The 57,671-nt window shown below is 53.8% G+C and carries 54 protein-coding genes and 1 pseudogene (2 of these 55 only partly in view); 49 read left to right on the forward strand and 6 right to left on the reverse strand.

Going from position 1 to position 57,671, the window contains the following annotated elements; all coding sequences use genetic code 11:
- The 3 genes from DL346_RS07470 to DL346_RS07480 all read left to right on the forward strand — a co-directional run.
- Window positions 1-1,182: the 3' portion of a thiamine pyrophosphate-dependent enzyme gene (locus DL346_RS07470; RefSeq protein ID WP_112881381.1), read on the forward strand. Its footprint begins 1,125 nt before the window's first position; the window shows 1,182 of its 2,307 coding nt (coding positions 1,126-2,307); its start codon lies off the left edge, out of view; it ends in the stop codon at window positions 1,180-1,182.
- Between the two features lie 71 nt (window positions 1,183-1,253).
- Window positions 1,254-1,541, forward strand: a complete 288-nt coding sequence (locus tag DL346_RS07475; protein ID WP_112881382.1) for a hypothetical protein — start codon at window positions 1,254-1,256, stop codon at window positions 1,539-1,541.
- A 27-nt stretch (window positions 1,542-1,568) separates the two neighbouring features.
- Window positions 1,569-2,096, forward strand: a complete 528-nt coding sequence (locus tag DL346_RS07480; protein WP_112881383.1) for a hypothetical protein — start codon at window positions 1,569-1,571, stop codon at window positions 2,094-2,096.
- 76 nt (window positions 2,097-2,172) lie between these two features.
- Here the strand turns inward: DL346_RS07480 and DL346_RS07485 are convergent, their stop codons facing one another.
- On the reverse strand, window positions 2,173-3,168 hold the full coding sequence (locus DL346_RS07485) for a YpdA family putative bacillithiol disulfide reductase (RefSeq protein WP_112881384.1): 996 nt from the start codon (window positions 3,166-3,168) through the stop codon (window positions 2,173-2,175).
- A 337-nt stretch (window positions 3,169-3,505) separates the two neighbouring features.
- Here DL346_RS07485 and DL346_RS07490 point away from each other — a divergent pair, with 337 nt between their 5' ends.
- From DL346_RS07490 to DL346_RS07555, 15 genes are all read left to right on the forward strand, one after another.
- Complete coding sequence (locus DL346_RS07490; protein ID WP_112881385.1) at window positions 3,506-4,039, forward strand: ADP-heptose synthase; 534 nt, start codon at window positions 3,506-3,508, stop codon at window positions 4,037-4,039.
- A 374-nt stretch (window positions 4,040-4,413) separates the two neighbouring features.
- Window positions 4,414-6,162: an ABC transporter ATP-binding protein gene (locus tag DL346_RS07495; protein WP_112881386.1), complete on the forward strand. Its 1,749-nt coding sequence runs from the start codon at window positions 4,414-4,416 to the stop codon at window positions 6,160-6,162.
- A 54-nt stretch (window positions 6,163-6,216) separates the two neighbouring features.
- A complete protein-coding gene (locus DL346_RS07500; protein ID WP_112881387.1) occupies window positions 6,217-8,025 on the forward strand; it encodes an ABC transporter ATP-binding protein in 1,809 nt (602 codons plus the stop codon).
- Between the two features lie 703 nt (window positions 8,026-8,728).
- Window positions 8,729-9,001, forward strand: a complete 273-nt coding sequence (locus DL346_RS07505) for a hypothetical protein (RefSeq protein ID WP_112881388.1) — start codon at window positions 8,729-8,731, stop codon at window positions 8,999-9,001.
- 317 nt (window positions 9,002-9,318) lie between these two features.
- Window positions 9,319-10,614, forward strand: a complete 1,296-nt coding sequence (gene serS, locus DL346_RS07510; RefSeq protein WP_112881389.1) for a serine--tRNA ligase — start codon at window positions 9,319-9,321, stop codon at window positions 10,612-10,614.
- Window positions 10,615-10,686: 72 nt separating this feature from the next.
- A complete protein-coding gene (locus DL346_RS07515; protein WP_112881390.1) occupies window positions 10,687-11,652 on the forward strand; it encodes an AAA family ATPase in 966 nt (321 codons plus the stop codon).
- A 28-nt stretch (window positions 11,653-11,680) separates the two neighbouring features.
- Window positions 11,681-12,775 (forward strand): DUF58 domain-containing protein, encoded by a 1,095-nt coding sequence (locus DL346_RS07520; RefSeq protein ID WP_112881391.1) that lies wholly within the window; start codon window positions 11,681-11,683, stop codon window positions 12,773-12,775.
- Window positions 12,772-14,070, forward strand: a complete 1,299-nt coding sequence (locus DL346_RS07525; protein ID WP_112881392.1) for a DUF4129 domain-containing protein — start codon at window positions 12,772-12,774, stop codon at window positions 14,068-14,070. Before DL346_RS07520 ends, DL346_RS07525 begins: the two co-directional genes overlap by 4 nt.
- An 85-nt stretch (window positions 14,071-14,155) precedes the next feature.
- Window positions 14,156-14,488 carry a hypothetical protein gene (locus tag DL346_RS07530; RefSeq protein WP_112881393.1) on the forward strand — a complete coding sequence of 111 codons (333 nt, stop codon included), beginning with the start codon at window positions 14,156-14,158 and terminating at the stop codon, window positions 14,486-14,488.
- A gap of 227 nt (window positions 14,489-14,715) precedes the next feature.
- The gene (locus DL346_RS07535) at window positions 14,716-15,354 is read left to right on the forward strand and encodes a nucleotidyltransferase family protein (RefSeq protein ID WP_112881394.1); all 639 of its coding nucleotides are present in this window, start codon (window positions 14,716-14,718) and stop codon (window positions 15,352-15,354) included.
- Between the two features lie 298 nt (window positions 15,355-15,652).
- Window positions 15,653-15,805, forward strand: coding sequence for a hypothetical protein (locus tag DL346_RS28970; RefSeq protein ID WP_165822402.1), 153 nt, complete (start codon window positions 15,653-15,655; stop codon window positions 15,803-15,805).
- Window positions 15,802-16,302, forward strand: coding sequence for a 2-oxo-4-hydroxy-4-carboxy-5-ureidoimidazoline decarboxylase (uraD, locus tag DL346_RS07540; RefSeq protein ID WP_112881395.1), 501 nt, complete (start codon window positions 15,802-15,804; stop codon window positions 16,300-16,302). The genes DL346_RS28970 and uraD overlap by 4 nt, the downstream gene beginning before the upstream one ends.
- A gap of 30 nt (window positions 16,303-16,332) precedes the next feature.
- Entirely contained in the window at window positions 16,333-17,361 is a 1,029-nt protein-coding gene (pucL, locus tag DL346_RS07545; protein WP_112881396.1) for a factor-independent urate hydroxylase, read from the forward strand.
- Window positions 17,358-17,699, forward strand: coding sequence for a hydroxyisourate hydrolase (gene uraH, locus DL346_RS07550; protein ID WP_112881397.1), 342 nt, complete (start codon window positions 17,358-17,360; stop codon window positions 17,697-17,699). Before pucL ends, uraH begins: the two co-directional genes overlap by 4 nt.
- Window positions 17,700-17,781: 82 nt before the next feature.
- On the forward strand, window positions 17,782-17,991 hold the full coding sequence (locus tag DL346_RS07555; RefSeq protein WP_112881398.1) for a hypothetical protein: 210 nt from the start codon (window positions 17,782-17,784) through the stop codon (window positions 17,989-17,991).
- A 126-nt stretch (window positions 17,992-18,117) separates the two neighbouring features.
- Here the strand turns inward: DL346_RS07555 and DL346_RS07560 are convergent, their stop codons facing one another.
- Entirely contained in the window at window positions 18,118-18,774 is a 657-nt protein-coding gene (locus DL346_RS07560) for a class I SAM-dependent methyltransferase (RefSeq protein WP_112881399.1), read from the reverse strand.
- 237 nt (window positions 18,775-19,011) lie between these two features.
- Between DL346_RS07560 and DL346_RS07565 the strand changes: the two genes are divergently transcribed.
- A complete protein-coding gene (locus tag DL346_RS07565; RefSeq protein WP_112881400.1) occupies window positions 19,012-20,361 on the forward strand; it encodes a beta-propeller fold lactonase family protein in 1,350 nt (449 codons plus the stop codon).
- Window positions 20,362-20,449: 88 nt separating this feature from the next.
- Here DL346_RS07565 and DL346_RS07570 read toward each other — a convergent pair whose 3' ends face one another.
- The gene (locus DL346_RS07570) at window positions 20,450-21,214 is read right to left on the reverse strand and encodes an alpha/beta hydrolase (protein ID WP_112881401.1); all 765 of its coding nucleotides are present in this window, start codon (window positions 21,212-21,214) and stop codon (window positions 20,450-20,452) included.
- Window positions 21,215-21,321: 107 nt separating this feature from the next.
- On the opposite strand from DL346_RS07570, the gene DL346_RS07575 reads away from it, so the two are divergent.
- The 3 genes and pseudogenes from DL346_RS07575 to DL346_RS07585 all read left to right on the forward strand — a co-directional run bounded on the left by DL346_RS07575 (window position 21,322) and on the right by DL346_RS07585 (window position 24,992).
- Complete coding sequence (locus DL346_RS07575) at window positions 21,322-22,272, forward strand: serine hydrolase domain-containing protein (protein ID WP_112881402.1); 951 nt, start codon at window positions 21,322-21,324, stop codon at window positions 22,270-22,272.
- 62 nt (window positions 22,273-22,334) lie between these two features.
- Window positions 22,335-24,097: pseudogene (locus tag DL346_RS07580) on the forward strand (ABC transporter ATP-binding protein).
- Between the two features lie 76 nt (window positions 24,098-24,173).
- Window positions 24,174-24,992, forward strand: a complete 819-nt coding sequence (locus DL346_RS07585; protein WP_112881403.1) for a sugar phosphate isomerase/epimerase family protein — start codon at window positions 24,174-24,176, stop codon at window positions 24,990-24,992.
- A 127-nt stretch (window positions 24,993-25,119) separates the two neighbouring features.
- On the opposite strand, the gene DL346_RS07590 is transcribed toward DL346_RS07585, so the two are convergent.
- Window positions 25,120-25,275 (reverse strand): DUF1540 domain-containing protein, encoded by a 156-nt coding sequence (locus tag DL346_RS07590; RefSeq protein WP_112881404.1) that lies wholly within the window; start codon window positions 25,273-25,275, stop codon window positions 25,120-25,122.
- A gap of 142 nt (window positions 25,276-25,417) precedes the next feature.
- Here DL346_RS07590 and DL346_RS07595 point away from each other — a divergent pair, with 142 nt between their 5' ends.
- Window positions 25,418-26,701 carry a chloride channel protein gene (locus DL346_RS07595; RefSeq protein ID WP_112881405.1) on the forward strand — a complete coding sequence of 428 codons (1,284 nt, stop codon included), beginning with the start codon at window positions 25,418-25,420 and terminating at the stop codon, window positions 26,699-26,701.
- A 24-nt stretch (window positions 26,702-26,725) separates the two neighbouring features.
- On the opposite strand, the gene DL346_RS07600 is transcribed toward DL346_RS07595, so the two are convergent.
- Entirely contained in the window at window positions 26,726-27,196 is a 471-nt protein-coding gene (locus DL346_RS07600; protein WP_112881406.1) for a C40 family peptidase, read from the reverse strand.
- Window positions 27,197-27,438: 242 nt separating this feature from the next.
- On the opposite strand from DL346_RS07600, the gene DL346_RS07605 reads away from it, so the two are divergent.
- The 11 genes from DL346_RS07605 (at window position 27,439) to DL346_RS07655 (ending at window position 39,417) form a co-directional block, all read left to right on the forward strand.
- Window positions 27,439-27,972: a hypothetical protein gene (locus tag DL346_RS07605; RefSeq protein WP_112881407.1), complete on the forward strand. Its 534-nt coding sequence runs from the start codon at window positions 27,439-27,441 to the stop codon at window positions 27,970-27,972.
- A gap of 13 nt (window positions 27,973-27,985) precedes the next feature.
- Window positions 27,986-28,183, forward strand: a complete 198-nt coding sequence (locus DL346_RS07610; protein WP_112881408.1) for a cation transporter — start codon at window positions 27,986-27,988, stop codon at window positions 28,181-28,183.
- 107 nt (window positions 28,184-28,290) lie between these two features.
- Window positions 28,291-30,234, forward strand: a complete 1,944-nt coding sequence (locus DL346_RS07615) for an ATP-dependent DNA helicase (protein ID WP_240633060.1) — start codon at window positions 28,291-28,293, stop codon at window positions 30,232-30,234.
- A 74-nt stretch (window positions 30,235-30,308) separates the two neighbouring features.
- A complete protein-coding gene (locus DL346_RS07620; RefSeq protein ID WP_112881410.1) occupies window positions 30,309-31,034 on the forward strand; it encodes a DsbA family protein in 726 nt (241 codons plus the stop codon).
- Window positions 31,031-31,513, forward strand: a complete 483-nt coding sequence (locus tag DL346_RS07625) for a disulfide oxidoreductase (RefSeq protein WP_112881411.1) — start codon at window positions 31,031-31,033, stop codon at window positions 31,511-31,513. Before DL346_RS07620 ends, DL346_RS07625 begins: the two co-directional genes overlap by 4 nt.
- Before the next feature lie 244 nt (window positions 31,514-31,757).
- Entirely contained in the window at window positions 31,758-34,676 is a 2,919-nt protein-coding gene (locus DL346_RS07630; protein ID WP_112881412.1) for a 2-oxoglutarate dehydrogenase E1 component, read from the forward strand.
- Window positions 34,669-36,009, forward strand: coding sequence for a 2-oxoglutarate dehydrogenase complex dihydrolipoyllysine-residue succinyltransferase (gene odhB / locus DL346_RS07635; RefSeq protein ID WP_112881413.1), 1,341 nt, complete (start codon window positions 34,669-34,671; stop codon window positions 36,007-36,009). Before DL346_RS07630 ends, odhB begins: the two co-directional genes overlap by 8 nt.
- A gap of 148 nt (window positions 36,010-36,157) precedes the next feature.
- Window positions 36,158-37,486 (forward strand): deoxyguanosinetriphosphate triphosphohydrolase family protein, encoded by a 1,329-nt coding sequence (locus tag DL346_RS07640; protein ID WP_112881414.1) that lies wholly within the window; start codon window positions 36,158-36,160, stop codon window positions 37,484-37,486.
- 91 nt (window positions 37,487-37,577) lie between these two features.
- Window positions 37,578-37,784, forward strand: a complete 207-nt coding sequence (locus DL346_RS07645; protein WP_112881415.1) for a hypothetical protein — start codon at window positions 37,578-37,580, stop codon at window positions 37,782-37,784.
- 85 nt (window positions 37,785-37,869) lie between these two features.
- Complete coding sequence (locus tag DL346_RS07650; protein ID WP_112881416.1) at window positions 37,870-38,784, forward strand: helix-turn-helix domain-containing protein; 915 nt, start codon at window positions 37,870-37,872, stop codon at window positions 38,782-38,784.
- 108 nt (window positions 38,785-38,892) lie between these two features.
- Entirely contained in the window at window positions 38,893-39,417 is a 525-nt protein-coding gene (locus DL346_RS07655) for a glutathione peroxidase (protein WP_112881417.1), read from the forward strand.
- A 431-nt stretch (window positions 39,418-39,848) separates the two neighbouring features.
- On the opposite strand, the gene DL346_RS29860 is transcribed toward DL346_RS07655, so the two are convergent.
- Window positions 39,849-40,187 carry a tyrosine-type recombinase/integrase gene (locus tag DL346_RS29860; RefSeq protein ID WP_133257490.1) on the reverse strand — a complete coding sequence of 113 codons (339 nt, stop codon included), beginning with the start codon at window positions 40,185-40,187 and terminating at the stop codon, window positions 39,849-39,851.
- Between the two features lie 1,193 nt (window positions 40,188-41,380).
- Here DL346_RS29860 and DL346_RS07665 point away from each other — a divergent pair.
- The 15 genes from DL346_RS07665 to DL346_RS07740 form a co-directional block, all read left to right on the forward strand.
- Window positions 41,381-42,961 carry a phage tail sheath family protein gene (locus DL346_RS07665; RefSeq protein WP_206098482.1) on the forward strand — a complete coding sequence of 527 codons (1,581 nt, stop codon included), beginning with the start codon at window positions 41,381-41,383 and terminating at the stop codon, window positions 42,959-42,961.
- Between the two features lie 17 nt (window positions 42,962-42,978).
- A complete protein-coding gene (locus tag DL346_RS07670) occupies window positions 42,979-43,500 on the forward strand; it encodes a phage tail protein (protein ID WP_112881420.1) in 522 nt (173 codons plus the stop codon).
- An 86-nt stretch (window positions 43,501-43,586) separates the two neighbouring features.
- On the forward strand, window positions 43,587-44,255 hold the full coding sequence (locus DL346_RS07675) for a T4 family baseplate hub assembly chaperone (RefSeq protein WP_133257491.1): 669 nt from the start codon (window positions 43,587-43,589) through the stop codon (window positions 44,253-44,255).
- Window positions 44,252-45,055, forward strand: coding sequence for a hypothetical protein (locus DL346_RS07680; protein ID WP_112881422.1), 804 nt, complete (start codon window positions 44,252-44,254; stop codon window positions 45,053-45,055). The genes DL346_RS07675 and DL346_RS07680 overlap by 4 nt, the downstream gene beginning before the upstream one ends.
- Window positions 45,052-46,338: a Pvc16 family protein gene (locus DL346_RS07685; protein ID WP_112881423.1), complete on the forward strand. Its 1,287-nt coding sequence runs from the start codon at window positions 45,052-45,054 to the stop codon at window positions 46,336-46,338. The genes DL346_RS07680 and DL346_RS07685 overlap by 4 nt, the downstream gene beginning before the upstream one ends.
- The gene (locus DL346_RS07690; RefSeq protein ID WP_206098483.1) at window positions 46,335-48,410 is read left to right on the forward strand and encodes an ATP-binding protein; all 2,076 of its coding nucleotides are present in this window, start codon (window positions 46,335-46,337) and stop codon (window positions 48,408-48,410) included. The genes DL346_RS07685 and DL346_RS07690 overlap by 4 nt, the downstream gene beginning before the upstream one ends.
- Window positions 48,394-48,756 (forward strand): hypothetical protein, encoded by a 363-nt coding sequence (locus DL346_RS07695; RefSeq protein WP_112881424.1) that lies wholly within the window; start codon window positions 48,394-48,396, stop codon window positions 48,754-48,756. Before DL346_RS07690 ends, DL346_RS07695 begins: the two co-directional genes overlap by 17 nt.
- Window positions 48,753-50,771, forward strand: coding sequence for an eCIS core domain-containing protein (locus tag DL346_RS07700; protein ID WP_112881425.1), 2,019 nt, complete (start codon window positions 48,753-48,755; stop codon window positions 50,769-50,771). Before DL346_RS07695 ends, DL346_RS07700 begins: the two co-directional genes overlap by 4 nt.
- Before the next feature lie 22 nt (window positions 50,772-50,793).
- Window positions 50,794-51,456: a hypothetical protein gene (locus DL346_RS07705; protein WP_112881426.1), complete on the forward strand. Its 663-nt coding sequence runs from the start codon at window positions 50,794-50,796 to the stop codon at window positions 51,454-51,456.
- 34 nt (window positions 51,457-51,490) lie between these two features.
- Window positions 51,491-51,832, forward strand: coding sequence for a LysM peptidoglycan-binding domain-containing protein (locus DL346_RS07710; RefSeq protein WP_112881427.1), 342 nt, complete (start codon window positions 51,491-51,493; stop codon window positions 51,830-51,832).
- Window positions 51,825-52,949 carry a hypothetical protein gene (locus DL346_RS07715; protein ID WP_112881428.1) on the forward strand — a complete coding sequence of 375 codons (1,125 nt, stop codon included), beginning with the start codon at window positions 51,825-51,827 and terminating at the stop codon, window positions 52,947-52,949. Before DL346_RS07710 ends, DL346_RS07715 begins: the two co-directional genes overlap by 8 nt.
- On the forward strand, window positions 52,946-53,464 hold the full coding sequence (locus DL346_RS07720; RefSeq protein ID WP_112881429.1) for a phage baseplate assembly protein V: 519 nt from the start codon (window positions 52,946-52,948) through the stop codon (window positions 53,462-53,464). The genes DL346_RS07715 and DL346_RS07720 overlap by 4 nt, the downstream gene beginning before the upstream one ends.
- Before the next feature lie 377 nt (window positions 53,465-53,841).
- A complete protein-coding gene (locus DL346_RS07730; protein WP_112881431.1) occupies window positions 53,842-54,207 on the forward strand; it encodes a GPW/gp25 family protein in 366 nt (121 codons plus the stop codon).
- On the forward strand, window positions 54,204-56,747 hold the full coding sequence (locus DL346_RS07735; protein ID WP_112881432.1) for a putative baseplate assembly protein: 2,544 nt from the start codon (window positions 54,204-54,206) through the stop codon (window positions 56,745-56,747). The genes DL346_RS07730 and DL346_RS07735 overlap by 4 nt, the downstream gene beginning before the upstream one ends.
- 34 nt (window positions 56,748-56,781) lie before the next feature.
- Window positions 56,782-57,671, forward strand: the start of a protein-coding gene (locus DL346_RS07740) for a putative baseplate assembly protein (RefSeq protein ID WP_112881433.1). 1,834 nt of this gene lie beyond the right edge of the window; only the first 890 of its 2,724 coding nucleotides appear in the window; its start codon is at window positions 56,782-56,784; its stop codon lies off the right edge, out of view.

Raw genomic sequence — 57,671 nt, forward strand, 5'->3', positions numbered from 1 at the left:
GGCAAGGACTTCTATGCAGAGGACGGCCATCACCTGTTCGAGCTGGCGATCGAAGCGGCGGCGACCGGCAAAGTCGCGGTGCCATTCGACTATTGGGGCCACACGCCGGGCGATCCAACCAAAGCGCCGAAGCGCGTGCTTGAACCGATGAAGTATGAAGATTTGAAAACCGGCCTAATCACGGTTGACCGCGACGAGGCGACCGGCAAGCTGAAGGTCAAAGTGCCGCCGGTCCGCCAGCTGACGAAAAAGCCGAAGCGCCTTGCGCCGGGACACGGCGCATGTCCGGGATGCGGTATTTTCTCCGGCCTGGAGCTGTTCTTCAAAGGAATCGAAGGCGATATCGTAGCCCTCTATCAAACCGGCTGCGCGATGGTCGTCACTACCGGATTCCCATACTCTTCCCATAAAGCTACGTATATCCACAACCTGTTCCAAAACGGTGCGGCAACGCTGTCCGGCGTGGTCGAAATGTTCTGGGAGCGCAAGCGCCGCGGCGAGTTGGACCAATACGGTCTCAAGGATGATTTCACCTTCGTCATGATTACGGGCGACGGCGGGATGGATATCGGGATGGGACCTGCGATCGGCAGCGCTCTCCGTAACCACAAGATGATCATCCTCGAGTACGACAACGAAGGCTACATGAATACAGGCGCGCAGCTGTCGTATTCGACGCCGCTCGGTCACCGCACGTCGACGTCCAACGTCGGCAAGCATCAAGGCGGCAAGCTGTTCCATCACAAGGATACCGCGCAAATTATGGCCGCAACGAACATCCCGTACGTGTTCACGGGTTCGGAGTCCCTGCCGCAGGATTTGCTCCGCAAAGCGGCGAAAGCTCAGTACTACGCGCAGAACCATGGACTCGTCTACGGTAAAATCCTTATCACATGTCCGTTGAACTGGCTGTCTGAAGAGAAGATCGGCCAGACTCTGATCGACGATGCGGTGAATTCCTGCTTCTTCCCGCTGTACGATGTCGAGGAGGGCATTACGACGATTACGTACAATCCGGAGGATAAAGGCAAGCGGATTCCGCTTGGCGACTGGCTCAAGAACATGGGCAAAACGAAGCATATGACTCGTCCGGAGTATGCTGAAGCGCTGAAGTCGTTCGAGAATGAAGTGGAACGCCGCTGGCAGCGTCTGAAAGCAAAACACGAGAATATGTACCTGTAGAACCGGATAAGGCGCGGCGGCGAAAATGCGCCGCGCCTTGTTTTATTCACGCCGAAGGAGACTGCCTCACGATGCCATTCGTATTGAGAGACCGCATAACCGGGGAAATTGCCTGCGGCATGCTGAGAAATGTGTATGATTTTGCATATTATGGCGCGCTCTGGTGGGAGGATATTGATGCAGCGGGGCAAGCAGCCGAGCGAGCGCTGGCTGAACACGGATATGAACGATTCGCAGACTGGGATATTCTTGAAGTGAAAGAAGAGCGTCTGAAGCTGTTTAACGTAAAGCTGAATAATGATCCCAGACGAAGGCTCCTGCTGGAACAGGACGGAGCAATCAAGCTGCTTAAGCCATAGAAGCGTTAGTGCGGGAGGGTATCGGGCATGCAGGAAACGAATTCTAGTTATTTTGAGCAGCTAAAAGGGCTGAAGTCCGAAGCGGAAATCGAAGCATTCGGCAAGGAGATAAAGTCGGAGGGATTCACCGCATTAAGGCATTTCCTGGATGATTTCAGGCAATATTTGCGAGCGTTCGTGGATGATGCGTGCGTGGAGGCTGCGGAGCTGCTGCATAGAGCTCAGCTGGCGGTTCCCGAGCCCGGCCGGACAAGTCCTTCATGGACGTACATCTGGCGGGAGTACAAGGGCATCATTCGCACGAAGCAGCATGTATTCGGGTCAATTCCGCCGGAGCAGCGCGAAGGGGAATGGCAGGTGCTGCTCGACAATCCGTTCAGCAATCAGAACATTGCCGTGTACCCGGGATTAACTTTTATCGAAGCGGCCTACATGTTCGCCTATTTCCGTACCGAGTTAATGAACAATGAATATATCAGGCTGCAGAAAATAGCGACCGTGATGACCTGTCAAGGCGTTGACGAGGACGGTCTTCAGCCGATCGCCAGCCTTTAGCATGCGATAAAGCGACAAAAAGGCATTGAATCCGCAAGACGCGGCTGCGGCCGCGTAAGGGATCCAATGCCTTTTCCTATTGCCCGCGCTGCAGCGCACCTGTCTTTTCGAGGTGAGCCGCGATCTTCCTGCCGTGGAACCGGCCGGATTCGATGAAGATCTCGTTCGCTTCATGCCGCGAGGCGACGACGCCGGCCAAGTAAATGCCGGGTACGTTGCTCTCCATCGTTTCATCGTTGAAGGTCGGGTAGCCTTCGTCCTCGATCGTTACGCCGAAAGACGAGAGGAACGCCCGATCCGGGTGGAAGCCGGTTAAGGCGAGAACGAAGTCATTCGGCAGCTCGTCCCGTCCGTTCGCGCTTTCGACGATGACGCTGCGCGGTCGGATTTCGACGACGCGCGATGAGAAGCGCATCTGAATGCGGCCCTTCTGGACGAGACTTTCGAAGATCGGCCGCACCCAAGGCTTAATGCTCGTGGAATATAGCGCACCGCGGTAAACGACCGTAACCTTGGCGCCGACTCGCTCCAGCTCGAGCGCCGCATCGATAGCCGAGTTGCTGCCGCCGATGATTGCAACCTTCATTCCCGTGTACGGATGGGCTTCCCGGAAGAAATGCGTGACTTTATCCGACTGCTCGCCAGGAATGCCAAGCTCGTTCGGATGGTCAAAATAGCCTGTAGCAACGATGACGGCTTTAGCCTGATATTCTTTTCGCTCGCCGTAGCGGTCTTGGCTTTCCAGAATGAAGGTGCCGTCATGCTGCGGATGGATAGCCGCGACAGCCTCATAGGCGTTGATGCGTACCTCTTGCCGTAAAGCGACGTTGCGGTAATAGGTGAGCGCCTCGATTCGTGATGGCTTCTCGTTCGCCGTCGTAAACGGAATGCCGCCGATCTCGAGCAGCTCAGGCGTACTGAAAAAATGCATGTATGTCGGATATTGCGATATCGAATGAACGACGTTGCGTTTCTCGATAATGAGTGGCTGGACGCCGATCGCCTGCAGCTCGATGGCGGCTGCCAGCCCGCACGGACCGGCGCCGATGATGATTACTTGTTCGGTATGCATAACTGCTTAATCAACTCCAATACACATGTAACATCAGGGCAGAACCAGTTTTTATTTTAACACAGCTTCGCCCTGCATGCTTCCTGTAAAACAAGCATTTGGCTCTGTGTATGCGAGATGATATGTTGTATAATAAGTTCACGAAAGGTAGGAAAGTTTGACCGGGGTCAAACTTCCTGATCGGGAAGAGTTTGATTTCGTCAAACTCCCAACTCAGAGAGAGTTTGATTCCTTCAAACTCCCTATTACGATTAGCAGGGAGAGTTTGATCCGTCAAACTCCCTAATCAGAGAGAGTTTGACTCCGTCAAACTCCCTATTACAAGGGGGGAGATAGAATGCGACGGCGATTCGTCATTGAAGCCGTAATGGTTGCTACGTATGGTCATCTGCTCGTGCCAAGCCGGCCTGTCGATTTTGTCTTGCCATATTCGACAATTATGGAGCTCTATGATATGAAAGCAGGATCTGAGCCGGTCATGGACGATCCCGATGACGATGCTCATGTGAAAGCGAAAATCGGCGAGCTTATTGCGTTCTTCGAGGATCCGTTTAACAAAAAGAAAATCGAGCGCGCCTTGCAAATGCCGTGGCGCGAAAGCTCGCCGCTGCTGCTGAACGACAAAATCCAATTCACGATCGTTCATGCCGTGGACAACGCGCAGTATGGCGAATATTTCGATCCGATCGAGACGGAGCTGCTGCTGACTTCGCTGAAGCTCAGCGTACCGCTGCTGTCGGATCAGTTCGAATTCCAAGATAAGCTGCTGGAGGCGGAGGTTCCGGTCCAGGTTTACGATATCGAGGATTTTGAATTTGCCGTGGAACAGGGCATTACGGCGGCGGATTTCGAGTCCACCAGCGACCTGTAGCGAGCGCAAGACAACGAGGGCCCGGCTAACGCCGGGCTTTTGTATGCCTGTATAACGAAAAAATAAATTTCGCAAACGCCCCTTGCGCGCTGAGCGGAGGTGGTGTTAAGATTTGGTTGTTCCGGTTCCAGGAAACGGAAAACAATTCGACGAAAAGAGGGCGATGGCTATGCGGATCACGTTTATTGTTGTGCGCAATGAAATGATGATGACGCAAGTCCATCGGCCCGACTTCTTTCGCAGACGGCGGCTTTGATTAGCCGTACGATTCTGTCTGCGCATAAGGAGACCTTGAGCCATGCGGCTTGAGGTCTCCTTTTTTCGTTGACGAAGAGCGGAACACTCGCAAGCTTGTTTAAAGGGGGAATTCAACCATGCGCAATATGATACGGCTGCTTCGGTATTTGCGTCCGAGCACTAGCTGGGTCGTCATTTCGTTCGCGACGATGATCCTTGGTACCGTCATCGATCTCATCGCGCCGTGGATGCTCAAGCTGGTTTTCGACGAGGGCATTGCCAAAAGCGACATGAAGATGGTTTTAATCGTAGCGCTGGGGTTGTTCGGCATACAGGTCATCAAGAGCATCGCAATGTTCGTGCAGGGGAGAGCGCAGGAGCTGGTCGGGCAGAATGTCGTTCATACGCTGCGGGAGCAGTTGTATAACCACTTGCAGAGACTGTCGTTCAGCTACTACGATAAGGCCCAGACCGGCCAGCTGATGTCGCGGATGACAGGCGATATCGAATCGGTCAAAAACTTCATCGGCTTCGGCGCGATGGCCATGCTGACCGGGATCATGACCTTTATCGGCACGATTATTTTTATGGCGTTCATCCAGTGGCAGGTGACGCTGCTCTGCATGGCAAGCGTACCGCTGCTGCTGCTGTCGCTTTATCAATTCAACAAGAAGGTCGGCCCTGCCTGGGGGCAAATCAGGGAGCAGATGGGCCGGCTGACGACGACGCTGCAGGAAAATATTTCGGGGATCCGCGTCGTTAAGGCGTTTGCCCGCGAACATGTGGAGCAGTCCAAATTCGAGGCGCGCAACGATCAAAACTTCGAAACGAACATGGATAGAGCGAAGCTGGAGGCGAAGGCATTCCCGCTTATGAGCTTCTACGGCGGGCTTGTGTTTCTGACGATGGTATGGGTCGGCGCTTATTTCGTTGCCAAAGGCACCATGACGCTTGGGACCTTCATGGCGTTCCAATGGTACACGTGGGGCATTATTTGGCCGCTCAACATGCTTGGCTGGCAAATCAACATCATGCAGCAGGCGATCAAAGCGGCGCCGCGCGTCTTCGAGGTGCTGGATACGCCTGTAGATATCAGCTCCGAGTCAGGTAAGGCCCAAAATTCCGACCGCATCGAGGGCAACGTGACCTTCGACGGCGTGTCGTTCTATTTCGCCGACCAGGATCCCGAGCAGGAAGCGGGCATCTTGGAAAATATCTCTTTCGGCGTGAAGCAGGGCGAGGTGATCGCCGTGCTCGGCGCGACAGGCTCCGGGAAGAGCAGCCTCATTTCGCTGCTTTCGCGCTTCTACGACGTCAGCCATGGCCGGCTGCTCATTGACGGCGTCGACGTCCGCGATTACGAGCTCGAGGGGCTTCGCCGCAAAATCGGCATCGTGCCGCAAGAAACGTTCCTCTTCTCGGCGACCATCCGCGAGAACATTGCCTACGGGATGCCGGAAGCGACCCAGGAGCAGATCGAGTGGGCGTCGAGCAAAGCGCAGATCCATTCTTTCATCGAGTCTTTGCCTCATGGCTACGACACCTTGATCGGCGAACGCGGCGTCGGGTTGTCCGGAGGACAGCGGCAGCGCGTCGCGCTTGCGCGCGCCATTTTGATGGATCCGCCGATACTCGTGCTGGACGAAGCGACAGCAAGCGTCGATACGGCCACGGAATCCGCGATTCACGAAGAACTGCTTGAGGTGATGAAGGGGCGCACAACGTTCATCATCGCGCAGCGTTTATCCTCGGTGAAGCGGGCCGACCGCATCATCGTGCTTGACGGAGGACGAATCGTCCAGCAGGGAACGCACAAAGAGCTGTTCCAGCAGGAAGGCTTTTTCCGCAATCTGTTCCAAATGCAAGAGGCTGCCGCAGCCAAATAATTAGTTAACGGCATAAATCAATTTAATTAATGTCATAAAAGGAGGGAAACCTCTATGAGTCAAGTCGAATGGGATGCAGACGACGATTTAGAAGAGAAGCCGTTTAACCGCGCGTACATGAAGCGATTGCTCCGCTACGTGCTCCCATACCGCAAAGTATTGTCCATCGTCGTTCTCATCGTCCTGTTCAACATGGGCTTAAGCCTTGCCGAGCCGCTCCTGATCCGGTACGTGATCGACGAAGGCATCATGAAACAAGACTTCTTCATCATTCATATGGTCGGTATTACGCTGCTGGCCATCAAAGCGATAGGTTGGCTGTTCGGCTTTCTCCACACCCGGATGATCAACTTCACCGGACAACGGATTTTGTTCGATTTGCGCCAACAGCTGTTCAATCATTTGCAATCCTTATCGTTCCGTTTCTTTGACGGCAGGCCAGCCGGGAAAATCATGTCCCGGATCACGAACGACACGAACGCGATCGGAGAATTGATCAACGGCGGCTTAATTACGCTCGTCATGGAGTTCACGCACCTCATCGGTATCGTCGCAATCCTGCTGTGGATGGATTGGAAGCTGGCTTTATTGTCGTTCATCACGCTGCCGATGCTCTACCTCGTCGTAGGCAGCATGCAGTCCAAGATCGAAGGCTCCTGGTCGCGTTCGCGCAAAACGATGTCCGCGATCAACGGCAATCTGAACGAGACGCTTCAAGGGATCCGCGTTATTCAGGCGTTCTCGCGCCAAAAGGAGAACAACAAGCGCTTCGAGACGCTGAACACGCGGAACAAGAACGCGTTCATGCGCGCGGTCACGCTGGAGTCGCTGGTGTTTCCGGCGGTGGAGATGATCGGCGTTATCGGCACATGCGTCGTACTCTGGTTCGGCGCGAGAGAAGTTTTGAGCGGCGAGCTGACGCTCGGGTTCATCATGGCTTTCATCAACTATCTGTGGCGTTTCTGGGGGCCGCTGAGCGCGCTCTCCAAGGTATACAGCCAAGTATTGGCGGCAATGGCTTCCGCTGAACGAATTTTCGAAATCTTGGACTCCGAGCCCGAGGTGAAGGACCGTCCTGACGCGAAGCCGATGAAGCCGATTCAAGGGGAGGTCGTCTTCGAGAACGTATCGTTCCGTTATGAGACGGAGAAGCCGGAGGTGCTGAAGGATGTCAATCTGCGCATCAGGCCGGGCCAGCGCGTCGCGCTTGTCGGTCCGACCGGCGCGGGCAAGAGTACGATCGTCAATCTCTTGATGCGCTTCTATGACGCGACCGGCGGCCGGATTTTAATTGACGGTCAGGATGTGAAGGGGGTTACCCTGGAATCGCTGAGACGACAGATGGGCATCGTGCTTCAGGACTCGTTCATCTTCTCCGGGACGATCGAAGAGAATCTGCGGTACGGCAACGAAGACGCAACGGATGAGGCGCTGCGCCGCGCGGCCGAGAACGTGCGGATCGACCGTTTCGTCTCGCAATTCGCGGACGGCTACCGGACGCAGGTCGAAGAGCGCGGCTCAAAGCTGTCCGTCGGCCAGCGCCAGCTGCTGGCATTCGGCCGCGTCCTCCTATCGGATCCGCGCATACTGATCTTGGATGAGGCGACCTCCAGCGTAGATACGGAGACGGAACAGCACATCCAAGCCGCGCTTCAGACGATGCTGGAAGGGAGGACCGCGTTCATCATTGCGCACCGGCTGTCCACGATCCGCGATGCCGACGTTATTCTCGTCGTGAAGGACGGCCGGATTTCCGAGCATGGCTCGCACGACGATCTCATAAAGCAGAACGGGCTCTACAAGAAGCTTTATATGACGCAATTTGAAATGCAGCAATCGCTCGCAATGCAGACGGGCGCGTAAAAGGGGGGGCAGTTCCGATCAGTCGGGGCTGCTCTTTTTTTATGATTTTGATATCTGGGAAGGGGAGCAGCGTTTGCAGGTTGAAAGCAGCTATTGTAGCCGGTTAGGGTGCGGCTGCTAACGAATTCTATCGTGCTTAATTGCGTGATAAACGCTGGCTTTGAATTCTAACGAACTCAAACAACCTTATCGCTGCTCAAATTGCCCGATCCGGCAGGTTATACAACAAATAACGTTTCTGGAGTTCGTTAAACCGGAAATGCGGCCTTTTTCAAGCAAATAAGTTCAATATGGTTCGTTAGCTCGTATGCGGGCAGCTGTCAGCGAGAGCGGTGGAAATTTCCGAGGGGCTGCTGCACTATGGGGTTAGAGTTACATATGCGGTCGATTGTGCGTTCCGGAGCTTAGCAATGCGCTAAATCTCCGAAGAGAATGTTTCGGAGTTTTAGCAATGCGCTAAATCTCCGAAGAGAATGTTTCGGAGTTTAGCAATGTGCTAAATCTCCGAAGAGAATGTTTCGGAGTTTTAGCAATGCGCTAAATCTCCGAAGAGAATGTTTCGGAGTTTTAGCAATGCGCTAAATCTCCAAAGTAATGTTTCGGAGTTTTAGCACAAGGATAAACTAGAAAATAAATTGACATTCACCCGCAAATTTAATAAGCTTACAAGGAATTTTCAAATCTGTAAGACAGGAGATCGATTATGAAATTCAACATGAAAATCAAAGATTTTGCAGCTGCAGATATGAATGTGGCAGATGGACTATATCATTTTGTCGTTACGATGTCCGATAACACGCAATGCCGGTTGATCTTCACGAAGAAGCCGGATTGGAAGCTGATTGGCGTGAACCGTCTTCTGACCGTTCCTTGCCCAATCTGCAGAAGAGATTACTACTGCAATTGCATGTCCAAATATGCGGAAGAGTTTGAGCGCGAAGTGCTCGACAAGGAGCTTATTTCTTCCGTTCTTTAAGATTCAGTCCATGGCATTTGCCGCTTGCATCCCGATTGCGGCTTTGCTATACTAACGAGCAATAAGCACACAGGCCAATGATGAGAATCCAACTCGGAGGCGTTGCGTACAGAGTTTTTGCGGCAGCTTTCTCGCCGTCCGAAGGCTCTCCAAGCATTCCGGCACCGCACCGTTATCGGCGGACTGAGGGAGTCAATCGGCAGATTGGCTAATTTGGGTGGCACCGCGAACGCGTTCTTCGTCCCATGGTTTTGGGACAACAGGAACGCGTATTTTGTTTTGTCCCGCATCTGACTTTTGACAAGGGAGTGCTGAACATGCTGGACATGAACATGATTAGGAAGCAAGCGGACGACTATCAAGAGGCGGCGGATTGGAAAGGGATTTCGATCTCGATCGGAGAGCTGATCGAGACCGACGACCGCAGGCGGGAGCTGCTTCAAGAGACGGAAGCGCTGCGCGCGGAGCGAAACCGCCGCTCGAAGGCGATCGAGCGGCTTATGCTCGAGGGCAGGAAGGAAGAGGCGGAGCCATTAAAACGGGAAACCGCCGAGCTGCTTCAGCGGCTGAAAGAAGCGGAATCGAAGTTCCGGCAGACGGCGTACCGGTATGAGGAGCTGATGCTCCGCGTGCCGAATCTCACCTCGCCCGATACGCCGATGGGCAAGAGCGACGCGGACAACGTAGAGGTTAGACGCGAGGGCGACGTTCCGGATTTTCCGTTCAACGCGTTAAGCCATGTAGAGCTTGGCGAGCGGCACGGCATGTTCGATTTCGCGCGCGGAGTGAAGCTTGGCGGTACAAGGCAGTATGTGCTGAAGAACAGCGGTTTGCAGCTGCACCGGGCCGTCCAGCAGCTCGCGCTCGACATGCTTGCGGACAAAGGCTATGAGCTGATGGACGTGCCGGCGTTGGTGAAGGAGGAGACGCTGGTCGCTTCGGGCTATTTTCCGGCGAACCGGGATCAGACCTACGGCATCCAAGGCGAGGACAAATGGCTTATCGGGACGTCGGAGGTACCGCTTGTGTCGTATTTCAGCGGCGAGGTGCTCGATCTGGCGGCACCGAAGCTGATTGGCGCCGTCAGCCCTTGCTATCGGAGCGAGGTCGGTTCGTCGGGGCGGGACGTTCACGGCCTGTACCGGGTCCATCAGTTCGCCAAAGTAGAACAAGTCGTGATATGCCAAGCAAAGCTTGAAACGGCACTAGCGCTGCTTGAGCAAATGACGGCCAACGGCGAGGAACTGCTCCGGCTGCTTGAACTGCCGTATCGGGTTGTAGCGGTGTGCGCCGGCGATATGTCGCAGAAAAACTACAAGCAGTATGACATCGAGACTTGGATGCCAAGCCGGGACGGCTACGGCGAGACGCACTCGGCTTCGCTGCTGCTTGATTTTCAGGCTAGGAGATCGAATATCCGGTACCTGGATGAGAACGGCAAGTCCCGCTTTGCCTATACGTTGAACAATACCATGGTCGCTACGCCGCGCATCCTCATACCGCTCCTGGAGAACCATCAGCGCGAAGACGGCTCGATCCATATACCTAAGGCTCTTCGTCCCTATATGAGAGGATTGTCGGAGCTTCGTCCGCAGCATGTCGATAAGGTCTAGCCTGTCTCCCCTTTTGCGGGTATACTTGAAGGGATACTTCCATCCGCTGGAAAAACGAGAGGAGCAGGCTGCATGAGTTTGGGGAAAATCAGTCAGGCCGCAGATCGGATTCGCGCTAATGTTGGTAAAGTTATCGTAGGGAAAGAAGATATCGTAGACAAATTGATTATTGCGATCCTCACCTCCGGCCACGTACTCCTGGAAGATGTGCCTGGTACGGGGAAGACGCTGCTGGCCAAAGCGCTGGCCAAGTCGATCGACGGCGAGTTTAAGCGGATTCAATTTACGCCGGACTTGCTGCCGTCGGATTTGACGGGCATTCATTTCTATAACCAGAAGCTGGCGGAATTTGAATTCCGGCCGGGACCGCTCTTCGCCAATATCGTCTTGGCGGACGAAATCAACCGGGCGACGCCGAGGACGCAATCGAGCTTGCTGGAGTGCATGGAGGAGCGGCAAGTGAGCATCGACGGCACGACGCATGCGCTTGGCCGGCCGTTCCTCGTCATCGCAACGCAAAATCCGATTGAGCAGCAGGGAACGTTCCCTTTGCCGGAAGCGCAGCTGGACCGTTTTCTATTCAAGGTGAAGATGGGCTATCCTTCGACCGAGGAAGGCATCGCCATCATGAAGCGGTTCATGGCGGATAGCCCGCTGGAGCAGCTTGAGCCGGTGATCGGCGCGGATGAAATCGAAGCCGCCAAGCAGCTGTATACGGGCGTTCAGGTAAGCGACGAGCTGCTCGGCTATATGCTGGCAATCGTGGAAGCGACGCGCAAACACCCGGATGCGGCGCTGGGCGCCAGTCCGCGCAGCAGTCAAGCGCTGTTGCGCGCCTGCCAAGCGCGGGCAGCCATCCAAGGCAGAAGCTATGTGCTGCCGGATGACGTGAAAGCGATGGCGTTTCCGGTGCTGGCCCACCGCATCGCGCTTCGCAGCGTGCAGCGGATGCGCCCGGAAGCGGCCGAGCAAGTGATCGGCGGCATTTTGGCGTCCGTCCCCGTACCGGCCGACCCTCCGCTCGTCGGGAGAGCGTAAGCGCGTGCGGCGCGGGAGGAGATGAAGCATGGGCATACATTGGTATATCCTTAGCGCGCTATTTGTCATCCTCGCGCAGCGGTTTCTATTCCGCTATTTAGGGATGAGAGGAGTCGCGTATTCGCGTTCATTTAACGTTCAGACTTGTTTTGAAGGCGACCGCATCGAAATGGTGGAGCGCCTGGCGAACCGGAAGCTTATGCCGGTTCCGTGGCTTCGGGTGGAATCGCTGCTTCACATCGGCCTGAAATTCGAGAGCGACAGCAACTTCGCGGTGAGCAACGGGCAATTTTATCAAAATCACCGGAGCCTGTTCAGCCTTATGGGAAACAAGCAGCTGACGAGACGACATTCCGTGCTTGCTACCGCCAGAGGCTGCTATCGGCTGACGAGCGCCTCGCTTACGTTCGGCGATCTGTTCGGCATGTTCAGCTCGTGGCGCTCGGTGCCTATAGACGTGGAGCTGCTCGTCTATCCGCAGCCGGCCGACCGTTCGCTGATCCAGCTCCCTTCCCGAAGCTGGCAAGGGGATATCGCGGTACGGCGATGGATCGTCGAGGATCCGTTCTGCATCAGCGGTGTCAGAGAGTACCGTCCCGGGGATTCGTTCAAAATGGTCAATTGGAGCGCGACGGCGCGAACCGGCTCGATGCAGGTGCATCGGCGCGATTATACGGCGGATTATCGGCTTATCGTGCTGCTAAACGTCGAGGATCATGCCGGCATGTGGGAGGTTGTCAATAACCCGGCGCTGATCGAGGAAGGCGTCCGTTATGCGGCTGCGATTTTGCAGTATGCAACGGAGCAGGGCATGGAGACGGCCTTTGCGTGCAACGGCCACGATCTCGACCAGCCAGGTACCGTTATGACGGTGGAGCGGGGCAGCGGCAGCGAGCATTTGCTTCATCTCTACGGACAGCTGGCGAAGCTTGTCATCGCGCGGGCGCTGCCGTTCGATGCGATGCTCGAGCAGCTGAGCGCGGATTGGGAGGAGCGCTGCGACATCGTCATTATATCGGCCTTCATGAGCGAACCGATTGAAAGGGAAATGACCAAGCTGCGCAGTGCTGGCCATTCCGTCGATTGGCTGCGCATTGCGGATGCGGAGGTGGCGGCGGGATGACCAAATGGAGCTCGTTCGCGCGAGGCGCAGGTTCGCTTCTCGTTGCCGGGTTGACCGAGCTGTTGCTGTTCTTGCCGGTAGTGCTCGCCGTCTATCTATGGCGGCCGCAATTCGAGGTGCCGTTCATCGTGCTTCTTGCGCTGCTGCTGGCAGCCTACGCGGCAGGATGCGTATGCAATGCGCTGACGAAGTTTACGCATCCGTTCCCGCGGGTGATGATCGGAGTAATCCTGGCAGGCGCATGCGGGTATTTGCTGTATGGCCTTACGGTTGAAGGCGCCGTAACCCTTGTTTACTTGGCGGCTGCGATTTTTCGAGGCTCGGGCTATGCGGTGACGCCGGCTGTGCTGCGCATGCTGCCGAGGACGTACGTGCTCGGCACGGCGTTTTATTTTGCCGGGTCGGTCGTCTATCAATTCAATGAAACGTTTCGCGATTACCGTTCGCTATACTTGGCTTGCGGACTTCTTACGCTCGGCTTAACGCTCTATCAGGCGAACCGCGGCACGGTGGGCCGGGAGACGCTGTCAGGCGATGCGAAGCCGGCGGTGGATCGGACCGTACGAAGACATAACCGTCTGTTTGTCGGCATCGCGGCCGTAATCTCGGTTCTCATCGTGCTTACTTACCAGCTGCAGGAAGTATTCGGCGCCCTTGGACGCGGCATCAAGTCCTTGCTGGGCGGCTTGCTTAGCGGCGGCGGCGAGGAGCCGCCTGTCCAAACAGGGCAAGAAGCGCTGCCGCCGCCAGAAATGCCCGGGCTGGCAGAAGGTTCGAAAGGGCTGCCGTTCTGGGTGGAGCTTATCTTTTACAGCATTGCGGGGGCTCTTGTCCTCTTCGTGCTGTGGCTGCTATTACGCAAGCTCAAGGAGCTGCCGGAATGGCTGAAGCGGCTGCAAAGCAAGCTGGCCGAGTTCTTCCGACGCGACCGCTCGGTGATGGCAAGCGGGTATGTCGACGAGGTAGAACGGATCCGAAACACGGGAAGCCGGTTGAGCTTCTGGAAAAACCGCTCCAAGGAGCACAAGCTAAAGTGGAAGGATCTGGCCGACAACGAAGCGCGTGTCCGGTACTTGTACAGACGGTGGATTGGAGCTTATGTCAAGAAGGGATACACGTTTAAGCCGCATAGTACGCCGCTTGAGATTGGATCCGATGTGCAGACGCTTGGCGGCAGCAGCGCCGGCGAGACGGCGCTGCTGGAAGCGTATCAGCGCGTCCGGTACGGCAAAGAGAATGTGGCGAACGAGTTGTTGGAGCAGCTGATTGATCGGGACGGCGGCGTGAAACGTTGAGCGGGGCCGCCGGGCTTCATGGCATAATCATCCAGCGATGGGGGCACTCTAAGCCGGAACAAGATTTCGCGCAAGGAGGCTATCTATGAATATGCAAAGCGGGCAACCGTTCAACAGCCAGCAGTTAAGCTATGAACAGTTCCAAGAGCAGGTGAAGCAAAAGCAGCAGCAGGAGCAAATGCAGGCGCAGCAGGCGCTGCGCAGCGCGGGCTTGGACCGCAATTCCCAGCAAGTGCAGCAACTCGTTCAAGAGTTGTATAACATTGAGCAGGAGTTGAAGCAGGCGGAGAATCAACTGCAAATGCAGATGGATGCTCAGAAACGTCAGATCCAGCTCATACAGAAGCGAATCCAGCAAGCCATGGCTCAAGTAAAGAGCAGCTTGCCCGCTAATTCAGGAAGACCATACATGCAATAACAACCAATTGAATAGGCTATTGAAAAACCTTCTTGCCTGTAACGTGTCGGACGTGCAGCAAGAAGGTTTTTTTGGCATAGAATATGTAAGGTTATATAACATAATTGACTTGAATTATTACAATTTTCAACCTATCATGTTATATAAGATGACACAAAGAACGTGAGCGCGGCATCGCAGCTGCTGATCGTTCGGGCTGCGGCAATATCAAGCGGAGGAGGAGCGCAATGAAAATCGGCAGTATTTACTTAGCGGCCGGGTCAAGCAAGCGGATGGGCGAAGCGAAGCTGTCGATGGAGCTTGCTTCCGGTATTACGGTTGGGAGCCGGGCATTGCTTGAGCTGCGGCATTCCGGAGTTCGCCCGATCATCGTGGTCGTGCGGCCGGAAGATCCGCTATTGTGGCTCTATGACCGCAGGGAACGGCATGGCGCCCTCCCAAAATACCGTATTGCGCCTTGCCGCGATGCGCATGCAGGGGTGTCCCGCTCGATAAAGAGAGGGGTGCAAGCGCTAATGGCGGAGGACGCGGACGCGGCGTTAATCGCGCTGGCGGATCAGCCGTTTGTATCGGCATCGCTGCTGAGGCGGCTTATATCGGTATACCGGGACGATCCTGCCGCGGATTTCGTTGCTTGCAGGTATGGCGAAGTTGTAGGGCCGCCTGTCATATTCAACAAGTCCTTGTTCCCGATGCTATGCGCGTTGCAGGGAGACAGCGGAGCATGGCAGCTTTTGCAGTCGCCGGAATACAGGGGCAAGGAAGTGCGGCATGCCGCCGAATGGGCGTTTCTCGACGTCGATACGATGGAACAGCTAGAGAAAGCGAAACGGATTTGGTCCCGATTGCAATTAAAAGCCAAGTAGCGGTACAGAAATTTAATATATGTCATATAAGTTTACGTTAAGTCTTTACTCTTCTGTTGACTGCCGTGAATGTTATTAGCCTTTTCGCCTTATATATTAGAGAGCGGGTCTTGTTCGGAGGTGATCAGGATGATCGTCACCATGACTGTCCTGCCGTTAGATTGGCATCCGCCGGATGCGGCAGCAGGGCCGAATCCGGCGCCGGCGGAATTCTAGGAAGTGCTGACCGGCAAGCAATGCGGTGTGCGGGCTATGGCGGCATCATCCGCGCGGGCCATCGAACAAGGAGGGATCCGGCTTGAGCGAAAAAGAGCGGCATCTGTATGAATTTCAGGAGGCCAGCTGCAAATCAAACGCGTTTGCCTGCGGCGGCAAACCAATTGAACTCATCGGCACGTTCGGCGAAATCAAAGCGGAGACGGCAGCCGCGATTGCGGGGTGCAGCTTATGAGCATTAGTTTATGGCAGCTGAACACGTTTGGCAAAGAGATCTTCTTGGCACAGCTCGGCGGCGTGTTCGAGCATTCGCCTTGGGTCGCGGAGAGAGCTTGGGAGAGAAGACCGTTCCACTCCATAAGCGAGCTGCACGAGGCGATGATGAAAGCGGTAAAAGGCGCCGATGAAGAACAGGTGACCAGTCTGCTGCGCGCCCATCCGGATTTGGCTTCGCGCGTACAATTGACGGTTTATTCGGCTGCTGAGCAGCGCGGCGCGGGACTGAACGAGCTGACTCCTGAAGAGTTCAGCGTGTTTGCCGAACGGAACGCCGCGTATACGGCAAAGTTCGGATTTCCGTTTATTATGGCGGTCCGCGGGAAAACGAAAGCGGAGCTGCTCGCTGCCATGCAGGAGCGGCTGGGCCATACGGTTCAGCAAGAACGCAAGCAGGCGCTGCTTGAGATTCATCGGATTACGCTGCTGCGGCTGATCGATCTGATTGAGGAATAAGCTTATCGCTACACGAGGGGAGGATGCGGCATGATGAAGCTTCGAGACGGCCGGACGCTTTATTATGGCAAAGGCGACGTGTTGACGTATCGCACGTATGCGGTACCGCTAGTTGTTGCGCCGATTCCGGAATCGGCTTACCGAGGCGATGCCAATGTCATTTTTGCTCACAACGTAACGTTCTCCGTCAGCGGTGAAGCATTGCTGGGCTCTTTCAGCGAAGGTGACAATTCACACGTCGTCGCCACCGATTCGATGAAAAATTTCATCCTCCGGCATGCAGCGAGCTACGGGGGAAGCACGACGGAAGGGTTTCTGGCTTATGCGGCAGAAGCTTTTCTCGAGCGCTATCCTCACATCGACGAGATCGAAATCCGCGGAGCGCGGCTGCCGTTCGAGACGCTGCCAGTCGGCGACGCGGCCGGACATCGCGAAAGCGGGCTCGTCTTCCGCCGTTCGCATAACGAGCATGCTCAAGCTGCGTTAGAGCTGAAGCGCGCGCCTGAAGGCGGGGCAGTCCGCACTGGGCATCTCTGCGGGCTGGAGGATGTGCAGCTGATCAAGGTGAGCGGCAGCTCGTTCCATGGTTTTATCCGCGATGAATATACAACGCTGCCGGACAGCTATGACCGGCCGCTATTAATTTATCTGAATGTCTATTGGCGCTATACGGACATTGACGATGCGCTGGACGGCGCTCGAGAGAGATACGTCGCGGCGGAGCAAATCCGGGACTTGGCCCAATCCGTTTTCCATGCGGTTCAGTCGCCGTCCATACAATATTTGGTTTGTCAGATCGGTCTGCAACTGTTGACCCGGTTCCCGCAGCTTGCCGAGGTCCGTTTCGAGTCGAACAACCGCACGTGGGAAACGGTCGTCGAGCCCGATCCGCTCACGCATGCCGGCGTGTATACGGAACCGAGGCCGCCATATGGTTTCCAGGGCTTTTCGCTGACTAGAGCGGATGCGGAGCGCGGCGATTTCCAGCTAGCGAATGAGCTCGGGAACGATGCCGGGCCGGAGGCCCAAACTGAAGGAAAGCCGGTCGTTTCGCCATGAGGGGGCAGCTGACTACGCATGTGCTCGATACGACGCGCGGCAAGCCGGCAGCCGGCATGCGCATCCAGCTTTGGGTCCGTTCCTCGCTCGGCAGGGCGCCCCAGCTGATCAAGGAGGTGCACACGAACGCGGACGGCCGGGTGGATGCGCCGCTGCTTAGCCGAGGGGAGCTGCACTATGGCGAGTATGAGCTTGTTTTCGATGTCGGGGGTTATTTCGGAGACGGCAATTTTCTGAATCTGGTACCCGTCCGATTCGTCGTCGACGATCCGGAGGCGAATTATCATATCCCGCTGCTTGTCGCGCCAGGGGGTTACAGCACATATAGAGGCAGCTAGTCTGGAAGGTTTTGCATATTTCCTTGCGAAATGGTAGAGTAAAGGCTGCCTACATACGCACACGCGCAAGGAGTGAAAAGCCATGTCAGAACCGCAATCCGTTCAAGTCCATCCCTTTTACAAGCATGCCGAAGAAGCGTTCAAGCTGCTGCCGGAAGCGACCGCAAGCCTCGCGAAGCTGCAGCAAGCGTTCAATCAGGCGAACGAAGATTTTTTGGCGATCGAGCTTAAGCATATGCTGGCCAGGCTGGAAGAGATTCGCGCGCTGTTCTCTGACGGTCCGCAGGGCTAACGGCAGGAATAAAGCTTTCCGGGTATCCGGGGAGCTTTTTTTAGTGAACCATTCAGCTGGAATAGGAGCGCGCCAGATAAAACAAAAGGCCATCCTTTGGGGGATGGCTCTTTAACTTGCCGTTCATTACATGGACGGATTTCCAGTGACTTTTCTAATACCCTGTTGCTGAGGTCTCTTTTCGATAACCAGCATGCTGTCATAATAACTCATCGACCAAGCTGAGGACGTGAAATGATTGTCTGGAGATAATTGATTACGAGAATGCCAAGCATTTAAATTGTCAATCAAGCTTTTGGAATATTCGATAAAACTATTGGGGTTGCGTAATCCGCCCCCAAACTCTGCCCAATAGCTTGTATGCAAATCCTCAATAAGATAAACCCCATTGGGAGAAAGGGTAGGGAAAAGTTCCTCGAATGTGATTTTTTGCTGGTGCATGAGATGACCGCCATCGTCGATGATAATGTCTATCTTAGGCAAAGATTGCTTTAACTCCCTCAGAAATGTCCGGTCACCTTGATCGCCTACCAGGATCTTGATTTGATCTTCCTCAAATGACTTACATAGAGGGTTAATATCAACTCCAAATATGGAGGCCTTTTTTCCGAAATAATGCTTCCACATTTGAAGGGACCCGCCATGAAACACCCCGATTTCCAAAATATTCACATCTCGGCCGACAAAGCGGCCAAAATGGTGCTCATAAATATCGAAATAGTGCGTCCATTTATCGATCAACCGTTTGTTATTATTTTCAAAGTAATCTATTAATTTTCCCATCAATAGTCTCCTTTCCAATGAAAAATCGATGCCCGAAACATGGAAACTCCTCGGTCGCTAGCCTCTCTCCCTTTTCTAGTTAAACTATCCTATTCGATGACTGCTATCTTCGGAAGGGCATATATCATTTAAAAATTAGGGCTGCAATCTACTATTTCCACCTAGTGATATGCCTCGAGCCATTTGCTCTAGCGACTCATACGATAGAGGAATGGAAGAGTAGAGGAGGCGTCCCCTTTGCCGATCTTGGACACAGGGCTGCTGTTTAACCGAGAGTTAAGGCGCACGGCAAGCCTAAGAATTACAGTCATGAACCGCGGAAGGCAGCAAGCGTCGGCCGGCATTCAGGTGTATACGATCGCGTCGGAAGAGGCTGGCGGGCATGAGCCGCCGCCGCTGTACGGCGAGCAACAGGGAGGAGGGTACGGGAAGCTGGTCATGCGGAGACTCGCGATCGTCGAGCTGCAGCCGGTCGGGTATGCCAGCGGTACGTTTACGGTTCAGCACGACGTGAGGGAATGGCCTGTCTTTGGCGTCAGCATCACCGCCGGGGGGCTTGCCGCGGGAGAAGTGTTCGCCTCGATGGCCGAGCTGGATGAGAGGGGCGAGATGATCGCCCAGCATAATCTGCAGGTGATGACCGCCCTCATGGACGAAATGATGCACGCCTACGTTGCCAATCACACCGGACATACCGTTACGGTGATTCAGACCGCGACCAACACGCGAGTGGCGACCATCCCGTTTCCGGCCGGGAGCAGTCCGCGGCAGCTTGATTTTACGCCGAACGGACGGGAAGTGTTCGTGACTTGTCAAGGCGATAAAACGGTCAAAATCATCAATGCGATGACCCACGCCATTGTCGGCGAAATTACGTTTCCGCAAGGGGCTGTGCCGCTTGCGGTCGCCATTTCGCGAAATAGCGGCAAAGCGTATGTGACGACGATGATGGAGGATTACATCGTTGTCGTCGATACGGAAACAAGAGCGTTCGTCAAGCTCATTCCGCTCCCGCCGGGCAGCGATCCGATCGCGCTGGCCGTGACGCCGGACGGTCAGCACGCATACTGCTGCTTAATCAACAAAGGCTGCATTGCGGTGTTGGACACGGCCACGCATGCCCTTAAGTCGATGATTAAGCTGCCGCCGGGAGCGAAGCCGTCCGCGATCGCATTTACGCCTGACGGGGCGATCGCGTACGTGACGGACGTCCGATTCGAGCGGGTCTACGCGATTCAAACGGAGAGTGGCGCGATTGCGGCGACAATCATGCTCGATGAGGGCAACGACCCCCAGAAGCTCGTCATAACACCGGACGGCGCGCTTGCGTATGTGGCGATACGCGGAGGCGACGAGATCGTCGTGATCAATCTGTCCCGCAACGAGATTTTGACCCGCATCGAGCTCCCGGCAGGCAGCAATGCAAGCGATATCGCGATAACGGCGGATGGGTTGAAGGTGTACGTGACGATACTGACCTTCGGCTACGTCGCCGTCATTGATGTTGCAAGCCAGCTCCCGATCGCCATCTTGCCAACGGGCAGCTTTCCTTCTGGCGTCGCTATTTCACCGATTTTGCTCGATTGAACCGTCCTTCTCACAAGCAAAGCCGCGGACAGGAAAGAAGCTAATAAGCTTCCTTCCTCCGCGGCTTTGTTATCTTTTTTGATCAATTTTAGAGCGGGAGCCAATTCAACACGCGCTGAATGTTCGCATCCCAATAGCCCCACTCATGCTCGCCCGGCCCTTCCTCATACTCGAGCGGAAGACCCAGCTTGAGCGCATGATCCCGGAACCGGGTGTTGTGCTCGTACAGGAAATCCTCGGTGCCGCAGCATTGGAACAGCTTTGGAACCGGCTTGCCGGAAGCGGTGAGACGTTCGGCGGCCAGGAACACATTGTTGGGAAGCGCATCGGCTTTCTCGTGCGTCCCGAAAATCAGATTGTAATCCGCCGGGAAGCGGTCATGAAAGCTTCTCACATCAAGAGCGCCAGACAGGCTGGCTGCCGCCGCATAGCGCTCCGGGAAATTGAACGCCAGCTTGAACGCACCATAACCGCCCATCGACAGACCGGCCACAAAATTATCCTCCCGGCGGTCCGAGAGCGGGAAGAAGGAGCGGGCGATCGCAGGCAGCTCCTCGCTGATGTAAGTCCAATACTTCATGCCTTTATCCATGTCGGCATAATAGCTGCGGTGAACGGCCGGCATTACGACGGCGATCCCTAGCGGCGCGACGTAACGCTCGATCGAGGTCCGGCGCAGCCAGATGGAGTGGTCGTCTGATAAGCCGTGCAGCAGAAGGAGCGTCTTCAACTTTGCCGAGCCGGCGCTGGAGGCCATCCCGATTTGCGAAGGGGCGGACTGTGGTAAAATAACGTTCATCGACATCGATAAACCGAGTATTTCGGAATGGAAATCGCATTGGATTAATGCCATGCTTAAGTTCAACCTCCGGTTATAGAAGATGTGGTTAGGACTAGCTCTTTCATTTTACACGATTTGGGTCGAACTTGAAGCTGCATAGAGAAAGGAGCTGCAAAACAATGAAAATGCAAGCGGCGATGCAAGGACAAGAGCTCCTGACAGATACGCTTCGGGAACAGCTTGCAGTTTGGAAAATACACGATGTGATCGTTCTGCGGCGCGGCGAGCTTCTAATGGAGTGGCATGACAGCGGGGCGGACCGGCTGGCCGCGGTGTATTCCTGCACGAAAAGCATCCTCTCCGCGCTTATCGGCATCGCCATCGAAGAAAAGTACATAGGCGGCATCGAGGAGCCGATCTCCAACTATTTTCCGGGGTTGAATACCGATGAGCGCAAGAGCCGCATCCTCATCAAGCACCTGCTGACGATGACCTCCGGACTTGAGTGGCCGGATTTTGACAAGCCTTATTGGAAAATGAAGCGGACCGACGACTGGATCGTATTTATCCTCTCGCAGCCGATGGCGCAAGATCCCGGAGAAGCATTCGCCTACAATTCCGGAGGCTCTCATTTGCTCTCGTCGATTCTGACGAAAGCCACGGGCTCTTCAACCTACGCGTATGCGGAAGAGAAGCTGTTCCGGCCGCTGCGTTTTCGCAAGCCGAGATGGAACAGCCATGATGGCGTCTATGAAGGCGGAGCAGGCCTGCATTTGACGTCGAACGATATGGCGAAATTCGGGCAGCTATACTTACAGGGCGGCCGCTGGGAAGGGGATCAGCTTATTCCGCGGTCGTGGGTCGAAGTCTCCACATCGGTGCATCACAAAGGACTTGCCCATTACGAGCCCCCGATATTCGGCGAATACGGCTATCATTGGTGGATATCGCTGCAATCGCAGAACGGCGTGGCGGATTGCTGCTTTGCCAAAGGCTACGGCGGCCAGTACATATTCATCGTGCCGTCGCTCGACCTGGTTGCCGCGATCCGCAAGGAGCCCGAAGGCAAGAGCGGCGCGATCTACGCGAAGGAGCTGCTGTATAAGCATATCGTTCCGTTCTGTTCATAATCTGTTCAAAAACCGCTGATATGCTTATAGCGTACGAACAGATTAGAGAGGAACTGATCCGAATGGAAGAACGCCCGAATCAAGTTGAAAAAGGAAATTGGAAGCAGCTGATCCGATTGATCCGGCAGACCCGGCCCTCCGCAGGGCTGATCATCATCGCCGTTACGATGGGATTGATCGGAACGCTGATCTCGCTCGTTATTCCGCTGTTTACGAAAAATCTCGTTGACGGCTTCTCCATCAGCCGGTTGAGCTGGCAGCAAATCGCCATGTTCGGCGGCGTCTTCGTCCTCCAAGCGCTGGCAAGCGGCTTGTCCATGTATTTGCTGAACGCGATCGGGCAGCGCGTCGTCGCCAACCTGCGCGACAAGCTGTGGCGGAAGCTGCTGAAGCTGCCGGTCAGCTACTACGATAACCATCGGACGGGAGAAACGATCAGCCGGATGACCAGTGACACCGGTATCGTGAAGCAGCTTATCGCGGATAATTTGACGAATTTCTTGACCGGTATCATATCCGTCATCGGCTCCGTCGCGGTCTTGTTCTATATGGACTGGCAAATGACCTCCGTCATGCTTGGCGTCATTCCGGTCGCGGCGCTATTCATGGCACCGCTCGGCAGGCAAATGTATCTGGTATCGAAAGGACTGCAGGAGGAAACCGCTTCGTTTACGACGACATTGACGCAGGTGCTGTCCGAAGTGCGGCTCGTCAAATCAATGAATGCCGAGAAGCGCGAATACGCAGCCGGCAGCAAAGGCATTAACTCGCTGTTTAAGTTCGGCTTGAAGGAAGCGCGCATCCAAGCGATGATCGCGCCGCTCATGTTCTTCGTCATGATGATGCTGCTCGTCGTTATTATCGGATACGGCGGCATGCGCGTCTCATCCGGCGCATTGTCGGCCGGCGAGCTGGTCGCATTCATTCTTTATCTCATTCAGATCGTCATGCCAATGACGCAAATTACGTCGTTCTTTACGCAATTCAAGAAGACGGTCGGCGCCACGGAACGCATCATCACGATTCTGGATGCGCCGGAGGAGGATCATGAGAGCGGCATTCCCGTCGTGAAAGCGGATCAGACCCTTTCGATCAATAACCTCAGCTTTCAATATTCGAACGGCGAGCCGGTCTTGTCGGGGCTTGATTTTCGCGTCGAGCCGGGTACGGTAACGGCGATTGTCGGCCCCAGCGGCGGCGGCAAGACCACGCTTTTCTCGCTGCTCGAACGGTATTACGAGCCGACCGGCGGCTCCATCAAGCTCGGCCAAGATCCGATTGACCGCTTTAATCTCGAGGTTTGGCGCAGTCAATTCGGCTATGTTTCGCAGGAAAGCCCGCTGATTGCGGGTACGATTCGGGACAATCTATGTTATGGCATCGGTCATGAAGTAAGCGAGGCGAGCATAGTGCGGGCAGCCGAAATGGCCTACGCACATGAATTCATTAGCGAGCTGCCAAACGGTTATGATACAGAGGTTGGCGAACGCGGGATCAAACTCTCCGGCGGTCAGCGTCAGCGGATTGCCATCGCAAGGGCGCTGCTGCGCGACCCGAAAATATTGATGCTGGACGAGGCAACGTCGAGCCTCGACAGCAAATCCGAGGTTGTCGTGCAGGAAGCGCTCAAAAATTTAATGGTCGGCTCGTCATCGCCCACAGGCTGTCGACGGTCGTGGATGCCGATCACATTTTGTTTATCGAGAAGGGGAGGCTGACGGGCAGCGGCACGCACGCGGAGCTGCTGGAGACGCACCCGATGTATTTGGAATTTGCCACGCAGCAGCTACGGCTGCAAGAGAAAGAAACCGTAGAATTAGAGTAGTCAGCATGGACGGGCCCGTGTATAGTTAAGGGTGGCAATTTTAATCAATCAAGTGAATGTCAGGGAGGAATATACGATGCAAACGAAATTTTTGAAAGCACTCTGGGGGATGGAAGGCACTCCTTACCGGGATATGTTTGTTCGGATTAAAGCTGCGGGCTTCGACGGTGTCGAAACGCCGATGCCGGATGCCGAGCACGAAAATGAATTCAAGGAACTGCTTCAAGAGTTCCAATTTGACTTTATTCCGCAAATCTTCACGGGCGGCAGCGATCATGCGGCACATGCGGCCAGCTTCGCGGAGCAAGTAGAGCGTGCGGTATCCTTCAAGCCGCTGTTCGTCAACTCCCACAGCGCGCGCGACCACTTTACGTTTGAGCAGCAAGTTAGCTTCTTCGAGCAGGCGCTTGCCGTTGAACGTTCGACAGGCCTTGCAGTCGGCCATGAAACGCACCGCCAGCGCGCGATGTTTACGCCTTGGACGACAGCTCGCTTGCTGGAAGCACTGCCAGAGCTGAAAATTACGGCGGACTTCAGCCACTGGACATGCGTTTGCGAATCGCATCTGGCTGACAATAGAGCGGACATCGAGATCGCCATATCCCGCACGCTCCACATTCATGCCCGCGTAGGCTATGCGGAAGGCCCGCAAGTGCCGGATCCGTCGGCACCGGAGTATGCAACCGAAGTCGCTTTGTTCGAGGGCTGGTGGAAAGAAATGATCCAAAGCCGCGCCGCTCAAGGTAACGCGATCTCCACGGTAGTGCCGGAATTCGGCCCTCCAGGCTATATGCACACGCTGCCGCACACGAACGTACCGGTTGCGGATCTGTGGGAAGTAAACGATTGGATCTATAGACGTTTCAAAGAAAACGTAAAAAAATGGCAGGCGTAAGCCGTTAAAAATTCGGAAATTCCATTCTCAATGATAATTATTATCACTGTTGGCTATACTAATGTATAGAAGGACAGGATGAGCCGCCTTCTGGACGAGGCGGCTCATTTTTCTGAGTGAAGCTGAATTAGATTTTAGGCTCAAACGTTTTGCAATCTGTTTCTTCGGAATTATGCGCTTGCTTCCCGCGATTGTTGACGACATAGATCGAGGAAGCGTTGCAGTGGTTCCCTGCCGCCCAATACTTGCAGGAATTCACTTCGCAGAGTACATCCTTTGCCATTATAAATCACCTCCGTTCCCATCTAGGATGGTCTTTTTGTCATGCCTTTTATACCTTTGCCGCGAAGTTTATTGCGCCTTTCGCGGTTTAGCGGCTATGATGGAACATATCGTAGAACGCGGAACGGAAGGCGAATTGGGGAATGATGAAGAGGCAAATTTTGTGGCTGGTGTATGGGGCTTTGACGGGAATGATTGTCGGATCGGCTGCCGCTTTATTTTTGGCTGGTCTCGAATATGCAACTTATCTTCAGATCGAGCATTTTTGGCTGCTGTATGTTTTGCCGCTTGCAGGTGCGGCTGTCAGCTTGTTGTATGCGAGGTTTGGCCGTAATTCAAGCAAGGGAAACAACTTGATCATCGAGCAAGTCCGGCGTGGCGATCGGAAAGCTGAGTCGTTTGAAGAAGTGCCTTTTCGGATGGCGCCGTTTATTCTGATCGGCACTTGGATCACGCATCTTTTCGGCGGTTCGGCCGGACGTGAAGGTACAGCCGTTCAAATGGGCGGAAGCCTGGCGGATTGGCTGAGCCGACTGCTGAAAGCCGATGCGGAGGGACGGCGCGTCTTGCTGCTATGCGGCATCAGTGCGGGCTTCGGTTCCGTATTCGGTACGCCATGGGCGGGAATGATCTTTGCGCTGGAAGCAGTGACGATGGGCAGACGGGTTGCTTTTTCCGCTATTCTGCCTTGTCTGGCAGCGGCTTTGATCGGAAATTATACGACGCTCGCATGGGGAATCGCTCACTTGGCGTACGACATGGGCGAAATACCTTCATTTAGTTGGATGGTTGTTTTGAACGTAATGCTTGCCTCCATTGCATTCGGCTTGATGAGCTTGCTGTTTGCAGTATCGGTTCAAGGATTCAAACTCTTTCTCTTGAAGTTGATCGCTGCAGGCTGGGCAAGAGCTTTCGTTGGCGGACTTATCGTGATCGCCCTTGTCTATGCGGCCGATTCGCGCGATTACTTGGGATTGAGCCTGCAGCTCTTGCTGCAGTCGTTTCAGGAGGACCTGCCGGCGGCGGCCTTCATATGGAAAACCATTTTTACCGTCGTCACGCTAGGCTCCGGTTATCTTGGCGGTGAAGTTACGCCGCTCTTCGTCATCGGAGCAACGCTTGGCAGCTCATTAGCGCCGTTCCTGCACATGAATGCTGGATTTCTGGCGGGCCTCGGCTTGATTGCCGTATTCGCCGGAGCGGCAAACGCGCCGATTGCATGCTTTGTGCTCGGTATGGAGCTGTTCGGCGCTGCAGGCGCGGGATACATGCTGCTCGCTTGCGTGGTCAGCTATATGGTTTCCGGTCATACGGGGATCTACAGCGCGCAGTTGGCGGGCGTCAACCGGCCGAAGTATTACATTCGAGTCCCAGGCATTCAATTGCTGCATCAACAATACAAAAAAAGAAGGAACGCTCGTTTATGAGCGTTCCTTCTTGCGTCATTCTTATTAAGATACGCGGCGTGCAGTCGTGTAATGCTTAGCCCACCAGCCGGTTCTGATGCTGGAAATCATAACGCCAGGCTTACCGTACGTGTGAATGATTTTACCGTCGCCGATGTAGATGCCTACATGGTGGATCGGTTTATAAAAGAAGACCAAATCGCCCTTCTTTAAGTTGCTCTTGCCGACATAGCGGCCTCTTTTAGCTTGGTCCTTGGACTCACGCGGCAGGTAGATGCCTTGCTTTTTATACAAGTATTTAGTGAAAGAAGAGCAGTCGAAGTAACGCGTCGTGCTCGTCGAAGCACCGAATCTATATGGTGTGCCAAGATATCTTTTAGCTGTGCTGATGATTCTGTTCGCTTCTGTAGTAGTAGTTGCATGCGCAGGTTTTGCTGTAAAGGCTGCCGTGCCGCCAAGCAGCAAAGAGAAGCTAAGCGTTACGCTCATTACGATTTTAGTAAGTTTGTTTTTCATGATCATATTCCCCCTATGATGTGATTCATGATGTGCAATTTGGCGCAGGACCAATTGCCCGCTCAAACACTATAGCACATCTAAAATTTCCATCATTTACTTAGAAAGCGTATACATCGCATGAGACAAGGGATTGAGCCGAATTATGAGAAATCGATTAGAAAATATTCATAGAACGCATATTGACAGACGCGTCCGAATACATTCTTGGAATGATGAGGCGACGAAGGAGCGTTTGTACGATGCTGTACTTTTATATTGGGAGCATTCTCGCCGTTACGGGCTTGTCCGGCTGGTCGATTATGCGTACGTACATTAGAAGTCCTTTCCTAAGCTGCATGGCCGGCATGATGATCGCGATGACGATCGGGATGATGACGAGCGTATCGGTCGGCACGATCGCAGGCATCCTCTATCCGCAAGACCTGACCGTTCCTACCGCGGGAGCCGTGCTGCTCGGAGTCGTGTGCGGTTATTTGGCGGGAAAGCCGGTTAGTACGATGGCAGCGCTGGACGGCATGCTTGCGGGCATCATGGGCGGCATGATGGGAGCGATGCTGGGCGTCATGGCCGGAAAGCACGCTGCCATGATGGTGCTCTTCATCGACGTGTTGTATCTATTTATACAATTGATTGTTTTGCAGCTGATCCGGGAGGAGTCGCAGGAAGAGAATAATGAAGCGGCCGACGGAGCCAAACAGACGCCGCTGCTGCATCCGTTCGCATTCGGACTGGGCGTATTCGTGCTTGCTGCCGTGTTTTTGTATCAAAGCTGAGGAGAGATGAGCGATGACAACGGTCATTCAAGTGAAAGGCATGTCCTGCCAGCATTGCGTAAACAGCATCGAAGGCGCTTTGAAAAAGAGCGGCGTTGCGGCGAAGGTCGATTTGAGGGGCAGCCGCGTCACGGTTCATTTCGAGGAGACTGCGATCACGTTGGACCGGATTAAGTCGCTGATCGAAGATCAAGGTTTCGATGTCGTCTGATTGGCAACCGTTACAAGCCGGCTAATCCTTTTTCGGATTAGCCTTTTTATATGGAACCATGCTATGATTACAGTTTGAATCCTGACTGAATGCTGGAGGCTTTGAAATTGGCAAATACGTATCCGTTTGACTTTGATCCGAAACAATCTTTCATCCAGCAAGCCAGCGATTGGATTGCGGATGTGTTCTATGAGCGGCTGCCCGAAGCCGGCTTCGAGCTGAGGGACGAGCAGATTTACATGGCCTTTCAATTGGAAAGGGCCTATAGCGAGAAACAAACGATTTTTGCGGAGGCCGGTGTTGGCACGGGCAAAACGCTCGTTTACTTGCTTTACGCCATTAACTATGCGCGTTATACACGAAAACCGGCCATTATCGCATGCGCGGACGAGTCGCTGATCGAGCAGCTGGTGAAGCCGGAAGGCGATATCGCCAAGCTAGCGCGCCACTTGGATCTGACAATCGATGCGCGGCTCGGCAAATCGATGGATCAATATATATGCTTGAATAAGCTGGAAGACGCGCGGGGAGGCATCGAGGATGCGGAAGCCTATGGCTCCATTTACGCTTCGCTTCCCGATTTCGTCCACAATCCGGCGACGATGCAAGCTTTCTACCCTTACGGCAACCGGAAAGACTATCCGGAGCTGACGGATGAGCAGTGGAAAGCGATCGGCTGGGATGTGTTCCAGGACTGTCTCGTGTGCAGCCGCCGTCACCGTTGCGGCCAGACGCTTTCGCGCGAGCATTACCGCAAGGCGGCGGATATCATCATTTGCTCGCATGACTTCTACATGGAGCATGTTTGGACCTATGAGGCGCGTAAACGCGAAGGACAGCTGCCGCTGCTGCCGGAGCACAGCTCGGTTGTATTTGACGAAGGGCATTTGCTCGAAACGGCCGCACAGAAAGCACTTACCTACAAATTAAAGCACAGCGTATTCGAATCCATCATTACGCGTCTCCTGAATGGCGAAATCCGCGAATCGCTCGCGGTGACAATTGATGAAGCAATCGAGCAAAGCGAACATCTTTTCCGCTTGCTTGAATCAAGCAGCCGCGCAATCGCGGGGTCGGAGCGCCGGGAGGTCGTGATGTCGGATCAACTGTTAAAGGAAGTGAACCGGTTCGGTGCCGTGCTTGCGGCTATTGAAGAGGAGCTCGTCTTCGAAAGCGGGTTGTTCACGCTTGACGCCTATCAGCTGACCATCGTGGAAGAGCATTTGGAAATGCTGCAGCTAGCCCTTAATCTGTTCAAGCGGCCGAGCGGCTTGATTTCATGGATTGAACAGGAGCAGGAGGGCATAACGCTGGTCATTATGCCTAAGCTCGTTAAGGAGATCTTGAAAGAGCGCGTGTTCTCGAAAAACATGCCGATCGTGTTCTCTTCCGCCACCATGTCCGTGAGCGGATCCTTCGATTATATGTCCGCCAGCCTTGGCATCCGGCAGGCGCTGTCGTTCTCGGTCGCTTCGCCTTACGACTATGAGCGGCAAATGAGCGCGGCAGTTGCCGCGATCGGCGGCCAGGAAAAGAAATTGAAGCTGGCGCTCGCACGGCTGCAGCAGTCGCAGGGCCGTGCGCTCATTCTGTTCCCGTCGAAAGAAGAGCTGCTCCGCTTCAAGTTGGATATTGCGGCCATCCCTGATTTTGCCGCATTCCGGTTTCTGTTCGAGGGAACGGCGGAAATCAGCCACTTGATCGACGCCTTCCAAAGCGACGAAGCAAGCGTGCTATGCGCGGTTACGCTCTGGGAAGGACTAGATATCCCGGGACCGTCGCTGTCGCACGTTATGATGTGGTCGCTTCCGTTCCCGCCTCAAGACCCGGTATTCACCGCGAAACGCAGAGATGCTGCGGCGCCTTTCGAAACGGTGGACATGCCTTATATGCTGCTTCGGTTGAAGCAAGGACTTGGCCGCCTCATTCGCAGAAGCGAGGACTCAGGGCTGATTACGATCATGGGAAATGAGCTTGCGGATGAACGAGTATTGGATCAAGTGAACCGCATTCTGCCCGAAGGCGTCCGGCCGGAGCTCCTGAGCGTCTAGCGAATTGACATCTAGTAAATCTGTCTCTACAATTTGAATAGAATAGGCTCATAGAAAGGGATGGGAATCCATATATGTCGCAGCCAATGAAGAAATCCACGTACAAAAGCCAGCGCAAAGCCGAGGCGGAGAAGCAGGAGAAGCAGCGCAAGGCGATGAGGAAGCTGTTCTGGGCAATAGGCATCGTCGCCGTACTGGGCATTATCGCTGCCCTGATTTTTACGCCTAAGCCCGATCCTACCGCATTCGAATACGACCAGCTGCCGATTCTCGGCAAAGCGGACGCGCCGGTCAAAATCGTCGAATTCGGCGATTACAAATGCCCGTCCTGCGCGGTGTTCAGCCAGCAGATCAAGCCGCAGATCGAGAAGGAATATATCGAATCCGGCAAGGTAGCGCTGTATTTCATTAACTTCCCGTTCATCGGCGAAGATTCCACGACGGCCGCGATTGCCGCGCAGTCCGTGTACCACCAGAATAACGATGCATTCTGGAAATATTTCGATGCGCTCTACAAGAACCAGCAGGATGAGCACACCGTATGGGCGACGCCGGAATATTTGGTCCAGCTGGCGAAGGACAACCAAATTGATGTCGACCTTGACCTGCTCAAGAAGGATATCGAAGAGGGGACATACGAGTCGGAGGTTAACAAGCATTCCAAAGCAGCGAATGCGGCAAAGGTCCTGTCGACGCCGACGCTGTTCATTAACGGAGAAGAGTTTACGGGTCAATTCAGCGACTACGCGGCTATCAAGAAAGCCATCGATGAAGCGTTGGCTGCCGGTCAATCCGAATGAGCCGCGGATTCTTCGGCAAATACGCATTATACCTTGCCTGGATCGTATCCATTGCGGCGACGGGCGGGAGCTTATATTTAAGCGAAAACATGCATTTTATTCCATGTAATCTATGTTGGTATCAACGCATTTTCATGTACCCGCTCGTGCTGCTGCTCGGTATGGCCAGCTACCGGAACGACAGAAGGCTGATCCCGTATATTTGGCCGCTCTCGCTCGTCGGCGGACTGATCTCTGCGTACCATTATGCGGAGCAGCAAATTCCGGCTCTTGCCAAGATGCTTCCTTGTACCGTCGGCGTCCCTTGCAGCGACGATTACCTTGACTGGTTCGGCGGGTATGTGACCATTCCGTTCTTGGCCCTGATCGCTTTTGCGCTCATCACGATGCTGATGCTGAATGCGCGCCGTTCCGAAGAGGATTTGGCGGAAGAGGAAGAGCAAGCGGAAGAAACGGTAAGCGTGCAAGATACCTTATAATAAGAGTAGAAGCCCATGCGGGCTTCTTTTTTTTGTGCGAAAACGAGCCGTTTTCTCATCAATTCGACTGCATAAGTATGCATTTTTTCTGTCAATCAGGATAGAAGTGCCAAATTATGAACATTTCAAGGACATTTACCCGTTCATTTGTCCCGCCTATAGGGTTTCTGCTATCATGTATGGATGAATGAACAAAGGGTTAATTTTTTAAATAGCGCATCTAAACAGTTGGAGGTTACCTGCAATGTCAGCAGAGAATAATAGCCAGAAGTCGCCATGGGAACTCTATTACGGACCGAACTTGGGGTACATCGAAGAGATGTACGAAGCTTTCCTGCAGAACCCTGAGTCCGTAGAGCCGGCATTCAGAGATTCCTTCGCGAAATGGGGCCCGCCGCCTTCCGCGGGAGCCGTCGTCAGCGTACACCCGCCGCTCGCATCCGGTATTTCCGGTTCCGATAGCATTAAAACGATCGATCCCGCATTTCTGAAAAAAATCGTCGATGCCGGCAAACTGGTTCGGAACATCCGTACATACGGCCATTTGGCTGCCGATAACGATCCGCTTGGCTTGGTCGCCCCGCCCGACACGCGTCTGCTTGAGCCGCAGACCTTCAAGCTGTCGCAGGACGATCTGGAATCCATTCCGGCCTCATTGATCTGGGAGGAAGCGCCGGGGACGATTCGGACGGGCGCTCAAGCGATCGCCCACTTGAAAGGCGTTTACACGAATTCGTTCGGGTTTGAATTCGGCCATATTCATGCGGAGGACGAGCGGATTTGGCTGCACCGCCAGGCTGAAATCGGCATGGCAAGCAAGCAGATGAGCGCGAAGGAACGGATCGCTCTTCTGGACCGCTTGATTGCTGTCGAGCAATTCGAGACATTCCTGCACCGCGCTTTCGTGGGTCAGAAGCGGTTCTCCATTGAAGGAACCGACACGCTTGTGCCGATGCTCGACGAAATCGTTCGCGAGCTCGCGCATGACGGCGCCAAGCACATTCTGATGGGGATGGCGCACCGCGGGCGTCTGAACGTCTTGACGCATGTACTTGGCAAGCCGTATACGGCTATCTTCTCGGAGTTCCATCATTCGCCGAATAAGGAGAAGGACTTGTTCCCGTCCGAAGGCGCAATGGGCATCAACATTGGCTGGACCGGCGACGTGAAATACCACCTTGGCGCGCACCGCTCTTTGCAAGAGAACGAAACGGTCGAGACCCGTATTTCGCTTGCGAATAACCCGAGTCACTTGGAATATGTCAATCCGATCGTGGAAGGCTATACTCGCGCGGCGCAGGACGACCGCAGCACGTCCGGTTATCCGAAGCCGGATTTCGGCAGCGCGGCAGCTATCCTGATGCACGGCGACGCGGCTTTCGCAGGGGAAGGCATCGTCGGCGAAACGCTGAACTTCAAGAAGCTTCCGGGCTATGAGAACGGCGGCACGATTCATATTATCGTGAATAACCGGCTCGGCTTCACGACGGAGAGCAGCGATTCGCGTTCCACCTACTATGCGAGCGACCTTGCGAAAGGCTATGAAATTCCGATCGTGCACGTCAGCGCGGACGATCCGGAGGCCTGTATCGCAGCGGTTCGGATGGCATGCGAGTACCGTCAGAAATTCCATAAAGATTTCCTGATCGACATGATCGGTTATCGCCGGCACGGCCATAACGAGACGGACGATCCGGAAACGACGCAGCCTCTGCTGTATCAGAAGCTGCGCAAACACCCGGTCGCTGCCCGCATCTACGGAGAACGGCTGAAAGAGAAGGGGCTGCTCTCCGAGGACCAAATCGCGGGCATGCGTCAAGCGGGTCTTGCCAAGCTTCAGGCGGCGCTGGACGAGGTGAAGCAGAACGACAAGGAGTACAAGCAGCCGAAGATCGATGAGAAGAGCAAGCGCCGCAAGAAAGACATCGTTACTTCCGTACCGCTTAAGAAGCTCAAAGAAATTAACGAGGAGCTGTTGAAATGGCCGGAAGGCTTCAATGTGTACGAGAAGCTGGAACGGATTTTGATGCGCCGTTCCACGGCTCTCGAGAACGGAAGCAAGGTCGATTGGGGCTTGGCAGAGACGCTGGCGTTCGCGACCATTCTGTCCGACGGCACGCCAATCCGGCTGAGCGGCCAAGACTCGGAACGCGCAACCTTCGCCTTCCGTAACTTGGTGCTGCACGACGTCGAGACGAATGCGACGTTCTCGCCGCTGCACAAGCTGCCTCAGGCGAACGCGTCCTTCGCGGTGCATAACAGCCCGCTCGCGGAAGCTTCCGTGCTTGGCTTTGACTATGGCTACAACGTCTTCTCCCCGGAGACGCTCGTTATTTGGGAAGCGCAATACGGCGACTTCGCCAACTGCGCGCAGGTGATCATCGACCAATTCATAACGGCAGGCCGCGTGAAATGGTCGCAGAAATCCGGCCTTATCATGCTGCTGCCGCACGGCTATGAAGGCCAAGGTCCGGAGCATTCCAGCGCGAAGCTCGAGCGCTTCCTGCTGCTCGCGGCTGAAGATAATCTGACGATCGTCAACTTAACCTCCGCGGCTCAATATTTCCACTTGCTGCGCCGCCAGGCCGCGATCATCAACACCGATGAAGCGCGTCCGCTCATCGTCATGTCGCCGAAGAGCTTGATCCGTAACCCGAGCATCACTTCCGACCCGACGGAGTTCAGCCATGGCAAGTTCAAGCTGGTGCTTGAACAGCCGGGGCTCGGCCAGCGGCCGGATCAAGTAGAGCGGCTGATCTTCTGCACCGGCAAAGTGGCCATCGACCTCGAAACGGCTCTGGAGCTTAAGGACGGCCAAGCTTCGGATGCGTGGAACTGGCTGCATATCGTCCGCGTAGAGCAGCTGTACCCGTTCCCGAAAACGGATATCGAAGAGATCATCAAGCGGTACCCGAAATTGAAGGAAGTGCTTTGGGTCCAAGAGGAGCCGCAAAACATGGGCGCATGGAACTACGTCGAACCGCGTATTCGCGCGCGCGTAACGAAAGAAACAACGGTCCGTTACATCGGACGGCCTAAACGGTCCAGCCCGGCGAGCGGCTTCCAATATGTGCACAACATGGAGCAGCAGCGCATCATTTCCGTAGCGCTGAATCGCAGTACGCTTACAACGACAACTAAAGGGGAGAACAGCCATGAGTGAAATAAAAGTTCCCGAAATGGGCGAATCCATCGTAGAAGGCACGATCTCGAAATGGCATGTCAAGGCTGGAGACAGCGTCAATGTAGGCGATGTGCTGGCCGAGCTGGAGACGGATAAAGTCAATATCGAGATCAGCGCTGAGCAAGCCGGCTTCATCGAGCAGCTGCTACGGGGCGAAGGGGAAACGGTAGCCGTCGGCGAAACGATCGGCGTAATCGGCGTCAGCAACGGCAATATTCCGATGTCGCCAAGCAGCGATCCGGCAGCCGCGGAGGCGCCTGTTGCACCGTCCGGCTCCGATCCCGTATCGCCTGCCGCCCCGGTTGAACCGGCTCCTGCCCCTGCTCCTGTTCCAGCTGCGGCTCCTGCTCCAGCTGCTGCGGCGGCTCCTGCTTCTGCCGCCGAAACGGGCGCGGGCGTGTTCTCGGCAACGCCAGCGGCGCGCAAGCTCGCGAGAGAGCGGGGGATCGATCTTGCGCAAGTGCAAGCGAATGACCCGCTGGGCCGTATCCGCCAAGAGGACATAGAAGCGCATGCTGCGGGCGCTAAAGCTCCGGCAGCCGCAGCGCCTAAAATGCCGGCGGCACCTGCTCCCGCAAGCTCTGCTGCAGCTCCTGCGGCTGATCAGGGCAAGCCTGCCGAGCGCCGCAAAATGTCCCGCCGCCGCCTCACGATCGCGAAGCGTCTGGTCGAAGCGCAGCAAACGGCTGCCATGCTGACGACGTTCAACGAGGTCGATATGACGGCTATTATGGAAGTCCGCAAACGCCGGAAGGATGCGTTCAAGGAGAAGCATGACATCGGTCTTGGCTTCATGTCCTTCTTCACGAAAGCCGTAATCGGCGCGCTTAAGGCGTACCCTCTGCTCAATGCGGAAATTCAAGGCGACGAGATTATCGTGAAGCAATACTACGATATCGGCATTGCTGTATCCGCGAAGGAAGGGCTTGTCGTGCCGGTCGTTCGCGAAGCGGACCGTCTCAGCTTCGCGCAGATCGAGAAGCAAATCGCCGATCTTGCAGGCAAAGCGCGCGCCAACACACTGTCCTTGAATGATCTCCAAGGAGGCACATTCACGATTACGAACGGCGGCGTCTTCGGCTCGCTGCTGTCCACGCCGATTCTGAATGCGCCGCAGGTCGGCATTCTCGGCATGCACAAAATCCAGGTGCGTCCTGTCGCAATCGACAATGAGCGCATGGAGAACCGTCCGATGATGTACATCGCGCTTTCGTACGACCATCGGATCGTTGACGGAGCAGAGGCGGTACGCTTCCTCGTCACCGTGAAAGAGCTCCTCGAAGATCCCGAATCGCTGCTGCTGGAAGGCTAGTCCGGCTTTCATATACAAACACCAACCTCACTCGTTGACGTTAGGGCTTCTATCCCCGCACGTCAGCAAATGAGGTTTTTTTATTTGCTATTGCCCCCTTTTCTTCATAGAATGGTTGTAAGACAGCGAGAACTGGAGGCGAATGCAGATGAACGTGCGGAAAATGCGGTTATTTGATTTCGAAAACGTCCGCTCCAGCGAGGATCGGGACGAATATGAGAAGGATTACGCCAGATTGATCCAGTCACCGGCATTTCGCCGCCTGCAGGGCAAATCGCAAGTATTCGGCGCCGGAACCGGCGATTATTACCGGACGCGGCTTACGCATTCGCTGGAAGTGTCGCAAATCGCACGAGAGGTCGCGCGCAAGCTTGGCAAGAGCTATGCGTTCCTGGCCAAGAAGGAGCATCCCGGGCTGATGCTGGAGCCGGAGGTTGTGGAGGTTGCGGCGCTCGCGCATGATTTGGGCCATCCGCCGTTCGGCCATAAGGGCGAGGAAGTTCTGAATCAGCTGCTGAAGGATGAATATGGGCTGAAATACGAAGGTAACGCGCAAAATTTCCGCATCCTTATGTTTCTGGAGAAACGAGCGGGCAGCGACAGCGGGCTTGATCTTACGGCGGCCGTTCTGCTCGCCATCAATAAATATCCGTTCTGCCTGGAAGAACAGGGACGCCTCAAAGGGGTCTACAGCATGGAGTGGGAAGGCATTGGCGAGCTGCGCAGCGCATGGAAGATGCCGGAGGGCTGTGCCACGCTGGAGGCGCAGCTGATGGATCTATGCGACGATATCGCGTATTCGACGCACGATATCGAAGACGGTATAAGGGCCGGCAAAATCGTGATGAACCCCAGCTTGTTCGAGGATGACCGGCTGGTTGAGAGCGTCATTCAGGAAATCGTAGACGATCCCGGCAACGACGTTATGCGCTGGGAGCAGGTCGATATGAAGCTGATGGTCAAACAGGCGCTGCATCATTATTTGCAGCAATGGGAGAGCATCTATATCGAGTGCGGCCGGGAGCCGTCGCGCACGCGCAGAGAGATGAAGGCACGATGGGTGAGGAAGTTCGTCAGCGGCGTCGGGATCATTGACGATCCGGCGACAGGCTGGAAACGGGTGACCTTTATCCGGGACGGCGAACAGGACCTGGAGCTGCTCCGCACGATGGAAATATTGAAGAAGCTCGCTTGGGTGATGCTGATTAAGGACTTTAGAGTGCAGCGGCTTCATAAAAGAAGCGAAATCATTATTAAGCGGCTCTGGGACAGCTTTAAGGAACAGGATACCGGGCGGCTTATTATTCCGCCGGATTGGCTGGAAAGCTACGAACGGCAGAAGAGTGTCTGGCCTTGGGAACGCATGGTATCCGATTACATCGCGGGGATGACCGACGCTTACGCGGAGAAGGTGTATGCCGAGTTTTACGCCGGCTCATCGGGGACGAAATGGGGTTCACTATACGATCGAGATTAAAGAAACGCATAAACGGGAAAGGGTCATGTGAGGCTGTGACAGATCCTTCCCGTTTTTTATCGTTTAAATATGTTCAAAAGGGGCCATAGTGATGGAAGGCAACAATAGTACAGCGAAGTGTGCGGTACAACGGCTGGGAAGAGTTGTGGCTGTCGTTCCGAGCGGCGTCACGATTGAGGTGGAAGGAAAGGTATTGACGCTCCGCCATGATCGGGCGGAGGCGGGCGTTAAAACCGGAGACAACCTGCTTTGGAACGGCAAACTTTGGGTTGTTGTGCCGAACAATGACGAAAATTGAGGAATAATGAGAGAAGCTTAATCCCTACTGCACCCTGATATGAGGCGGCTGCTGCGAATCCTACAGTTAGGGGTGATCAGATCAGATGGAAGTCATGGAGACGAAACGCTGTTTATTTTGTGATGATCTTGTGAAGGTGAAAAGAAAAGGCGGCTGCGAGTGGTTCATTGATTGTGTGTGCGCTCCCGGCGAATCGTACGGTTTGCGCGAGGGCAGCTACGAGCAATTTCGCTTGCTGTCCCATTCGGAGAAACGGGGCACGTTTCCGATTATGTCCGCCTATATTCGAGAGCAGACGGATTGCGACGAGAAAGTCGTCATCTCCTATGAGGAACGGCAGGCCATCTTGCAATCTCCGCAAATTCCGGTGACGAGCGAAGAGAAGGGCGTTCGGCTGCTTCGCTATTTGCACCGGCACACGAGCGGACCAGGTGAACCTGTGGTCATCAGCCAATTTTCCCAAAGCCACAATTTGACGTATTCGCTGAACCTGCAGGAGCTTGTCTACATTACGGAAAAGCTGAAGGAAGAAGGCTATATCGAGCGGATCGGTTCGACATTCAAGCTGACTGAGAAGGGCTGGGTGGAAGCGGCGAACAGCGCAAGCGGGAGAGCTTTGATGCCTTGCTATGTCCTGCTTGGCGGCAGCGAGGAGAGCATCGGAAGAGAGTGGCTCGAAACGGTATTCCCGAGATTGATTCAGCTGGGCTACGCGCCCAAGTTTCTGGAAGAGGAATTGTCGCAGCGGCTTGATCCGAAGCCGATTGAGGCGCAGCTGCAAAGCGTAAGCAGCTCCAAGCTGTTAATAGCCGATGTATCGGAGCCGAATGCGGAGCTATGGCTTCGAGTCGGTTTTGCAATCGGAAACGAAATTCCCGTCTTGTGGACATGCAAGTCCGCTTCGGACGATCAACAGCTCCCTCTAGGCGTCAGACCGTTCTATTGGGACGATACGGAATCCCTCGTTAAATTGGTGCAGAAAGTATTGACAAAGGAGTAGTGCGAGGATTTAGGGGTTGCCCGGGATGGAGTCCATAGGCTATAATAATTTTATACAATTTAATTAAATGCAATATACTATGAACTCATATTCGGGAGGGAACCACTGATGAGCATTTATGATTTTACCGTTCGCACTATCACCGGCGAGGAGCAGTCGCTTTCGGTTTATAAGGGCAAGACGCTCCTGATCGTCAATACGGCCAGCGCATGCGGGCTTACGCCGCACTACAAAGGCTTGCAGCAAATATACGAGGCGCATAAAGACGAGAACCTAGTCGTACTCGGCTTCCCATGCAATCAATTCAAAGGCCAGGAGCCGGGCACGAACGAAGAGATCGCAAGCTTCTGCGAGCTTAACTATGGCGTCACCTTCCCGATGTTCGCCAAAATCGACGTCATCGGCGAGAATGCCCATCCGCTGTATAAATACTTGGTTGATGCGGCGCCAGCGCCTTACCATACAGGTACGATTGAGTGGAACTTCGTGAAATTTCTCGTCGACGATAAAGGCAACGTCGTGAAACAATATCCGGCGTCAACCGACCCGGCAGCGATCGAACCGGATTTGCGCAGCTTGCTTGATACCGGCAGCATCAGCGACGGCGCCGCGCCAAATACGGTGAACGACTAAGTCGACAAAGCACCCTTGCAGGGTGTTGAGGATAGTTTTATACAGTATGCACGAGTGCGAAGAAGGCGCTGAAACACTGGGATTGTATGCGCAGGAGTTGCGCTGAGTTTCGCATCATATTCAAGAGTTTCACATCATTCACATCAAAAAGACCGCTTTCCCGGTAATGGGGGAGCGGTCTGTTTTTCATTTCGCTTTAAAGATCGTATCTAAGCGGCTCACCTTGCAGTAGTTGGTATGTAGCGCAGGAGTGGCGCAGATCGTGGAACCTAACTGCCTTCAATCTTTCTGTACGGTTAACAAACCGTATCCACCATAGGTTACCTTTGTACCTATTAGCGGTCTTCCGTCCCATGTGCTGAATACTAGAAAATGATCCCCGCCTTGCCAGAGATCCTCACATTTAAGGCGGTTCTTCGCGCACTCCCGCTTCAACTCGCGCAACAGGGGGATAGCTTCGCCTGTAATGGCTTTTGTGCTTTACTGCCTTTTGTTTTCGGCTCCTTAAGCTGTAAGCCTTCCGTAATAGTATAGCTGAGACTTTGCGTAACGGTGATTGTACTGGTATCAAGGTCAACGTTATCCCAGGTTAGGCCGAGCAATTCCCCTTGACGTAGTCCAGATACGAGCGCCAGATTGACAAGAACGCGATAAATAAGTGGTTCATGCTCCAATGCAGCAAGTAGAACAGGGAAGTCCTCACGGGTGTATACTTTCATTTCGGTTTGGTTCCATTTCGGGCGCTTCACCTTCCGCACATTTGCCGGCATAAACCGTAAGTGGGACAGGAAACGCAAACCCGCGCCGTTTCTGGGTTTTCTATATATAGAATGTCCCACTCTGTTCCGCTATAGGGGGTATCTGCCCCACTAATTTCAGTCTACTTTAGCCGGATCAAATCGAAAAAATCTGTAAAGCAATGATACATAAGGATTTTTGGGTTATATTCAACGAGCTTTTCTTTGACGAATGCATTGAGCGTCATTTTCTCCGGAGCGATAAATTCGCCGGCGTTCGCGAGAGCGATGGTAAGGTCATACCAGTCTCCGAAGCGCTATATCGTAACACCAATCCGTTCATCGCCCTTCTCTAGTAACTCGCGAACGTCATTCTGGCTCGGTAGCTTACTCGACGGCAAAGATCTGCGAGCTGATGCTCAGGTCAATCAGTTGCGCGTAGCTCTCTTGAGCGGGAGCTACAGCAGCCGAGGAATGGCGGAGAGGAGCTCCAGGGAGTTGAACGTTGTTCTCTTCCTGCTGGAAGGGTCACATGCGGTAGAAAAATTTACCCTGCTTAATTGTTAGATGCATCAAGTGTTTTGGTCAGCGAAATAAAATAAATTTAAAATTAGCTTCATCCTTCGGGCAGCATTTTTTATAGTGGACTTTGAATCGTTATCTGAGTTCATGTAAGCATACAAGGTGGTCGTGATCGCTTGCGCCAACAAGCTTCTCCATCACGTCTTTGCCATCCTTAGTAAAAGCGAGCCCTTCAATGCTTAACCATAATTACCCATAATCCTTCACGCCAATAAAGGATTATTTGTTGTCCCTAAAAAAGAGTATACCAGCAAAGTGATGCATGACAAATATGAAATGCTTGATAAGTATTAGCTGGTTTTTAGTACTTGGATCAAGTTTTTCATTTGGCGATGACAAGAACATGATCCGATTCCCAAGGTATATATTTACGAATAATGGAGATCTTAATTTCCTAAAGGGATGTAAATTTGGGAATAATTTACATAAACTTACTGACTAGTTGATTATTCTATCGGGTTTCTTTTTGAAGATACTGGGAAACCATTGCGTCCTTTCTTAGTAAATTAAAATGCGTTTGATTCTGTCCTGCCTGCTGGCAAGTCATCTAAGGAGGATTCATGCCAATACGACCTACATATCCAGGTGTCTATGTCGAAGAAATCCCCAGTGGGGTCCACCCTATTGTTGGAGTTAGTACATCTGTGGCGGCCTTTGTAGACTTTTTCCCTCGTGGACCAATCAACAAGGCTACGCAGATCACTAATTTTGGCGATTTTCAACGTATTTTTGGAGGGTTGGATAAGCGTAGTGAAGCCAGCTATGCAATCCAACAGTTTTATCTCAACGGTGGGCAGCTTGCCTGGGTTGTTCGCGTTAACAGTGACAAGATGAAAATGGTTTCCGCAAGTTATACGCTGGGAAGCACATTGAAAGTTACTGCGGCTAATCCGGGGACTTGGGCAGGGGGTTCGTCCGGCAACTCACCCAATAGCGTGCAGGTAGCCATCGATAAAAATACCCCTGATCCTTCCGATCAGTTCAATCTCGCAGTGCGTGAAGTTGCAACCGTGAATGGCAAGAAGAAAGTGGTCAGTAGTGAGATCTATCGAAATTTGACCATGACTAAAAATAATGCCCGCTACGCGGTCAATGTTGTCAATGCTTCCTCAGCACTCATTGCGTTGACTGATCTTAACACCGGTACGGGTTCAGTGGAATTGCCATCACGCACAAGTACAACAATTGAAGATGTTATTGCTTCAAGCGTTGTTAACGACTCAGCGACCGATGCATATAAATCCCTGACCGGTGGTGACGATGGTGACCTGTTCGATAGCGATGGGCAATTGAAGTCCGATCGATTTACGATTTTCAGCGAGGCGTTGACCGGCGATCAGAAGGAGAACACGGGGATATATGCGCTAGATAACATTGCGCCTTTTCATTTCAATATTCTCTGCATTCCGGCAACGGCCAATCTGGGAAACGAAGACTACCTTTCGACATATAAGAAAGCTATTCCCTTCTGCGAGGATAAGCGCGCCGTCGTGCTAGTGGACATCCCGACAATCATTGATACCGTTGAAAAGCTAATGGATAGTAATTTTCAAGGAACGCTTGACCAATTGCGCATCAATCCCAATGCTGCGACCTATTTCCCACGGTTGCATATTGCCGATCCACTCAACGAGAATCGACCGCGAAACGTTGGACCAAGCGGCACGCTAGCGGGGATATACGCGCGAACCGATGCCACGCGCGGTGTCTGGAAGGCTCCAGCAGGGACCGATGCTGCTTTGGTGGGGGCGGATTTGCCGCTCAAATTGACCGATCAGGTTAATGGCAATTTGAATTCATTGGGAATAAATGTATTGCGTAATTTCCCCATTTTCAGCACGGTGAGTTGGGGAGCCCGCACGCTTGACGGCGCGGATATGAAAGCCAGTGAATGGAAATATATACCGGTAAGGCGAACAGCGCTCTTCATTGAACAGAGTCTCTATGAGGGACTGAAGTGGGTCGTGTTTGAGCCCAATGCCGAGCCTCTCTGGGCGCAGATTCGTCTCAACGTGAGCGCCTTCATGCAGAGTCTTTTCAGACAGGGAGCATTTCAGGGACAAAGTCGAAAGGATGCCTACTTAGTCAAATGTGACTCGGAGACCACTACGCAGAACGACATAAACAACGGGATTGTCAACATCGTTGTAGGCTTTGCCCCGCTCAAACCCGCAGAGTTTGTTATCATTCAGTTGCAACAGATGGCCGGTCAAATTCAAGTCTGAGAGAGGATGGAGACACGATGGCACAGTTTTCTGCGAATCCGCAGCGGTTTGATCCATATAAAAACTTTAAGTTTCGCGTGAAGTGGGACGGAAAATACGTCGCCGGTGTCAGCAAGGTCGGCGCTCTTAAACGCACAACCGAGGTAATCAAGCACCGCGAGGGCGGAGATCCAAGCAGCAGCCGCAAATCACCGGGGAAAACGGAGTATGATGCCATCATTTTGGAACGCGGAGTGACCCATGATCCCGAGTTTGAGCGTTGGGCCAGCAAGGTGTGGAATTATGGATCTGGCCTGGGGAGCGAAGTTTCGCTCAAGGATTTTCGCAAAGATCTGATTATTGAACTCTACAACGAAAGCGGTCAACTTGCACTTTCCTATCATGTCTACCGCTGTTGGGTGTCGGAATACCAGGCCCTTCCTGATCTGGATTCCAATGCTAACGCTGTTGCGATTCAGCACATCAAGCTGGAGAACGAGGGCTGGGAGCGCGATATCAGCGTGACAGAGCCGGTTGAAGTCAGCTTTGACCTGGCATAAATATGAAGGGTTTAAGGGGACAGGAAATCCTGCATATCTGGGAGAGAGGTCGAGGTCAGGTCTGGGTTGACCGAGCATTAACAATATTGGAACATGTCTTTCCTGCTTGTACACGCGAGCGTTTGGCCATACTGCCTATCGGACGACGCGATGAATTGCTCTTCGCCGCACGTACTCTGACCTTTGGGCAGCGTTTACCGAGTCTGGTTGCGTGTCCGGCCTGCGGTGAGCGATTGGAATTTGACTTCGAAGCAGGGGATCTGGGAATTTCAGCTGATGTAGGATGGCTGGAGCTAGAGCAGGCGGAAGAAGAGCGGCTGTTTGTAGAGGAAAAGTATACAGTTGATTTTGGTTTATTGACAAGCGCCGACTTGTGTGCGTGTCGCACGGAAAACAGGCTGGAAGATGTACGTAAAGAACTTGCGCGACGTTGCGTTAGGCGAGCATGGCTGGATGGCCGGGAGATTCAGGCTGAAGAATTGCCGGAACATGTCATCGTCGCGCTGTCCAGGCATGTAGAACAGGGTGATCCGCATGCGCTGATTGAGTTTGATCTGAACTGTCCGGCCTGTGAAGGGTCCTGGCAGAATCAATTTGACATTGTTTCGTTTTTCTGGACAGAAATTGAGTCCCAAGCCCGGCGTCTTTTGCGAGAAGTCCATACGTTGGCTCGGTCCTATGGGTGGACCGAGTCGGATATTCTCGCCTTGAGCACTCCACGCAGGCAATTCTACCTGGAGATGGTGACGGAATGAGCGATTTTTTCACACAAATGGCGAGTAGAACCCTTTTAGTCCGCTCTGCTGAAAGCTCACCAGCATTCACCTTGCCAAAGCAGAAAGAAGGAACCTTGGCCAGTCCGGTTTTGCCGCGTCAGGCGATCGCACCCCTTTTTGCGCTTGCACCCGCGCTGGAAGGAGAACCGAGAGTGGAGGTGCGGGAGCAAGCTTGGAGCAGTAAAGATGAGCGTGAGCCGCGTACCGTTTACTCTCTCGTGGAGAGGTCGCGACTTTTTGGACGGCGCGAGAAGACGCGGAGCGAGTCTGAACGAGAAGAAGTATTGGGTACGATGCAACCGGCGAGCCCTCCACAACAAGAACGTATGATTATTGCTTCTTCTCGACAATCGGCAGAGCAGAAGGAGCGTCTACAACGGTTAGATAGACTATCATTTGTGCCGCAGCAAGCCATTGAAGCGGTCTTCTCGCCGACCACGTATGTGCAGCAGCAAAACGGCTTGCCTACAGAACAAAATCAGAGTGAGCAGCCGCAACAGTTAATCAAAGAAGCAGGCTTTCCGCGGCTTGACTCAGTCTTTGCGCCTACAACGCATATGCAGCAAAATCGCGGCGGACAGTCTGGAGAAGATCCGCGGCAGTCTGCAACACGCGAAGCTTCATCCGCAGCTGTAGCTCCAGTGATCAAGGTTAGCATCGGGCGTATTGAGGTTCGCGCGGTTGTCGCGCCCGCGCCATCACGACAGGTGGCTCAAGCAGCAGCGCCCCGTTCTGCTTTGCAAGAGTACCTGGAAGCAAGGAACCAAGGAAAGCTATGAGCAATTTTCTTGCCGTAGCTACCGTCACCGCGACCCTGAAAAACCTGTTGCAATCCGCAATTGGGAGAGATGAGCATGACGTGCAGGGGGTCACTGTGACTACACAGCGCCCGAATAAAGAGATGCCCAGCCCCTGCGTGAATATTTTTCTCTACCAGGTGACGCCAAATCCTCACTGGCGCAATAACGATCTTCCGACGCGGAATGCTTCCAATGCTCAACTTGTCCAACGCCCGCGGATGGCCTTAGATTTGCACTACCTGCTTACTTTCTATGGCGAAGAGGGTCTATTGGTGCCGCAGCGTTTATTGGGCAGTGTGACGCGCACCATCCATACGTATCCGGTGCTCACGCGCAAAATGATTCAAGATACGATTCAGATGAATCAATATCATTATTTGTCTACTTCCGACCTGGCTCATGAGATTGAACTGGTGAAATTTGTGCCATTGACACTGAACCTGGAGGAGTTATCAAAGCTTTGGTCTGTGTTTTTTCAAGTGGATTACGCACTTTCTATCGCTTATCAAGCCAGCGTTGTCTTTATTGAGAGTGAGGACACCTTTGCTGCTCCCTTGCCGGTACGCCAGCCAATCGTTACCGTCGTGCCGTTCAGCTATCCGAAGATTGCCACGATCACTCCGTCTGCAATTGCCTTTCAGGCGGGTGCGCCGTTTACGATTCGGGGTAGCAGTTTGCAGGCGGAAGATGAGAGCAGCGTCACGCAGGTGGCTCTTGGCAACAAACTACTGACGCCTGATTCCCCGCCACAAGCCGATCGCCTCGTGATCCATTTGCCGGCCAATGCGCGTGCAGGCATCAACGCTGTTCAGGTCAGGCGACAGATCGATGTGGGAGATCGTCATCTGCGTCCTGGATATGAGTCGAACATCGCCACTCTGGTTATTCAACCGGTGCTAGAGAGTCTCACATTCAGTCAGATAAGCAATTCCGTATCCGGCTTGCCGCGGACCCAGCATTTCGATGTTAAGGTTGCACCGGCAGTTGGTGAGCAACAGCGTGCCGAGCTGCTGCTCAACGAGTTAGTCTCGCTGTCAGCTCCCAACACATCGCCACCACCACAGCCGCTAACCTTTACGATCCCCGCACTGCCGCGGGATGCAGATAGCAATTCTTTGACCTTTGAGACGACGGGTATTCCCACAGGAACATACCTGGTGCGAGTGAGGGTTGACGGCGCGGAGAGTAATCTCCAAATTGATACCCTGCAGGGAAGTCCGACGTTTAATATGCCCTATAAGCCAACCGTGGGGGTTTTATGAGCAGAGTAATCATAGAGAATTGGCATGATGCCAACCAGGAGTATCTTTCCATCGCGCTAGCGAACGTGCGTAATAGGCTTGAGCATTACGCGCGCGAGACACAGGGCGAACACACGATGCACTCGATCGAATTACATACCGGAACACGCCCGAAGTTCATTCAGCGCTTGATAAGTCCATTCCTCCGTAATCGCGTTGAAACAATTGAGGATACAATTCATGATGCACCAATTAAGCGGAAGAACCTACTTGAGAAAGATAAAGCGCTGCCGGACATGACACCACCTGCGGCTCTGGATGTCCTCTGCAGAGCGCTGAACCTGTCGCAGTTTGAACGCAATATCCTCCTGTTATGCGCTGGCATGGAAATGGACGCCAGTTTTTCAAGGCTCTGTTCAGCTATCCAGGGAGGCCCTAACCGTTCATACCCAACCTTTAGTCTGGCCCTTGCACTCTTGCCCGACGGCCATTGGAGCGCGCTCACTCCGGAGGCTCCGCTACGCCGCTGGAGGATAATCGAGATTGGCGCGGGCCATGAACTTGTATTCAGCCCGCTGCGCATCGATGAGTGGACACTTCATTACCTGGCTGGAGCATCATACATGGACGAGCACCTGGTTGGATTGATCGAGCCTTTGCGAGAGGGGGCCAGGCTTGTACCCTCGCAAGAAGCTTTAGCAGAACAGGTTGCAGCTACCTGGACACAGACCAATGGGGAGGCTGTCGTCCAATTATGCGGAGGTGACAGCGTTGTAAGGCGCAATATTGCAGCTACAGCCTGTTCGCTCAGAGGGATCAACCTTTTTGTCTTAGCCGCGGATCTCATCCCCACACTGCCGGCCGATCTCGATACTCTACTCTCTCTCTGGGAGCGGGAGGCGTTGCTGACAAACTCCGCTCTGCTGCTGGACTGCGACAGGCTGGAAGAGACGGATACCGCGCGAGCAAATGCCCTAATACGTCTGATCGAGCGGATGAACGGCGTCCTGGTTGTTTCCAGCCGTGAGCAGCGGCGTATTCAGCATCGTCAGATGCTGGTGCTGGAGGTTCAGAAACCAAGCGCGGACGAACAGAAGACTGTCTGGAAGAGTGTGATAGGGAATGAAATACCTGATGCCAGCGCTAGAGCGGATGCGCTGGTTTCTCAGTTCAATCTCAATACAGGGACCATCTATTCGGTCGGAGCCCAGGGATTTGACCAGCCAGAGGCTCTATGGGATGCCTGCCGCGTTCAAACGCGTCCGCGCATGAGTGATCTCGCGCACCGCATCGATTCTGCCGCGTCTTGGAGTGATCTTGTCATACCCGAGCCGCAGATGCAAATGCTGCGCGAGATCGCAGCCCAGGTACGCCAGCGCGTTACTGTTTACGATACCTGGGGGCTTGGCGCACGCTCTAGCCGAGGCCTGGGAATCAGTGCCCTCTTTGCCGGTCCAAGCGGTACCGGCAAGACCCTGGCGGCGGAGGTGCTGGCGAACGAACTGAGATTGGACCTCTATCGCGTCGATCTTAGTTCGGTGGTTAGCAAATACATCGGCGAGACCGAAAAGAACCTGCGGCGTGTCTTCGACGCCGCCGAGGATGGCGGATCTATTGTGGTTTTTGAAGAGGCTGACGCACTCTTTGGCAAACGCAGCGAGGTTACAGATAGTCATGATCGCTACGCCAATCTCGAGGTCAGCTATTTGCTGCAGCGCATGGAGTCCTATCGCGGTCTGGCTATCCTCACGACCAACATGAAAAACGCTCTCGATCAGGCTTTCTTACGTCGCATCCGTTTTGTAGTGCAGTTCCCTTTCCCGGATGCCCAGCACAGAGCTGAGATTTGGCGACGTATCTACCCGCCGGTGACGCCCACCGAGGAATTAGATTTGGGGCAACTGGCGCGCCTGCAAATCGCAGGCGGTAATATTCGTAATATCGCCCTTAACGCCGCCTTTCTTGCCGCGGACGAAGGGAAGCCAGTAGGGATGACGCATCTGCTGCGAGCAGCCCAGAGCGAGTATGCCAAGCTGGAAAAGGCGCTCACCGAGATCAAGATTGGAGGTTTCTTAGATGCAACCGGGCATTGAACTGCATATCGAGGAACTGATTCTGCGCGAATTCCCTGCAAGCGATCGTGTGCGCATCGGCGCTGCGGTCGAGCGCGAACTGGTACGCCTGTACACTGAGCAGGGCGTACCGCCCAAACTGCTGCGTGGAGGTGATCTGGTGGATATCGCAACCGGCGCTTTCCATATGAATCAGGGAGCCAGGCCGGAAGCAATAGGCACACAAATCGCACATGCGGTGTATAGAGGATTGAGTCTGGGAGCACAAACCGTTTCCGAACGTCCGGCTGCTCCAAATGCGGGTATCGGTGGCGCTGTCCAGAACGAGAAGGGGTTGGGTAACGGTACAGGAGAGCAAGCCCGATGAGTGGCCAAACACGCGTGTATTCGAAAGCTCCGCAGGCAAAATCGTCTCAATTAGAGTCAAAAAAAGGGCTGCTCCAGCGTAGCGCCAAACGGTCAGAGAAGCCGTCGGCAATCCCGCCGATTGTGCATGAGGTGTTGAAATCGCCAGGCCAGCCCCTGGACACATCCACGCGCGCTTTCATGGAGCCGCGTTTTGGCCATGATTTCAGCCGCGTGCGCGTACATACGGATTCGCGCGCGGCTGAGTCGGCTCGGGAAGTGAACGCGCACGCTTATACAATGGGTCAAGATCTAGTTTTCGATACCGGTATGTATGCCCCGCTAACGGCGCGCGGACAATCTCTGCTGGCGCACGAACTGACTCACGTGGTACAAACCAATCGTCATCCAGGCTCTATCGGTGAGAGCATCGCCTCGGAGAATCATCCCTCAGAACAGGAGGCAGAGCTAGCGGCGCGTGGTATCAGCTATGGTGCGTCGGCAACCCCTGGTGGTATTATGCAACGCCGTATCACGCTGCTTGAGACAGGGGCTCAAATAAACCTGGCTGAAAAGAATGCTTCCATAGAATTTATCACCAGCTTTCTGGATGCGGCACGCAATGTCATCCCTCCTGAAAGCTTTAAGCAGCTACAAAATGAACTGAGTGAGCCTAAAAATCAGGCTATATTTATCACGGGCGAGTTGGCCGGGATTGTCGCAGGGGCTGCGAAGGACATCAGGGGCTCATTAAAGGGCCTGATCGAGTTCGTGGTTAAGAGCAGTCCTATATATCAGGTAGGAAGTGAATCGTCTTTGCTGTACCGCCTGGGATTTAGGGACTACTACCAAGAAAAACTACAGAACTATATGAAGATAAAGGCTTTCATGAGCGCACTGTATGAATTTGTCATGGTGGTGGTCAAAGACCCCAGTGTCTTGGAGACAATCGCGCACGAGCTTGGCCAAGAACTAGGGAATAAAACCGGCAAATGGTTTACAAAGGATTTTATGCCTGCTTCATCTTTTTCTAAAGGAGAAATTGTTGGCGAAGTCATCGGCACAATTCTTATAGAGATTGCTCTTCTCTTTGTCGGTCCCGAGGAGCTTGCTATTCGCGGTGGGGCCATGGCGGCAAAGGCAGCCGAAGGAACACGTCTTGGCCGGGTTATTCTAGAAGCAATGGAAAAAGTCCCACTACTCAAAAAGTTCCTTGAATCGCGCAAGTTGGCTGGAGTTGAACGCGAGGCGTTAAGTTTAGGCGGGAAAGGTGCCGTAACCGTCGAGAAGGAGGCGGCACACCTCGTTCCTACCCTAGAAAAAGAGGCTACGCATGCCGGTCCTGTAATCGAGAAGGAAGCCTCACATGCCGCTCCTGCAATCGAGGAGAAAACCGCACATGCCACCCAAACAGTTGAACAAAAGGCAACTGTTGCAGAACAACATGTCTCTTCCGCTGAGCAGTATGCAAAACATCCGTCAGCAGAGTCTCACGAACCTCCTCTGAAAGCAGATCCTGACATTGACGCAAACGTTGAGCACGCATTCACTGAATATACGGGGAAAGGCAAGAAACCGATCAGTCGTCCAAAACCAGCTCAGCCGGTAACAAAAGGTCAAGGTGATGCAGCCCGCGATAAATTCGACAAGATCAGGGATCGTTATGCACAAAAGCTGGGAGTAGGTAAAGGAGGTCAAGTTCACCATGCTATCGAACTCCAAACTCTCGATAAATATCCTGGTGTATTCACCGAAGCTGAGTTAAATAATTTCAAAAACATGCGAGGTATCCCACATGAACTTGATAACAAGACCCAGTTACACAACTCGAAGATTCGTGAGGTTTGGGACCGACATTATAGGGAACTTGATAAATTGATAGCTCAGAAAGGACTGAAACCAGGGACTAAAGAGTATAAAAAATTTGTCAGAAAGTATCTGGAGGACGGACGCAAGGAAATAGATCAATTGTATAGCCAATTTTTCTCCGAACAAAGAAGCAAGTTTAAATGGGTAAAAAGTAAAAAGTCATTGTAGCTTTGTACAAAGGAGCAGCCCTATGACCACATTTTCTGGTTCACCGCGCATACTCAAAGGCGGCATCGTGCTGCTTGATCCTGCCAGCGGCGCGGTTCAGCGTATCATAGCATTGCAATATAACCCAGATACCTTGACGCGTACACTTCATATCCAGGGAATCTCGGCGGAGGCGGGTGACCGTATGGAGGCAATGAGACTCAAGGGGCCGCCTACAGAAGTTTTTAAGCTGGAAGCTGAGATCGATGCGACCGATCAGTTGGAAGTCGTGGACCAGACAACCGTCGAGGTCGGGCTCTATCCGCAGTTGGCTGCGCTGGAGACGATTGTCTACCCGACCAGCAGCACGTTGCAAGCTAACAATGCGTTGGCGGCAGGAGGCACTCTGGAAATTATGCCTGCAGAGGCGTCGCTGACCCTGTTTATCTGGAGCAAAAATCGCATTGTGCCGGTGATTCTGACGGAGTTCAGTATTACCGAGGAGGCGTTTGATCCCTCGCTCAATCCTATTAGGGCTAAGGTTAATCTTTCGATGCGCGTACTCAGCATCAACGATGTGGGCTTCAATGAGCGGGCAAGCAGTCTATACCTGGCCTATCAGCAGCAGAAAGAGCGACTCGCCAGCAGGCATGCAGGCGGCACCCTGAGCGCGCTAGGCATCGGCGCGAACGCCTTTACGGTGTAGCTTTTGAGATGAGTTGGAGAGAAGGAGCATTATTATGATTAATCCGATGTTACTTATCAAACCGGGACACTTTCCGCCGACCAGCCGTTATTACGGCATCGAGACGGCCACGTACCAGGCGGATGGTACAAAGATTACGTATCTGCGCAGGCGTATTGTACCTCAGCCAGATCAGTTTGATCTGCTCACCGAGCATGTAGTTAAAGACGGAGAGCGGTTAGATGTGATCACCGCACAGTATATGAACGATCCGGAGCAGTTCTGGCGCATCTGTGATGCCAATAATGTTCTTGATCCCAATGAATTGACTGAGAGTGCCGGCAGGGTGCTGCGCATTACCTTGCCTCAGGGTATTCCGGGGGCGAGAAATGCTTAAGGGCTTTTATCTCACGTTAATGATCGGAATGGGCGTCCCCCAAGCGGCGCCGAAGGCCGTTGTTGACTCGCTCCTCAGCGCGGAAGTCACCGTCAGCTCCGGGCAGCGCAGCGGGTTCCAGCTAACCTTTGGGCTGAGCAAGCTTTCATTGCTTAACACGACACTCTTGCCCAATGGCTATTTTGATCCTCCGACGCGAGTAATACTGACCGTCACGGTAAACGGTACACCTCATGTTGTGATGGACGGTGTGATTACCCGGCAAACTATTACGCCAAGCAGCGATCCGGGGAAATCTACCTTGATTGTCATCGGAGAAGACCTGACCAGGATGATGGACTTGGCCGATCTTAGCGGGTTGCCCTATCCCGCCATGTCCAACGAAGCGCGCATTGCAATGATCTTGGCCAAATACGCCGTCTATGGCATTGTCCCGCTGATCATTCCAAGTGTTCTCTTCAATGTTCCTATTCCAACCAAGCAAATTCCGCAGCATCAGGGCACTGATCTCGAATATATCAATCGGCTGGCCAGTGAAGTCGGATACGTCTTTTACGTCGAACCGGGTTCACAACCGGGGACGAATATCGCCTATTGGGGACCGGAGATCAAGTTTGGCGCGGTCCAACCGGCACTGAGCATCAATATGGATGCGCAGACGAATGTTGATTCGCTGAGTTTTACCTTTGACGGCTTTTCCAGTACGCTCTATGAATTGTTAATACAGATTCCAGAGACAAAACAAACAATTCCAATACCTATTCCTGATGTAACACCGCTCAATCCACCGCTAGGTCAGAAAATTCCCCTGCCCCTGCGGGTGCAACGGATACCGCAGACAGCCAAATACACGCCACTGCAGGCGGCCGCGGTCGGGTTGGCGGAGGTTGCGAAGTCAACCGATGTCATCACTGGTTCAGGCTCTTTGGACGTTCTGCGATATGGACAGATATTGAAAGCGCGTCAACTGGTCGGTGTTCGAGGAACAGGTCCGACCTACGATGGCCTCTATTATGTCACCAGTGTGACGCACAGCATCAAGCAGGGTGAGTACAAACAAAATTTTTCGCTGAGCAGAAATGCTCTTATTTCACTACAATCGAGGATACCAGTATGAGTAAGGATGTAACTCCCCGGTTTTACGGCAAATATCGTGGCACGGTGATCAACAATGTAGACCCCGAGCAACGCGGGCGGCTGATGGTACAGGTCACTGGAGTCACAAACGTCATGCCTTCGACATGGGCAATGCCGTGCCTGCCGTTAGCCGGTACACAGATGGGAATCCACGTTGTGCCACCTATTGGCTCGGGCGTCTGGGTGGAATATGAACAGGGGGACATTGACTACCCCATCTGGTCAGGCTGCTGGTGGGGTACAGTGGCCGAGGTACCACCAATGGCTCTGGCGGGTATACCGAATATGCCCAATATCTTGCTCCAGACAAGCGGCCAGAATTTCATGGTGATCAGCGACGTGCCAGGAGGACCGGGCATTACGCTCAAGGTCAATTCAGGAGCCATGGTTATCATTAATGACGAGGGAATTGTCCTTTCAAACGGCAAGGGGGCCACCATTTCGATGATTGGCCCATCAGTCTCCATTAATGGGACCGCACTGACTATTACTTAAAAGTGAGAGGAACCCGAATAGACAGAAGAGCCGGAGGTAAGGTGTATGCCAGCATTTCTTTTTCACGTAGGCGCCAGTGCCCTTTGTTCACATGGCGGCCAGGTATCGACTCTATCGAGCAATCAAAAGGTTCTGGTAAATGGTATGGCGGTCGTTGTGCAGAGCGATACCTCGCAGGTTGCGGGCTGCGCGTTCACCGTACCGCCTGGCAGGCCTCAGCCATGTATGACGGTGCGCTGGCTAGCTCCGGCCGTAAGGGTTTTTATTAACGGCCAGCCAGCGATTCTTCAAAGTAGTTCGGGAATTTGCCAGAGTGCTGAGCAGATTCCGCAGGGGCCGCCAACGCTTATTACAACCCAAACGAGAGTGAGCGGTACATGACAAAATTCGATTATCCATTGTATTTTGATGGCCGCGGAAGAACCGCGCAAACCAGCGACGAAGATCATCTCCGCGACCTGATTGAGCAGGTGCTTTTTACTTCACCGGGCGAGCGCGTGAATCGCCCGACGTTTGGCTGCGGGGTGCTGCAAATGATCTTTGCACCCAACAGTACCGAACTGGCCGCGACCACGCAATTTTTGGTTCAAGGTGCCTTACAGCAGTGGCTCGGTGACCTTATTGAGGTTCAGGCAGTGCAGGTTGACGCAACGGACTCCACAATTAAGATTACGGTGCAGTACCTAGTGAGGCGGACGCAGCGGCAGCAGGTGGCGGAGTTCACACAGAGAGGTGGATTATGATTTATTTTTGCAATAATCAGCGCCGGCGCGGTGTGATTAGCAATCATCCTGAATTTAACGGTATCGACTTTTTGGAAGTTGTGGATGATCCGGGTATGTCTATTGCGCAGCGTCAGCGCACGTTAACTGTCCATTTTATCAACTCGCTCACCGTTTCATTGAGCGAACGGAATTTTCTGATCACCGGGGGCGAGCGGATCAAGCACATTACAGTGACCGATGTAAAGCCAGGAGTGGATAACACGGTGCTGGAGATCAGAGTCTCCGAACCGGGGGATTTCTCCACCTACACGCTTTTTCTGGTTCACGATGCCGGCCGACTCCAGCCACCATCTGGCTTTGACGCGCTACTATCATCCGTTGATTTTTCTTTTAAAATTGAATGCGCCAACGACTTTGACTGCCAGCAGTCAATAACTTGCCCACCGAAAATTCAGCAAGAACCAATCATCGATTACCTGGCTAAAGACTACGCCAGTTTTCGCCGAACGATTATGGATCGCTTGGCGCTGCTGATGCCGCAATGGCAGGAGAGCCATCCCGCAGACATGGGCATCGCGCTGGTAGAATTGCTCTGTTACGTCGGTGATTATTTGAGCTACCAGCAAGATGCCATTGCCAACGAGGCATATCCAGGCACCGCGCGGCGGCGGATTTCCATGCGCCGTCACGCGCGCTTGGTCGATTATCCCATGCACGATGGCTGTAACGCACGAGTCTGGGTGCAGATCCAGGTGAGCAATAACCTCATCCTGCCGATCCAAACCCAACTCCTCACCCGGATTAGCAGCCAGGAGAAACAGCCGCTACTTCTAATGGCTTCGAGTGAATATAAGCAGGCGCTGTCTCAGGGTGCCGAGGTTTTCGAAACTATGGAAGAAGCGCGGGTCTTCACAGCCCACAATATGCTTTCTTTCTATACCTGGGGCGATCGGGAATGCTGCTTACCGGCGGGTTCTACACGCGCGACGTTGCTTGGCAAGCTCCCAAATTTACAGGTAGGGGATTTGTTGATTTTTCAGGAAAAGCTCGGACCAAACACAGGGATTGCGGGTGATGCGAATCCGGCACATCGCTGCGTTGTGCGTTTGACTGGCGTGATGACCAATAATGATCCTCTTGGCGGCTTGTTTCTCACTCCTCCGAGCAGCGACCCGATCGATATCACCGAGATTACCTGGGCCGAGGCTGACGCGCTACCATTTGCGCTCTGTCTTTCAGCTCGAACCGACGCGGAGCATGGGAACAAATACGTTACGGATGTCAGCGTTGCACTGGGTAATGTCATCCTGGCCGATCATGGTCGTACAGTTACCCAGTCATTAGGCTATGTCCCACCGGCGCAAATTGCGCGTGCGCAACCAACCGATTTAACCTGTCAGTCAGAAGAGCTCGTGCTGGCGCCGCCGCTTTTTCGCCCACAGCTGCAGCAGGGGGCTCTGACCCAAAGGGGCCGGGTTAAACGTATTACTAGCACCGGTGGAAGTGTGCTTTCGGCCGGGCGACGGCACCATCAGGTCTTATATTTCGACCCGCAGGCGCCCGCCAGCGCGGCGATGCAATGGGATCTAGGGCTGGCTGTGCCCGCGATATCAGTCACTGATAGCTCAGGCGCGCGATGGAATGTTCAACGTGATCTCCTGGCAAGTGATGGTTTCGACAAGCATTTTTTGGCTGAGGTTGAGGACAATGGCCTGGCTACTCTCCGTTTTGGCGATGGAATCTATGGAATGCAGCCGAGGCCGGATACCGACCAAAGCAAGCCGGGTTGGTTGGCTACCTATCGCATCGGCAACGGGACGGCAGGCAACGTGGGAGCTTGTACCCTCACGCATATTGTCTCCAACGATCCTTCGATCATTGCTGTGACGAATCCTTTGCCCGCACAGGGTGGGATAGACCCTGAAAGTATGGAGCATGTACGTTTGAGTGCGCCGGTCGCTTTCAATTCCCAGGAACGGGCCGTGATCTTAGCCGACTATGCTGCGGCAGCTCAGCGGTATCCCGGAGTACAGCGAGCGGTCGCGACCTATCGTTGGACGGGAAGCTGGCGAACTGTTTTTCTGAGCATTGATCGACTGGCTGGATTGGAGGTCGATGACAGTTTCAAATCGGAAATGCTGCAGTTCCTGGAACGCTTTCGCATGGAAGGACAGGACATTGAAATTAACGCACCGCGATACGTTCCGCTGGAAATTGCAATGAAAGTTTGCGTCAAAGATGGGTACTTCTGGAGCGACGTCAAGCAGGCTCTGATCGCGGTTTTTAGCAATCGGCTGCTTCCCGATGGCCGGCGTGGCCTTTTTCACGCGGACAATTTTACGTTCGGACAGGATGTCTATCTCAGCCCTCTCTTCGCGGCGGCGCAGGCCGTACCTGGCGTATCTTTTGTCGAGATCACCTCCTTTCAGCGTTTGGGGCAGCCTGCCACAGATGCGAGCGGAGCCGAGGTGCTCAAAATTGGTGCCTTGGAAGTGGCGCGACTGGATAATGATCGAAATTTCCCTGAACACGGTATCTTTCATATAGAAGAGCGTTAAATATGAATCGGCACTCAAAGGAGGTTAGGAATCTATGGTTTTAAGTCATCTCAATGACTGCAGCTGTGGTCGCTGTGAGGGGCAACACGTGGAAACGCCGGTCGCGATCGATAATCCGCCTGGTATGGCGGAGATTGCCTATCGCGTCGGCACGCATAGCACCTTTAAGCAGAGCATGCTGGCACGACTATCTAACTCGCAGCGGCCTGAGCTGGCGTCTCTGACTACGCGCAGCGATGACGATTTTGCCATAGCTCTGCTGGATGCCTGGGCCATAGTCGCCGACATTCTGACTTTCTACCAGGAGCGCATCGCCAACGAATCCTATTTGCGCACTGCTACCGAGCGGCTTTCATTGCTTGAACTGGCGCGCAGGATCGGGTACGAGCTTCGTCCCGGTGTGGCCGCCAGCGTCTACCTGGCCTTTACAATCGAGAATGCGCCAGGTGCGCCCCATGTTACAACTATTCCAGTGGGAACACAGATACAGAGTGTTCCTGGTCCGGGCGAGCAGGCTCAGACGTTTGAGACCGTCGCGCAAATCCAGGCACGGGCCGCCTGGAACGCCATGACGCCTCGTCTGACTACGCGCCACCCTTTTATGCCGGATGGGAAGCTGCGCTCAACTTTCTACTTTGCCGGCACAGCGACCAATCTCAAAAACGGAGATGTTTTGATCATCGTCCCAGATGATGATCCGGAAGACAAGCATGCTCCCGTGTTTTGCCAGATCACCTATGTTTCTGTCCAGCACGATCTCAAACGAACGCAGGTCGATATCCAAATAGTGGAGGGCTCATCCCCCGCCATCGGTTCCTTGAACCCGCACCTGGGATCGATTCTCATCCCTGCGTTACAGGTACGAGCTTCGGCCACCAGCAATTATTTTGGCCAGGCACATACAGCGCAAGGGATCAGCGCGGT

The organism is Paenibacillus montanisoli (genome assembly GCF_003268025.1).
Taxonomy (GTDB): Bacteria; Bacillota; Bacilli; order Paenibacillales; family Paenibacillaceae; genus Paenibacillus_Z; species Paenibacillus_Z montanisoli.

Bases quoted from the DNA above. Each gene is read 5' to 3' on its own strand.
- DL346_RS07695 (WP_112881424.1), top strand. From the start codon at position 48,394: ATGCAACCGGGCATTGAACTGCATATCGAGGAACTGATTCTGCGCGAA.
- DL346_RS07650 (WP_112881416.1), top strand. From the start codon at position 37,870: ATGGAAGTCATGGAGACGAAACGCTGTTTATTTTGTGATGATCTTGTG.
- DL346_RS07670 (WP_112881420.1), top strand. From the start codon at position 42,979: ATGGCACAGTTTTCTGCGAATCCGCAGCGGTTTGATCCATATAAAAAC.
- serS (WP_112881389.1), top strand. From the start codon at position 9,319: ATGCTGGACATGAACATGATTAGGAAGCAAGCGGACGACTATCAAGAG.
- DL346_RS07570 (WP_112881401.1), bottom strand. From the start codon at position 21,214: ATGGCATTAATCCAATGCGATTTCCATTCCGAAATACTCGGTTTATCG.
- odhB (WP_112881413.1), top strand. From the start codon at position 34,669: ATGAGTGAAATAAAAGTTCCCGAAATGGGCGAATCCATCGTAGAAGGC.
- DL346_RS07630 (WP_112881412.1), top strand. From the start codon at position 31,758: ATGTCAGCAGAGAATAATAGCCAGAAGTCGCCATGGGAACTCTATTAC.
- DL346_RS07600 (WP_112881406.1), bottom strand. From the start codon at position 27,196: ATGAAAAACAAACTTACTAAAATCGTAATGAGCGTAACGCTTAGCTTC.
- DL346_RS07485 (WP_112881384.1), bottom strand. From the start codon at position 3,168: ATGCATACCGAACAAGTAATCATCATCGGCGCCGGTCCGTGCGGGCTG.
- DL346_RS07495 (WP_112881386.1), top strand. From the start codon at position 4,414: ATGCGCAATATGATACGGCTGCTTCGGTATTTGCGTCCGAGCACTAGC.
- DL346_RS07680 (WP_112881422.1), top strand. From the start codon at position 44,252: ATGAGCGATTTTTTCACACAAATGGCGAGTAGAACCCTTTTAGTCCGC.
- pucL (WP_112881396.1), top strand. From the start codon at position 16,333: ATGATGAAGCTTCGAGACGGCCGGACGCTTTATTATGGCAAAGGCGAC.
- DL346_RS07655 (WP_112881417.1), top strand. From the start codon at position 38,893: ATGAGCATTTATGATTTTACCGTTCGCACTATCACCGGCGAGGAGCAG.
- DL346_RS07590 (WP_112881404.1), bottom strand. From the start codon at position 25,275: ATGGCAAAGGATGTACTCTGCGAAGTGAATTCCTGCAAGTATTGGGCG.
- DL346_RS07475 (WP_112881382.1), top strand. From the start codon at position 1,254: ATGCCATTCGTATTGAGAGACCGCATAACCGGGGAAATTGCCTGCGGC.
- DL346_RS07480 (WP_112881383.1), top strand. From the start codon at position 1,569: ATGCAGGAAACGAATTCTAGTTATTTTGAGCAGCTAAAAGGGCTGAAG.
- DL346_RS07530 (WP_112881393.1), top strand. From the start codon at position 14,156: ATGAATATGCAAAGCGGGCAACCGTTCAACAGCCAGCAGTTAAGCTAT.
- DL346_RS07520 (WP_112881391.1), top strand. From the start codon at position 11,681: ATGGGCATACATTGGTATATCCTTAGCGCGCTATTTGTCATCCTCGCG.
- DL346_RS07575 (WP_112881402.1), top strand. From the start codon at position 21,322: ATGAAAATGCAAGCGGCGATGCAAGGACAAGAGCTCCTGACAGATACG.
- DL346_RS07700 (WP_112881425.1), top strand. From the start codon at position 48,753: ATGAGTGGCCAAACACGCGTGTATTCGAAAGCTCCGCAGGCAAAATCG.
- DL346_RS07620 (WP_112881410.1), top strand. From the start codon at position 30,309: ATGTCGCAGCCAATGAAGAAATCCACGTACAAAAGCCAGCGCAAAGCC.
- DL346_RS07730 (WP_112881431.1), top strand. From the start codon at position 53,842: ATGACAAAATTCGATTATCCATTGTATTTTGATGGCCGCGGAAGAACC.
- DL346_RS07605 (WP_112881407.1), top strand. From the start codon at position 27,439: ATGCTGTACTTTTATATTGGGAGCATTCTCGCCGTTACGGGCTTGTCC.
- DL346_RS07490 (WP_112881385.1), top strand. From the start codon at position 3,506: ATGCGACGGCGATTCGTCATTGAAGCCGTAATGGTTGCTACGTATGGT.
- uraH (WP_112881397.1), top strand. From the start codon at position 17,358: ATGAGGGGGCAGCTGACTACGCATGTGCTCGATACGACGCGCGGCAAG.
- DL346_RS29860 (WP_133257490.1), bottom strand. From the start codon at position 40,187: ATGCCGGCAAATGTGCGGAAGGTGAAGCGCCCGAAATGGAACCAAACC.
- DL346_RS07505 (WP_112881388.1), top strand. From the start codon at position 8,729: ATGAAATTCAACATGAAAATCAAAGATTTTGCAGCTGCAGATATGAAT.
- DL346_RS07525 (WP_112881392.1), top strand. From the start codon at position 12,772: ATGACCAAATGGAGCTCGTTCGCGCGAGGCGCAGGTTCGCTTCTCGTT.
- DL346_RS07585 (WP_112881403.1), top strand. From the start codon at position 24,174: ATGCAAACGAAATTTTTGAAAGCACTCTGGGGGATGGAAGGCACTCCT.
- DL346_RS07595 (WP_112881405.1), top strand. From the start codon at position 25,418: ATGATGAAGAGGCAAATTTTGTGGCTGGTGTATGGGGCTTTGACGGGA.
- DL346_RS07715 (WP_112881428.1), top strand. From the start codon at position 51,825: ATGCTTAAGGGCTTTTATCTCACGTTAATGATCGGAATGGGCGTCCCC.
- DL346_RS07690 (WP_206098483.1), top strand. From the start codon at position 46,335: ATGAGCAGAGTAATCATAGAGAATTGGCATGATGCCAACCAGGAGTAT.
- DL346_RS07535 (WP_112881394.1), top strand. From the start codon at position 14,716: ATGAAAATCGGCAGTATTTACTTAGCGGCCGGGTCAAGCAAGCGGATG.
- DL346_RS07720 (WP_112881429.1), top strand. From the start codon at position 52,946: ATGAGTAAGGATGTAACTCCCCGGTTTTACGGCAAATATCGTGGCACG.
- DL346_RS07500 (WP_112881387.1), top strand. From the start codon at position 6,217: ATGAGTCAAGTCGAATGGGATGCAGACGACGATTTAGAAGAGAAGCCG.
- DL346_RS07710 (WP_112881427.1), top strand. From the start codon at position 51,491: ATGATTAATCCGATGTTACTTATCAAACCGGGACACTTTCCGCCGACC.
- DL346_RS07610 (WP_112881408.1), top strand. From the start codon at position 27,986: ATGACAACGGTCATTCAAGTGAAAGGCATGTCCTGCCAGCATTGCGTA.
- DL346_RS07515 (WP_112881390.1), top strand. From the start codon at position 10,687: ATGAGTTTGGGGAAAATCAGTCAGGCCGCAGATCGGATTCGCGCTAAT.
- DL346_RS07645 (WP_112881415.1), top strand. From the start codon at position 37,578: ATGGAAGGCAACAATAGTACAGCGAAGTGTGCGGTACAACGGCTGGGA.
- DL346_RS07555 (WP_112881398.1), top strand. From the start codon at position 17,782: ATGTCAGAACCGCAATCCGTTCAAGTCCATCCCTTTTACAAGCATGCC.
- uraD (WP_112881395.1), top strand. From the start codon at position 15,802: ATGAGCATTAGTTTATGGCAGCTGAACACGTTTGGCAAAGAGATCTTC.
- DL346_RS07735 (WP_112881432.1), top strand. From the start codon at position 54,204: ATGATTTATTTTTGCAATAATCAGCGCCGGCGCGGTGTGATTAGCAAT.
- DL346_RS07625 (WP_112881411.1), top strand. From the start codon at position 31,031: ATGAGCCGCGGATTCTTCGGCAAATACGCATTATACCTTGCCTGGATC.
- DL346_RS07560 (WP_112881399.1), bottom strand. From the start codon at position 18,774: ATGGGAAAATTAATAGATTACTTTGAAAATAATAACAAACGGTTGATC.
- DL346_RS07685 (WP_112881423.1), top strand. From the start codon at position 45,052: ATGAGCAATTTTCTTGCCGTAGCTACCGTCACCGCGACCCTGAAAAAC.
- DL346_RS07640 (WP_112881414.1), top strand. From the start codon at position 36,158: ATGAACGTGCGGAAAATGCGGTTATTTGATTTCGAAAACGTCCGCTCC.
- DL346_RS07705 (WP_112881426.1), top strand. From the start codon at position 50,794: ATGACCACATTTTCTGGTTCACCGCGCATACTCAAAGGCGGCATCGTG.